The 57671-nt window shown below is 27.1% G+C and carries 44 protein-coding genes, 3 pseudogenes and 3 CRISPR repeat arrays (1 of these 50 running past the window's edge); of the genes and pseudogenes, 6 read left to right on the top strand and 41 right to left on the bottom strand.

What is annotated here, in order from left to right; all coding sequences use genetic code 11:
* Positions 1 to 553: a CRISPR direct-repeat array (repeat unit 30 nt; unit sequence ATTTAAATACATCTCATGTTAATGTTCAAC); it reaches 1048 nt to the left of the window's first position.
* A 266-nt stretch (positions 554 to 819) separates the two neighbouring features.
* The 15 genes from NGI68_RS14965 to NGI68_RS14895 form a co-directional block, all read right to left on the bottom strand.
* Positions 820 to 1509: a Fic family protein gene (locus NGI68_RS14965; RefSeq protein WP_251862246.1), complete on the bottom strand. Its 690-nt coding sequence runs from the start codon at positions 1507 to 1509 to the stop codon at positions 820 to 822.
* Between the two features lie 108 nt (positions 1510 to 1617).
* Positions 1618 to 2439: a CRISPR direct-repeat array (repeat unit 30 nt).
* Positions 2440 to 2632: 193 nt separating this feature from the next.
* Positions 2633 to 2923: a CRISPR-associated endonuclease Cas2 gene (gene cas2, locus NGI68_RS14960; RefSeq protein ID WP_251862245.1), complete on the bottom strand. Its 291-nt coding sequence runs from the start codon at positions 2921 to 2923 to the stop codon at positions 2633 to 2635.
* Positions 2924 to 3922, bottom strand: coding sequence for a type I-B CRISPR-associated endonuclease Cas1b (gene cas1b / locus NGI68_RS14955; RefSeq protein ID WP_251862244.1), 999 nt, complete (start codon positions 3920 to 3922; stop codon positions 2924 to 2926).
* Between the two features lie 9 nt (positions 3923 to 3931).
* Positions 3932 to 4423 carry a CRISPR-associated protein Cas4 gene (gene cas4 / locus NGI68_RS14950; RefSeq protein WP_251862243.1) on the bottom strand — a complete coding sequence of 164 codons (492 nt, stop codon included), beginning with the start codon at positions 4421 to 4423 and terminating at the stop codon, positions 3932 to 3934.
* 9 nt (positions 4424 to 4432) lie between these two features.
* Positions 4433 to 7102, bottom strand: a complete 2670-nt coding sequence (gene cas3 / locus NGI68_RS14945) for a CRISPR-associated helicase Cas3' (RefSeq protein WP_251862242.1) — start codon at positions 7100 to 7102, stop codon at positions 4433 to 4435.
* Between the two features lie 180 nt (positions 7103 to 7282).
* Positions 7283 to 8059, bottom strand: coding sequence for a type I-B CRISPR-associated protein Cas5b (cas5b, locus tag NGI68_RS14940; protein WP_251862241.1), 777 nt, complete (start codon positions 8057 to 8059; stop codon positions 7283 to 7285).
* A 3-nt stretch (positions 8060 to 8062) separates the two neighbouring features.
* A complete protein-coding gene (locus tag NGI68_RS14935) occupies positions 8063 to 9052 on the bottom strand; it encodes a type I CRISPR-associated protein Cas7 (protein ID WP_251862277.1) in 990 nt (329 codons plus the stop codon).
* A complete protein-coding gene (cas8b, locus tag NGI68_RS14930; RefSeq protein ID WP_251862240.1) occupies positions 9045 to 10787 on the bottom strand; it encodes a type I-B CRISPR-associated protein Cas8b/Csh1 in 1743 nt (580 codons plus the stop codon). The genes NGI68_RS14935 and cas8b overlap by 8 nt, the downstream gene beginning before the upstream one ends.
* Positions 10788 to 10799: 12 nt before the next feature.
* On the bottom strand, positions 10800 to 11495 hold the full coding sequence (gene cas6 / locus NGI68_RS14925; RefSeq protein WP_353505410.1) for a CRISPR-associated endoribonuclease Cas6: 696 nt from the start codon (positions 11493 to 11495) through the stop codon (positions 10800 to 10802).
* A 504-nt stretch (positions 11496 to 11999) separates the two neighbouring features.
* Positions 12000 to 13652 carry a P-loop NTPase family protein gene (locus NGI68_RS14920; RefSeq protein WP_251862238.1) on the bottom strand — a complete coding sequence of 551 codons (1653 nt, stop codon included), beginning with the start codon at positions 13650 to 13652 and terminating at the stop codon, positions 12000 to 12002.
* A 218-nt stretch (positions 13653 to 13870) separates the two neighbouring features.
* A complete protein-coding gene (locus NGI68_RS14915; protein WP_251862237.1) occupies positions 13871 to 15241 on the bottom strand; it encodes a GntP family permease in 1371 nt (456 codons plus the stop codon).
* 114 nt (positions 15242 to 15355) lie between these two features.
* Complete coding sequence (gene ilvD / locus NGI68_RS14910) at positions 15356 to 17074, bottom strand: dihydroxy-acid dehydratase (protein ID WP_251862236.1); 1719 nt, start codon at positions 17072 to 17074, stop codon at positions 15356 to 15358.
* Positions 17075 to 17176: 102 nt separating this feature from the next.
* On the bottom strand, positions 17177 to 18199 hold the full coding sequence (locus tag NGI68_RS14905) for a sugar kinase (RefSeq protein WP_251862235.1): 1023 nt from the start codon (positions 18197 to 18199) through the stop codon (positions 17177 to 17179).
* An 11-nt stretch (positions 18200 to 18210) separates the two neighbouring features.
* Positions 18211 to 18864, bottom strand: coding sequence for a bifunctional 2-keto-4-hydroxyglutarate aldolase/2-keto-3-deoxy-6-phosphogluconate aldolase (locus NGI68_RS14900; RefSeq protein ID WP_251862276.1), 654 nt, complete (start codon positions 18862 to 18864; stop codon positions 18211 to 18213).
* A gap of 353 nt (positions 18865 to 19217) precedes the next feature.
* A complete protein-coding gene (locus NGI68_RS14895) occupies positions 19218 to 19979 on the bottom strand; it encodes an IclR family transcriptional regulator (RefSeq protein WP_251862234.1) in 762 nt (253 codons plus the stop codon).
* 184 nt (positions 19980 to 20163) lie between these two features.
* Here NGI68_RS14895 and NGI68_RS14890 point away from each other — a divergent pair, with 184 nt between their 5' ends.
* A complete protein-coding gene (locus NGI68_RS14890) occupies positions 20164 to 20601 on the top strand; it encodes a helix-turn-helix domain-containing protein (RefSeq protein WP_251862233.1) in 438 nt (145 codons plus the stop codon).
* Between the two features lie 271 nt (positions 20602 to 20872).
* Positions 20873 to 21406, top strand: coding sequence for a cysteine hydrolase family protein (locus tag NGI68_RS14885; RefSeq protein ID WP_251862232.1), 534 nt, complete (start codon positions 20873 to 20875; stop codon positions 21404 to 21406).
* A gap of 464 nt (positions 21407 to 21870) precedes the next feature.
* Here the strand turns inward: NGI68_RS14885 and NGI68_RS14880 are convergent, their stop codons facing one another.
* The 3 genes from NGI68_RS14880 to NGI68_RS14870 form a co-directional block, all read right to left on the bottom strand.
* Positions 21871 to 22713, bottom strand: a complete 843-nt coding sequence (locus tag NGI68_RS14880) for a CPBP family intramembrane glutamic endopeptidase (RefSeq protein ID WP_251862231.1) — start codon at positions 22711 to 22713, stop codon at positions 21871 to 21873.
* Between the two features lie 281 nt (positions 22714 to 22994).
* Positions 22995 to 24782, bottom strand: coding sequence for a PH domain-containing protein (locus NGI68_RS14875; RefSeq protein ID WP_251862230.1), 1788 nt, complete (start codon positions 24780 to 24782; stop codon positions 22995 to 22997).
* Positions 24772 to 25266 carry a PH domain-containing protein gene (locus NGI68_RS14870; RefSeq protein WP_251862229.1) on the bottom strand — a complete coding sequence of 165 codons (495 nt, stop codon included), beginning with the start codon at positions 25264 to 25266 and terminating at the stop codon, positions 24772 to 24774. Before NGI68_RS14870 ends, NGI68_RS14875 begins: the two co-directional genes overlap by 11 nt.
* Before the next feature lie 306 nt (positions 25267 to 25572).
* Between NGI68_RS14870 and NGI68_RS14865 the strand changes: the two genes are divergently transcribed.
* Complete coding sequence (locus NGI68_RS14865) at positions 25573 to 26133, top strand: hypothetical protein (RefSeq protein WP_251862228.1); 561 nt, start codon at positions 25573 to 25575, stop codon at positions 26131 to 26133.
* A gap of 765 nt (positions 26134 to 26898) precedes the next feature.
* Here NGI68_RS14865 and NGI68_RS14860 read toward each other — a convergent pair.
* From NGI68_RS14860 to NGI68_RS14850, 3 genes are all read right to left on the bottom strand, one after another.
* Positions 26899 to 28587 carry a sugar phosphorylase gene (locus tag NGI68_RS14860; RefSeq protein WP_251862227.1) on the bottom strand — a complete coding sequence of 563 codons (1689 nt, stop codon included), beginning with the start codon at positions 28585 to 28587 and terminating at the stop codon, positions 26899 to 26901.
* 180 nt (positions 28588 to 28767) lie between these two features.
* Positions 28768 to 31416, bottom strand: a complete 2649-nt coding sequence (locus tag NGI68_RS14855; RefSeq protein ID WP_251862226.1) for a glycoside hydrolase family 38 N-terminal domain-containing protein — start codon at positions 31414 to 31416, stop codon at positions 28768 to 28770.
* A gap of 162 nt (positions 31417 to 31578) precedes the next feature.
* Positions 31579 to 33531 carry a fructose-specific PTS transporter subunit EIIC gene (locus NGI68_RS14850; protein WP_251862225.1) on the bottom strand — a complete coding sequence of 651 codons (1953 nt, stop codon included), beginning with the start codon at positions 33529 to 33531 and terminating at the stop codon, positions 31579 to 31581.
* A gap of 589 nt (positions 33532 to 34120) precedes the next feature.
* Between NGI68_RS14850 and NGI68_RS14845 the strand changes: the two genes are divergently transcribed.
* Positions 34121 to 34870 carry a MurR/RpiR family transcriptional regulator gene (locus tag NGI68_RS14845; RefSeq protein ID WP_251862224.1) on the top strand — a complete coding sequence of 250 codons (750 nt, stop codon included), beginning with the start codon at positions 34121 to 34123 and terminating at the stop codon, positions 34868 to 34870.
* Positions 34871 to 35046: 176 nt separating this feature from the next.
* Here NGI68_RS14845 and NGI68_RS14840 read toward each other — a convergent pair whose 3' ends face one another.
* A complete protein-coding gene (locus tag NGI68_RS14840) occupies positions 35047 to 36480 on the bottom strand; it encodes a glycoside hydrolase family 1 protein (protein WP_251862223.1) in 1434 nt (477 codons plus the stop codon).
* Between the two features lie 260 nt (positions 36481 to 36740).
* Here NGI68_RS14840 and NGI68_RS14835 point away from each other — a divergent pair.
* Positions 36741 to 37193: pseudogene (locus NGI68_RS14835) on the top strand (GNAT family N-acetyltransferase); the annotation flags it as partial.
* 135 nt (positions 37194 to 37328) lie between these two features.
* Here NGI68_RS14835 and NGI68_RS14830 read toward each other — a convergent pair.
* The 7 genes and pseudogenes from NGI68_RS14830 to NGI68_RS14800 all read right to left on the bottom strand — a co-directional run bounded on the left by NGI68_RS14830 (position 37329) and on the right by NGI68_RS14800 (position 44514).
* Positions 37329 to 38117 (bottom strand): LysM peptidoglycan-binding domain-containing protein, encoded by a 789-nt coding sequence (locus NGI68_RS14830; RefSeq protein WP_251862221.1) that lies wholly within the window; start codon positions 38115 to 38117, stop codon positions 37329 to 37331.
* A 119-nt stretch (positions 38118 to 38236) separates the two neighbouring features.
* Positions 38237 to 38797: a class I SAM-dependent methyltransferase gene (locus NGI68_RS14825; RefSeq protein ID WP_251862220.1), complete on the bottom strand. Its 561-nt coding sequence runs from the start codon at positions 38795 to 38797 to the stop codon at positions 38237 to 38239.
* Between the two features lie 247 nt (positions 38798 to 39044).
* Positions 39045 to 39758, bottom strand: a complete 714-nt coding sequence (locus NGI68_RS14820; protein WP_251862219.1) for a Crp/Fnr family transcriptional regulator — start codon at positions 39756 to 39758, stop codon at positions 39045 to 39047.
* Between the two features lie 500 nt (positions 39759 to 40258).
* Positions 40259 to 40681: a flavodoxin gene (locus tag NGI68_RS14815; protein ID WP_251862218.1), complete on the bottom strand. Its 423-nt coding sequence runs from the start codon at positions 40679 to 40681 to the stop codon at positions 40259 to 40261.
* Positions 40682 to 40702: 21 nt separating this feature from the next.
* A pseudogene (locus tag NGI68_RS14810) lies at positions 40703 to 42166 on the bottom strand (NADP-dependent glyceraldehyde-3-phosphate dehydrogenase).
* Between the two features lie 29 nt (positions 42167 to 42195).
* Positions 42196 to 42969, bottom strand: coding sequence for an FAD-binding oxidoreductase (locus NGI68_RS14805; RefSeq protein ID WP_251862217.1), 774 nt, complete (start codon positions 42967 to 42969; stop codon positions 42196 to 42198).
* A 195-nt stretch (positions 42970 to 43164) separates the two neighbouring features.
* Positions 43165 to 44514, bottom strand: coding sequence for an FAD-binding oxidoreductase (locus tag NGI68_RS14800; protein ID WP_251862216.1), 1350 nt, complete (start codon positions 44512 to 44514; stop codon positions 43165 to 43167).
* A 277-nt stretch (positions 44515 to 44791) separates the two neighbouring features.
* On the opposite strand from NGI68_RS14800, the gene NGI68_RS14795 reads away from it, so the two are divergent.
* Positions 44792 to 45139, top strand: a complete 348-nt coding sequence (locus NGI68_RS14795; RefSeq protein WP_251862215.1) for a TIGR04076 family protein — start codon at positions 44792 to 44794, stop codon at positions 45137 to 45139.
* 199 nt (positions 45140 to 45338) lie between these two features.
* Here the strand turns inward: NGI68_RS14795 and NGI68_RS14790 are convergent, their stop codons facing one another.
* From NGI68_RS14790 to NGI68_RS14735, 12 genes and pseudogenes are all read right to left on the bottom strand, one after another.
* On the bottom strand, positions 45339 to 45620 hold the full coding sequence (locus tag NGI68_RS14790) for a toxin-antitoxin system YwqK family antitoxin (RefSeq protein ID WP_251862214.1): 282 nt from the start codon (positions 45618 to 45620) through the stop codon (positions 45339 to 45341).
* A gap of 399 nt (positions 45621 to 46019) precedes the next feature.
* Positions 46020 to 46316 carry a hypothetical protein gene (locus NGI68_RS14785; RefSeq protein WP_251862213.1) on the bottom strand — a complete coding sequence of 99 codons (297 nt, stop codon included), beginning with the start codon at positions 46314 to 46316 and terminating at the stop codon, positions 46020 to 46022.
* Between the two features lie 66 nt (positions 46317 to 46382).
* On the bottom strand, positions 46383 to 46763 hold the full coding sequence (locus tag NGI68_RS14780) for an SdpI family protein (RefSeq protein ID WP_251862212.1): 381 nt from the start codon (positions 46761 to 46763) through the stop codon (positions 46383 to 46385).
* A 317-nt stretch (positions 46764 to 47080) separates the two neighbouring features.
* Positions 47081 to 47407, bottom strand: a complete 327-nt coding sequence (locus tag NGI68_RS14775; protein ID WP_251862211.1) for a hypothetical protein — start codon at positions 47405 to 47407, stop codon at positions 47081 to 47083.
* A gap of 888 nt (positions 47408 to 48295) precedes the next feature.
* The gene (locus tag NGI68_RS14770; RefSeq protein ID WP_251862210.1) at positions 48296 to 49489 is read right to left on the bottom strand and encodes an NRAMP family divalent metal transporter; all 1194 of its coding nucleotides are present in this window, start codon (positions 49487 to 49489) and stop codon (positions 48296 to 48298) included.
* A 14-nt stretch (positions 49490 to 49503) separates the two neighbouring features.
* Entirely contained in the window at positions 49504 to 50253 is a 750-nt protein-coding gene (locus tag NGI68_RS14765; protein WP_251862209.1) for a 5-oxoprolinase subunit PxpA, read from the bottom strand.
* Positions 50254 to 50264: 11 nt separating this feature from the next.
* Positions 50265 to 51269, bottom strand: coding sequence for a 5-oxoprolinase subunit C family protein (locus NGI68_RS14760; RefSeq protein ID WP_251862208.1), 1005 nt, complete (start codon positions 51267 to 51269; stop codon positions 50265 to 50267).
* Between the two features lie 2 nt (positions 51270 to 51271).
* Positions 51272 to 51997, bottom strand: coding sequence for a 5-oxoprolinase subunit PxpB (gene pxpB, locus NGI68_RS14755; RefSeq protein ID WP_251862207.1), 726 nt, complete (start codon positions 51995 to 51997; stop codon positions 51272 to 51274).
* A gap of 741 nt (positions 51998 to 52738) precedes the next feature.
* Positions 52739 to 53101 (bottom strand): TSUP family transporter, encoded by a 363-nt coding sequence (locus NGI68_RS14750; protein WP_251862275.1) that lies wholly within the window; start codon positions 53099 to 53101, stop codon positions 52739 to 52741.
* Positions 53102 to 53478: 377 nt separating this feature from the next.
* Positions 53479 to 53808 (bottom strand): annotated as a pseudogene (locus tag NGI68_RS14745) (radical SAM protein); the annotation flags it as partial.
* Between the two features lie 488 nt (positions 53809 to 54296).
* A complete protein-coding gene (locus NGI68_RS14740; RefSeq protein WP_251862206.1) occupies positions 54297 to 55712 on the bottom strand; it encodes an MFS transporter in 1416 nt (471 codons plus the stop codon).
* Positions 55713 to 56159: a MarR family winged helix-turn-helix transcriptional regulator gene (locus NGI68_RS14735; protein WP_251862205.1), complete on the bottom strand. Its 447-nt coding sequence runs from the start codon at positions 56157 to 56159 to the stop codon at positions 55713 to 55715.
* A gap of 174 nt (positions 56160 to 56333) precedes the next feature.
* Positions 56334 to 57348: a CRISPR direct-repeat array (repeat unit 30 nt; unit sequence ATTTAAATACATCTTATGTTAATGTTCAAC).
* Between the last annotated feature and the right edge of the window lie 323 nt (positions 57349 to 57671).

Below are 57671 nucleotides of genomic sequence, written 5' to 3'. Positions count from 1 at the left end.
TAAATACATCTCATGTTAATGTTCAACATCTTTACTTATATACATATTGGTTTGTAAGACTAATTTAAATACATCTCATGTTAATGTTCAACGTAATAAAACTGTAATACAAAAATAAGGGGGACACAATTTAAATACATCTCATGTTAATGTTCAACTCTTTTTGTTTAAAGCATTCTTCTCTATAAAGAACTATTTAAATACATCTCATGTTAATGTTCAACGACCTAAACCACCAGCTTATAGAATATTTACAAAAGAATTTAAATACATCTCATGTTAATGTTCAACAGAACTATGCAATATGGACGGTTGTACACCTTACATATTTAAATACATCTCATGTTAATGTTCAACTTTTAATGATTGTATGAGTAGAGAAAATAATAATTAATTTAAATACATCTCATGTTAATGTTCAACCAATTTTTTTATTTCTTCATTTGCATCTTTTAGCATTTAAATACATCTCATGTTAATGTTCAACAAAATTATTTCTTAAGGATATAATATAGATAAATCAATTTAAATACATCTCATGTTAATGTTCAACCATAGTAAAATAGCCATTCCTTAAAATAAATAATATCATACAATCATTGATTTTACAAGGTTTGGTAGAAATTTTACCAACCGATTGTGAAATTTTAGAAATTCATTATAAAAACCTACCTTACCCCTTATATTTCAAGGGTTAAGATAGGTTATAGCTTTCAAAACGGTTGGTAAAATATTATGTTAAATATATTAAATTATGTTGTCCTATTGTGCTCCTAATATAATATTTATGTATATCTTACACAATATGATCTAATTTGATTATCGCTCTAAGCATTTATTATATAAAAAGTTACAAATATTATCAGCATCTTTACCATTATAAAATTCAACCATTAAAGTATTAAATTCTAATTTATCTTTTGCTTTTATATTTAAAATTCCTTGGCCATTTGCTAACAGAACACCATTTGCTAATAGTCTCCCTGTTCTTTTGTTTCCATCATAATAAAATTGATTTAAGGCCACAAATAAGAATATCTCAAATGCCAATTCAGTTTTACTATTACACCTATCAATAATTTTAGGCAGCTCATTTGAAAATATATCATCTAGTTCTTCTGCTTTAGGAGGTATATAATCAGTTCCACCTATTCTAACTTCTGAATCTCTAAACTTACCACTAACCAATGCTTCATTTATTGCAACTTTATTATTTATACTATTAAATATTTCTTTATCAAGTTTCAATTCACCTTTATTTATCAATTTAAATAAATATTCCCAACTATTTTTTAGATCATATATTTGTTGCTCATCAGAAACTTTATGACCTCCCACTGTTATTCCGTCCAACAAAGTCTGAACTTCTGGAAACGTGAAAGGATTTCCTTCTAAGCTTCCCATATTAAAAATAAAATCTGGTAATATCTTTTTTGCTATAAACATAAGTTTCTTTATATCTATAGGTGGTACTATATCTGAAAATTCTTTTGTTCTTTTGAATAACATTAATCTTCACTTCCTTTTTCTTTAATTATAACCTTATATTTATTTTAAACAATAAATCTTACTCTCTCTGGGTAAGATATTCACGACAAATTACAAATTTGTGGTTTAATCTTAAATACATATTATGTTAATGGTCAACCTCCAGCACTATCCAAATCTATAAGGCTAGCTAATACATTTAAATACATCCTATGTTAATGTTCAACAGTATAGGTAATAAAATGATTGAGGGGGATAAGTAAATTTAAATACATCCTATGTTAATGTTCAACGTGCATTGCGAAATGGGAAAAAACAAAAACAATTAAATTTAAATACATCCTATGTTAATGTTCAACATATTTATGTGCATTTTATCGGCCTTCTAAAACCAATTTAAATACATCCTATGTTAATGTTCAACCAAAGATGTAAAGCTAATGGAGGCTATCATAAAGCATTTAAATACATCCTATGTTAATGTTCAACACCTGAATTTATTATGTACTAAAAATTGAGGAGGAAATTTAAATACATCCTATGTTAATGTTCAACTTGTAATAAGAAAAAGGAAAACCAATTTCTTTGTTTATTTAAATACATCCTATGTTAATGTTCAACTTTTATTTTTACACCAAAAACACTTTTTCGACATTATTTAAATACATCCTATGTTAATGTTCAACTAGATACAGAAGGAAGAAGAGAAGAATTAGAAAATAATTTAAATACATCCTATGTTAATGTTCAACCAACCGTATGTTGTACCCCGGACAGAACTACCCCAATTTAAATACATCCTATGTTAATGTTCAACGTAAAGAACCCATTAAGAGATGTTTCCACCTTTACTAAATTTAAATACATCCTATGTTAATGTTCAACTCACTTACACCCCTCCTAACCATACATAAGAATCCAATTTAAATACATCCTATGTTAATGTTCAACCATAGTAAAATAGCCATTCCTTAAAATCAATAATACCACATAAGCATTGATTTTACAAGGTTTGGTAGAAATTTTACCAACTGATTGCGAAATTTCAGAAATTCATTATGAAAACCTAGCATAGCCCTTATATTTCAAAGGTTAAGATAGGTTTCCATATCCAAAACGGTTGGGAAAACAAAACTTATTTTCTCTATAATATTAAATCTTCTCCTGTTGTTGTTACTTTATTTCCTAATATTTCTTCTCCATATACACTATTATTCATTAGTTTTATGATACATATAAAATCTTCACATTCATCTATTTCTTTGTTTAGGTCTCTTTTTAATAATATTAAATTGGCCGGAGATATTTCACCTCTAAAAACAGACTTTTGAAAATGTGATAAGTATTTTTTACAAACTTTAAATACTCTATTTACTCTTTTCTCATTAACATCATAAAATACGAAGGCATAATTATAATTAAATTTTTTACCCATCTACATTCTCTCCTTCAAACTAAAAGGTTTAAACTCTTTATTTTCCAATATACATTTAATTAGCTTATAACAATCTAATTTTATAGCATTTGTATACGATACTTTTCTTTTAAGCCTTGTATGTATAAACACACTTTGCAATTTTTCTTCAAAAGCAGTTATAAATATTTTTCTTCCCTCTTCATTTAAAAGACAATAATTTAATTTTTTATCAAAATGCTTAGATACTTGTATTTTTTTATTATTTACTAAATCAAATATTGTTTTAAAAACTATTACTGGCTTAAAAACTTCACTAATATCTAAACTAAGTGAAAATCTTCCTTCTGAAGGTTCATGTAAAAAGCTTATTCTTTGATCTAAATGAGTATTATATATTGCTGTTATTGTTTTTCCATATAAAAGTGTATTACCAAATGAAATAAGAGCATTTATAGGATTATTTGGTGGTCTTTTCACTCTCTTATTCATAATAAAATCTTCTGGTAATATATTTTTAAATTCTCCATAGAATCTATGCCAAACTTCTCCTTCTACTTGCATTATTTGTTTAATATCATTTGCTTCTTCTAAGTTTGTCTCCATATGATTTTTTATCCACTCTAAAGTTGTCTTCACTTCTTTTTTATCATGTTTATAATAATGATACAATACTTCATATATATTTTTTCCAATACCATTTACTATACTTTTAGCAATTATAAGTCTTTTATTATTATAAGCCTCCACTTGTTTAACAAGTAATCTTCCACTGTTATAATTCTTCTTTGGGTAGAAAGTTCCGCTATATCCTTCATAATAATTAAAAAAATGCATTACTATATTGTTTTTAGATAAGAAATCTAGTAATTTGGTATTTATACTTACTTCTGACATACAATAAATTTCTTTAGTATTTTCTACAGGTATATAAACATTCTTATTATTTTTTCTAAAGCATAACGAGTTATCTTTTCTTTTTAATTCTCCCATTGATGTTATATATCTAGTGCTCCCCATAATATCCTCCTATATATAGCAATATTCATAATATGCACATTTTTTGCATTTAGGTTCATTTATAACCTTTGGTAGATATTCTTCTAATAATAAAATTTCAATATCACTTACTATTTTCTTAAGTTCTTTTAGATTTTTTTCATCAAGTTCAATAATGGCTGTTGTCTTTTTTTTATTTTTTTCTATAAATTGAAGTTTACCTTTTCTTTCAATCCCTTTATCTTTCAAAATCTTTAAATATAACAATACTTGCCACTTAGCAGCTTCTACATCTGAATCTGATTTTTTTATCTCTGTTAAATAATCTTTTGTAAGCTTGTCTATTTTTATGTTTTCAATACTTATCTCTGATTGTTTATTCTTCTCACTTTTAACCTCATGAATAGCTTTTCCTATTTTTACATCTTTACTATTATCCTCTAAGTTAATTCTATTTCCATGTAACCAGCATTGCCTTTTACAGTGAAAATAATAATTTATTAATGTGCCGTTAACTTTCATAAGCCCTCCTTATATAATAAGATCTCTTATTCCATCATTAAACTTTTTTCTATCAAATTTCCCATGTTCAAAATATTTTTCTCCCTCTTCTATATAATAAATGTCACCTATTCTATCTTCATATGTAAAATCATCTTTTTTAACCTGATATATAAAATAATTTAATTTAGATGTTACTTCAGATAATTTTACTTTCTTTTCTGCATAGTCTAATTTATTATCTTTTAAAAGGGTTATATATTCATTCCAGACTTTATCTCCATATAAAAATTCACCATCTTCAGTCTGTATTTCTCTGCTTAAAAATACACTATTTTTATAAAGTTCATCTATTAGCTTCATTCTCTCTTCAATTGCTATAAAGTCTAGTTTTTGAACTTTATCAAGTATAAAATTTTCAAAACTTGACTCAGTCTGTTCTTTTGCTTTTTTATTAAGCTCTTTAATTACATAGTCATAAAATGTTTCAAAGTCTTTATTTATAAGTATTTCTCTTGTTTTATGGCAAGTTAAATTTATATTTTTATCTTTTCTAATGTCATTTATATATATTTTTGATGCTGAATCTAAATCAAAAAAATAAACTTTACATCCTGGTTTTTTACAAGAACGATTAATTCTTCCTAAAAACTGTTCTTCTGAATCTAACATAGATATATCCTTATATCCTATATCCATATCTATATCTACTCCTGCTTCTATAACTTGAGTTGCAACTAATATTATATTTTTATTATATTGTTTAGTGTTTATATTTTTTTCATCTTCAAAAGCCTTTATTTTTTTTATTATTTTATTTCTATCTGCTCTGTTATCATCACCAGTCATAAGTTCTAAATCACTATTTAAAGGTTCCTCTAAAAATTCATTATAGTTTTTTAATCTCTTATAAAACTCCGTAGCTGTTTCTTTTTTTATAAATTCAATCAAAATATTTTTATTTGTTTTAGATTTTTCTATAACATGGTTAAATAGGCTATCTTCTGTATCCTCATCACTACTATCTAGTAATGAAAAATCAACCTGTACTCTATTTTTAAATATAGGATTTTCAAAATATTTCTTTCTATTTTTTATTAGTCTTACAGTTTCTATTTCTCCATCTATAAGGTTATCTAAATTTGGAAGTGTAGCTGACATTATTATAATTTTTATATTTAAAAGTTTTGAATACTGCTTTAAAAATGTTATTATCTCTTTCCATATTCTATTTTTATAACTTTGTATTTCATCTAAAACTATTATGCTATTGGCTATTTGACATAGTGGAAATAAATTATCTTTTGAAGTTCCAAACAAATAATTAAATATACTGATATGAGTAGTCAAAACTATAGGATAATGTAAAAATTGCCTATCTAACAAAGCTCTTTCATAATCTTTATTTAAGACATCACTTTCTTCATTTCTATCTATATTTTCTATAATACGTTCTTTTCTAGGTTTAGTTTTTATAGGAACTATAGAGTTAATTACAGAGATATCCTTCATTAAGTCATCTTTTTCAAGAGTTTTTTCTAAAGTTTTTATGTTTTGTTCTACCAAGGTGTTAAAAGGATATACATAAAATATCTTATTAATACTTTTAAATTTTTCTACCATTTTAAAACTTAAATTAAAAGCAACATTACTTTTTCCGCTTCCTGTAGGTGCTTCAAGATAGAAAATACTCTTATCTATATTTTCAACCATAACTTTTTCTGCATCTAAAAATAACTCGTTTCTAAGAATATTAATATCCTTCACATTAGTGAAATTTTCTTTTTTACCATAGGTGTGCTTTTCATATTCTCTTATACCTTTATAAATATATGTATCTTTAAAACTCTTATAAAATTTTTCTATATCTTTTATTTCTCCAAAATCATCTACTTTCTTTCCGCTCATAAATTCTGAAGTAGAATAGTAATCACAAGAAAGTAGCAGTGAACTTATAAATTTTTCGTATACATATAAGTTTATAGCAAAATCTTTTTCTTTATTTATTTTATCTTCTAAAATTTTATTTAGGTTGTTAAATATTAGCTGTATCTTTGTTTTACTAGTTTTGTTTTCTTTATTTATTAGTATTTTTTCTTTATAGGTATTATTAAATAACGATAAGTCACTTGTATATAATCTTTTTCCTTCTTCATCATCTTCTAATAATTTCTTTTTGAATTCATGAAAACTATCTAATCTTCCATGATGTTTTGATATTATATAGCTATTAAGAAGCATAAAAACCATTAATAGCTTTCTATTTTTTGAATCTTTTAGATTGCCTATTTTAATGAAAAAATGATTTATATATATGATTGAAGATAACATAGAATGATTTGAATTATTGGAATTAATACACTTTATTTGTTCTTGATTTTTAAAAAACTGATTTTCCATCTTTTTATATTGGAAATTGCAATTTATCTTTCCTAAATCATGCATATATATTGTATTTAAAATCATTTCTCTATAAAAATTTTTTTCTTCATTATTAAGCTCATTTACCAAACTATTTTCAATATTTAAAAATACATTATCTAAAGATTTATATTCACAAATTTTATATAGATATTCAAATGATAAATCTAAATGCTCTTTTAAAGTTTCTTTTTTATGGTCTTTAATATGAGCATAGATTTTATTGCTATCTTTTATTAATTCTTCTAAATTTAACTTTTCTACATGTTTAAAATACATATTTCCCTCCCAATTTAATATATTAGACATATACATTTGATTATTTGGTTATATTGAAATCTATTATTTTCAAATTCCACTTTCTTATATAAATCTCAAATATTCTTACATTTATCTCAAAACAAATGGAGGGTCTCCCCTCCAAACTGATACACATTGAATTGCTTATTTTCATATGTCTTAAAAGAAAAATATGTTTTTATTATGGCATTTATATATTTTATAATCCTTTAACAAACTCAATTTTGAATTAGTATATAAAAAAGTTTCCAAATTGTATTTATTAGTTTTCTTCTCTAAAGAGATCGGTAGCATTTCTTCATATTTAAATGGAGTTATTTTTTCCTTTAAAACATCTTCATGGTCAAATAAATCATCTTCACAGTCATCATTCTCTTCTTTTACAGCAGAGAATAAATCCTTTATAAATAAACTATGTATTTCATCAATGCTATCTAGCTTTTGTATATCTTCAATAACTTCCACATCATAAATATTTGCCATATGATCATTTTTTCCTAAGTATGGAATATATTTAAATTTTGATTTTATTAATCTTTCTTTTAAATCTTTTGGCACATTTTCATCAATAAGAATATAAATATCCCACTTAGGATTTTCAAGCCACTGTTCTTTTACTATAAGGTTTCCTCCTAGCTCTTTTGATGCATATCCTACAGAGTTATTAAATGTCTGAATTTTTTTAGATATGTATCCTTTATCATTTCTAGGGACTATTCCTATATTAGTATCTTTAAGTTTTTCATAAAACTCAGGATAAACTTGATTTTTATCTAAACTTTGACTATTGTATCCAGCCAACCCACAAATGGCACCTAAAATTCCAAGTAATGCTATTTTGTGAATATTTCCATAGGAAAAATAATAAAATGTATTAACATCGGGCTTTTTAAAAAAGGCTGTTTTTCCGCTTAAAGTGAATTTTAAAGCATCCATTTTCTATACCTCTTTTTTATTATGTTTTTTGCTATCATCCATAACTTCTTTTTTAGTAAAAATATTAAATTTATTAACTTTTCCTATTTCATCCAATTGTATATCGGTAGTATAGGGATTATAGTATATTTCTATATTCTCTATTTCATCTTGAAAACTATTTAAAAGATCCATGCAGTTTAATTTTATTTTATTTTTATCTTCACCTTTTTCAAATTCTACATATTGAGATAAATCTGGAAGATACAAATTAGATTTTGTTTCTACAAATAAGGCAAATTCATTTTCACATCCTATCTTTGAGTTAGTACTAAAAGACGTAGCTGCTACCATAGATGCTTCTTTAAATTTTTTATAGTCTTCTTCTGTATATCCTTCTGTCACTCCTATTTCTTGAAATTGGTCATAAGCTGATGGATTTATTACAAAAGGATAAAAATAATGAGCTTCATCACTTACTATTTTGGTTCCTAAAGTAGATGATTTTGCTTCTTCATCTTTATTATTTTTATCTTTTTGTTTAGGATCTCTAAAAGGTGATAAAATTTGTTGTTCTTCTGCATTAGTATCTTCGTATTTATTAAAGCCTTGTCCTATTTGTACAGCTCCTGTTATTGATATGTTATTTCCTTCTTCTGCAAAAGTTGCTCCAAAGTTTTTAACATCAACTGCTAAAAATAAATTTTTTAATACTTCTTCACTATCTTTATTATCTTTTAAATTTTCTATACCAAAGATATATTCATATCTTTCTTTTAAAGATCTTGGTAAAAGTTCTGTTTCTTTCTTTTTATTTTCTTGAAGCTTTATAGACTTAATGTATAGAACCTTTTCTCCGTTATTTTCCCACATCTTTTTCATTGGATATTTAAAAGCTTTATCACTTCCGAAGACATCACCAGAAGAGGTGGTTTTTGGATACCCTGTAAAATCTGCATTCCAGTTGCTCATTCTTGAAGCTACACCTAAAATACCATATACCCTTTTATTCATCTTCTTCATTTTTATTTTCCTCCTTATCTGATTTTTCGTAAATTAAATTACTATGAAGATATCCTGCTATAATTAAATCTTCATTAACTTTTTCCTGTGGAATATAGGATGAAACCATTGCAAATAAATTTTTAAACCTTTTATTACTTGTCTTTATTGTATAATTATATTTTTTATATAGTTTTCTTAGTTCATCTTTTACTCTTTCATCTTTTTTCCCATTTATAATTGGATTAGCTAAAGAATGAACTTTATTTTTGCCCCTATTTAATGAAATAAAATAACTTGTTAATTGACCTACTGCAAAATAATATTCTCTATCAGATTTTATAATATCTGTATCATCTTTATTTATTTTTTTTCTTAAAGAATTTTTAATTTCTGATAAAATATCTGCCATGTTATCCCCTCCTTCAAAATAATTTTTAAGTGAAGCTCTCAAGTTAAATTCATCGCTAGCCTTCATTAGATATCCATTGTTTATTGATCCTTTTATCAAATCTAAACTACTGGATTTTAAAACTTTCCATACATTATTATTAATACCTTTATAAAACCAAGTAAATAAAGCATTTCTTGAAAGAAGCAAATTTCTCTTTAATGTATTATCATTTATATTTAAATCTTTTGCTTCTGTGAAATAATTACTAGTCAAAAACTTACTAAAAAACACTTCATTTATTAAGATTTTTAAGGTTTTTCTTTTTTTTATTTCACCATAATTTGTTATTTTGCTTTTCTCAAATTCTAATACGTTGTCTAATTTAAAGGGGCTTATATCTGGTCTATAAGAAACTATATTATCAAAATCATGAATTTCAAGCTCTTTACCTTTTTTTATTCTTAAATAATACCCTTCAAAATCCTCCTCTGGCATTTCATCATTACCCATAGTCTGAATTATTTCTTCATTTATATATATATTTGTTTTTCCTTTGGATACTTGGTTCATTAAATAATCGAAAAATTGTTTTTGAATTAAAACTTCTTCTTTAGTTAAAAGATAAGGTAATTTTGATTTTCTACTTTTGTTTTCTAGATAAGGCTTTTTAGAGTTTAATCCCATATTATCATTAGACAATCCATATATTTCACCATCTATGGTTGTGTTATAATCATTGCTATTATAAAGATTTGTAAGTATATATTTTTCACTTTCTTTTTTATATTTATCATCATCATATTTAAAAAATATCTTTAAATATGTTTTTTCCTTATTGTTTTTTTCTACTAAATCATATATATTATTTTTTATCCATAATTTTATTTCATCTATAAGCCTTTCCTCAGATTTACCACACTTTTCTTCTACTTCTTCATAAAGCTTTTTAGCTTTAGGTTTTGTATATTTTATTAAAGGATCTTTTAGTATTTCATAGTATTTATCTATAATTTCATCTTTTAATTTTCCATTATTAATATTTTCCTTTTTAATAAAAAAAGTTAAATAGTTATTACTATGTATAACCTTTTTAGGATCTATAGGCTTATTCATATCTAATAATCTACTCATATAATCTGCTTTTCTTATAAAAGGATAGTATTTATTAGTATCATCTATTTGCTTAGTTTTGTTATCCCTTTTTATATCAACTCTATCTAATATATTAAAACTATTTTCAAAGGTATCAACTATTATACACTCCCCTTCCGCTGGAATATGAGAATGAATTAAATAATTTTCTCCTTTTTGCTCAAGCTGTTTTTTAAAGGTTCTCATAACATCTTTTAACATATACTCACCTCCTTAAAGCCATTTATAATTTACAAATCCATAACCTCTAGCATTCATTTCTCCTATAGATGTTCCTATGGCTAAGTATGCTAATTTTTGAGCACTTTCGTTTTCGTCAATAGCTAATGTCAGTTTATCACCTAAAATACTTATATTTTTATATTTAGAAGCTATAGGCTTTTGATTTTCAATATTCATAAATCTAAATAATGTGAAATTCTCATCTATCTTAGTGTTATAATAATCATTGAATTTCTTTATTAAGTTATCTTTTATACGTTTTTCAAACTGTTCTAAGGATAAGTTATGTTTCCAGTATCCTTTCTCAGTTTTTATAACCACTGGGGTTATAGAATATATTTTTTCTATGTATCTTTTAGGTATAGTGGTACATTCTATAGTTAAAGCTTTTATATAATCTGTATATTCATTTACAAGATTCTTTTTAAAATAATCCGATAAAGCTTCGTTTATTGTACGTATTTTTATAGAATATATTTTTCCTTCTTTATAAATTTTTGATTTTTCTATAGGATATAATGAATTAAATGTGTAAAACTTGTTGCTATTCTTTTCATGAAAGTTTAATAAATCTTTATCCTTTGATAAACTCTTATCTATTAACTTACTTATTTTTTCTAAAGTTTTTTCATAGCTAATGTTTTTCATCAAAAATACTTTTAGTGTTAATTCGTATAATTTCACCATTTCACCTCCTCTTTATAGCTATTATTATATAAATTTTACCATAATAATATATATTTTTCTATTATTATATTGGTCTTAATACAATTAAAAATAAATAAAAAATAGGTAAATTTAAAATTCAATAACGAATTTTAAATTTACCTATTTGACTTATGTCTTATGTTAATGTTAAACAATACTTTGTTAAATGTTCTAAAATTACAAGTTATATTTAAATACATCCTATGTTAATGTTCAACGCATATGCACATTAGAAAAGAATATGCAGAAATAATATTTAAATACATCCTATGTTAATGTTCAACCCATAGTAAAATAGCCATTCCTTAAAATCAATATTACCACATAAGCATTGATTTTACAAGGTTTGGTAGAAATTTTACCAACCGATTGTGAAATTTCAGAAATTCATTATGAAAACCTAGCATAGTCCTTATATTTCAAGGGTTACCCTAGGTTTCAAAATTAAAAACGGTTGGGAAAATATCTTGTTAATTATTCATTTTAACAATAAACTTCTATTATTTTTTTATTGGTCTTTTCTATATTAATTTTCTTTTCTTCTGTCTTACCTACTAGGTTTTTAGCTTTTCTCAAGTCAAATATTAAAAGGTAACCTTCATCTAATGCAAACTGATGTAAATATTCACCTAACTGCATTAGTCCTTTTTTATGATATTCTTCCCCTCTCCATATTTTAAGTTCTAGAATATACATTTTTTTATTATAGGTTATTACTATATCAAATCTTTTTTCTTCTCCGCCTTTTACTTCTTTAAATGCAAATCCATTACCATTTATAATAGGGGCTAAAAATGCTAAGAATACTAATCTTCCATCTTCCTCTAAAAAAGCCTCTCTTTTTTGTGAGTACTCGTGCTTCATAAATTCTTGAAACTTTAATAGTACCTTTTTAATATCCAAATCTCCATTTTCATTTATAAAAATTTCTCTAGAATTATAGTTAGAAAAATTAGTACTTGTCTGAATCTTTGATATTCTATAATTGTATATAAGCTGCTCATATACTCTGTTATTTATTTTTAAATTACCCTTATCATTTTTAAATATTCCATATAAATATCCTAGATTTATCTCTGGATTATGAATATTGAAATTCAATTTTACCCCTTTTATTAAAATATTATCTACTAATCTGCCTAATTCAATGTTATTTTCTATGTTCTTAATTAAACTATCAAAATTAGTATTGCTCTCCTCTAAAAGTTCTTTTACCGCTAACTCTAAATATTCTTTTTCCCATTTTAATTTATTTATGTCCATTATTTTTTCATCTATTATTTTACAAAGCTTACTTACTAGGAAAGGATATCCTGAAGTATAAAAATAAAGCCTTTGTGAGTAGTATTCTTTATCTAAATCCACTGATTTATTTTCCACATAATCATCTAACATAGTTTTTATTTCTTCTACTGAGAAGCTCATGTCTACATCAAAATCTGAAGCTATATTCCATGGACTGTTATACTTATGTTCTTCATTTGATCTTATTTTTAATTTTTTTGTGAGGAAACTCCTGCTCATTTCTTCCCATGAGTAAGCGATCATGTCAAAATCAGAGATTTTGGATGCCTGCTTAATATCATGAACTCCTGCTAAAATTACACTATGAAAAGTATAGTCTTCTCCTTCATTCCTAAGTAAATATTTATTTCTAAGCATACCTAAAAAACTTAAGAACAATTGATTATTGCTGCTTTTATCCACTTCATCTATCATCAAAACTATTTTTTTATTAGCTCTAATAATAAACTTAGTTATAACTCCAGATAAATCAATAAAATTTTCTACACTTTGCTTTTGCTGTTTTAAATATTGAGACAATTCTTCATTATTTATTAAAAGAGCATTAGAAATTATCTGGAGAAATTCCTTTGAAAATATTTTTTCATCTTCAAATATTAAATCTCCAACACCCTCAAAGCTTATTTTTATGGGAAGATATTCACTACTATTTTTTAAATATCTATTTATTAAATATAAGGTGGTTGTCTTCCCGTACTGTCTTGGTCTATTTATAATAAAATATTCTTCATTATTTACTAATTCTAGTATACTATCTATCTTATTAGATATATGTACCATATAGTGTTTTTCTGGTATACAAGTTCCAGTTACATTAAATCTTTTTTTCATATAACTTTCATACTCCTCATACTATTATATTACCATAGAACAAGGCATTTAAACATATAAAGAAAGATATACTAATGAAAATAAAAACTCTATATTTATAATGGTTTTTAAACCTAACTTAATCATATAAAATACTTGATTAAACTAGGTTCAAAACTAATATATAAATATTATTTTTTAATAAACTTAAAGGAAAATTAGATTAAAATTTAACTTATTTACACTAAACCTGGCAATATTCCTTGAAACAAGGATAAAACAAATACTGCTACAAGTATTGCTAAACCTGCTATAAATCCTCCTACTGTCCATGCTCTAATGGTATCACTGACAGAAATTTTGAAAAATCTACTGATTGCCCAAAATCCTGAATCATTTGGAAGTGATAGGCCAATTCCCCCTGCACAAATAGCAATTCCACATAATACTGGTGAAATTTTTGAAGATGCTATGGTTGAACCAAGTATAGATGCTGTAGTTAAAAGAGCAACCGTTGTAGAACCTTGAGCACATCTAATTATTTGGGAAATAATAAAACAAAGTAATAAGATTGGAATTGCAAATCCTGATAAAGTTTTTGCAATATAGTCTGCGATTCCTGTGGATTGAAGTACATTTCCATAGGCACCACCAGCTCCTGTTATTAATAGGATTAGTCCAACCTGATCAGCAGCTTCGGTCATAATATCTGAAACACTACTTTTTATATATGGCATAGAAACAATAGCTGAATAAATAACACCAATAAGCATGGCTACATTTTTATCACCAATAAACTTAAGCAAAGAAGTTACTACACTATCTTTACTAAGAATCATTGAACCAAAGCTTCCTACTAAAATGAGTAGAATAGGTACAAGAAGCATGGATAACGATTTCATAAAACTTGGTTTTTCCTCATCCTCCTCTTTTGTTGATGCTAGTTTTTCTAATGTGGCATCTTCGCAACAATATGCATGATTATTTTTATGATCAACTTTATTAACATATTTTGCATATATAATTCCACCAGCAATAGTACCTACAAAAGCACAAATTAAAGCATATATAAAAAATATACCTACATCTATTTTTAACACTTCTGCCACTGCAAGTGGTGCTGGGGTTGGAATAACTAAGGCATATGTACATGTGGTTGCAACAGAAAGAGCACCAGCATATGCTACCATAGAAACTCCTGTCTTTTTTGAAAGAACTCTCAGCATTGGAGCAAACATAATATAAACTACATCACCAAATACAGGAATGCCTGTAAGAAAACCAGATAAAGCAATGGCTTCAGGTGTATTATTCTTTCCAAACTTTTTAAGAATAGTATTAGCCATTACTTCTATACCACCGGACTTAAACATAAAAGTACCAAGCATAACACCAAGACCTGTTACAATTCCTATCCCTGCCAAAGTATTTCCGAACCCTTTGGAAACGTTGTCACCAATATCCTGAACAGGCATTTTTACTAATACTGCTGTAATTATAGAAGTAAGTAATAATGATACAAATGCATTTAATTTAAATTTTATAATAGTTACCAATAAAACCACTACTGAAAGCAAAAATACTCCAATTAATAACGGTCCTGTTAACATAAAAATCCCTCCCATAAAGTTAATATAAAATTACGTTTAATGAATTTAATATGCCTTAAAAATTAAAAGTGAATTTGTTATGATGTTCAGTAGTTTAGAGGGATATATGGAGTATTATTCCATATATCCACCTTTCATTGGTGATACTGCAAGTTTTGTGTAAACTCCTAAAGCACCCTTAGTGTATTTTGGTGCTGGTTTTACCCATTTTGACTTTCTTTCTTTTAATATTTCTTCTATTTCCTTTTCTGTTTTTTCTTTTCCATTGACTCCCACTATTTGGAGTAATCTTTCTGGTATATTTATTTTTATAAGATCTCCATCTTCAACTAATGCTATAGGTCCTCCCTCACTAGCTTCTGGAGATACATGCCCTATTGCTGGTCCTCTTGTAGCTCCTGAATATCTTCCATCTGTTATAAGTGCTATAGATTCAACTAATTCTGGATCTGAAGCTATTGCTTCTGTAGTATAGAACATTTCTGGCATACCAGATCCCTTTGGTCCTTCATATCTTATAAATACTGCATCTTTTGGCTTAACTTTTTTTGTAAGAACATCCCTTAATGCATCTTCTTCACAATTATAAGTTTTAGCTTTTAATACAACATTCATTAATTTTTTAGATACGGCTGAATGTTTCACTACTGCCCCTTCTGGAGCCAAATTTCCTTTTAATATAGCAATTGCACCTTGGACTTGAATTGGGTTGTCCTTAGATCTTACTATATCTTCTTTTTTCACTTCTAAAGCTTTAAGATATTTATTACAAGTTTCATAATATCCAGTTCTCTTTAAGTCTTCTAAGTTTTCTTTTAAAGTTTTTCCTGTAATAGTTATAACATCTAAATGTAAAAATTCTTTGATTTCCTCCATTATAGCTGGTACCCCACCTGCATACCAAAAATAAGCTCCTGGATAAAATCCACTTGGTCTAATATTTAATATATAAGGAATCTTCCTATGTATTTCATCAAACAAATCTGGTTCTATTTCTATTCCAAGTTCATGTGCAATTGCTGGTATATGAAGTAAACTATTACTTGATCCAGCTATAGCAGCATGTACCATTATTGCATTTTCAAAAGCTTTTTTCGTCATAATATCTGAAGGTTTTATTGCCATTTCCACTAACTTAACAGCATGCTCTCCTGCTTTTTTAGCTGCTATTTTAATATTTTCTGATGTAGCAGGCATAAGGGCTGTTCCTGGAAGTGCAACTCCTAAAGCTTCTGCCATAACTTGCATTGTAGATGCTGTTCCCATAAAAGAACATGCTCCACAACTTGGGCAAGCATTATGTTTTAATGTGGTAAACTCTTTTTCTGATATTTCTCCTCTTTCATACTGTGCGCTATATGCTCCTATTTGTTCTAAAGTTAGCATATTAGGTCCTGCATTCATTATTCCTCCTGGTACTACTACAGCTGGCATGTTGAGTCTAGCTAAAGCCATAAGATGTGCTGGCATTGACTTATCACAGCTTGTTATAAATACCCCTGCATCATATGGGCTTGCCTCTACATGTGTTTCTATCATATTAGCCATAAATTCTCTTGAAGCTAAAGAATAGTTCATTCCATCGTGTCCTTGTGCTTGCCCATCACAAATATCAGTTACGAAAAATTTAGCTGGTTTACCTCCCTTATTATTTATACCAATACAAGCTTCTTCAACTAATATATCTAAATGAGCACTTCCTGGATGGCTGTGTCCAAAACTACTTTCTACTATTATTTGTGGTTTTGAAAGGTCTTCTACTTTCCAACCTGAACCTATCCTTAAAGAATCCATTTCTGGTGCTTTTAATCTTATTTCTTGACTTTTTAGCATTTTAACTCATCCTCTCTAAATACTTGTATGATGTATATTTATTACATTGTTTCATAAACTTAATATTTAATTCCCCTACAGCTATAAAGTTTATGATGTTTTTTATCTTTCAACACTTCCTGATATGTTTCCGTTTACAATAGCCCTAACCTCGTCCACTGTTACTAAATTAGTATCTCCTAAAATAGTATGTTTTAATGCAGAAGAAGCTACTCCAAATTCAAGAGCATCTCTATAGTCTTTTCCCGTAACTAGTCCATATATTAATCCTGCTGCAAAGGCATCTCCTGCCCCTACTCTATCTTCTATATTAAAATCATATCTTTTAGATTGATATATTTCTTTTCCATTATAAATGATGGCAGATAAAGCATTGTGAGAAGCTGAAAAATTTTCTCTCATAGTAGTTACTACATACTTTATATTAAATTTTTCTATCATCTTACCAAAAACTTCTTCTAATCTTTTAATATTAATTCCTTCTTTTGCAAAATCGGCTACGTGATATTCATTATTATTTGATTCTAAACTACTAAGCCATCCAAAACATACATCTACATCCTGTAACAACCCTGACATGACCCTTTCGAATTCTTCTATTCCCCAAAGTTGTTTTCTATAGTTTAGATCCAAACTTATTTTAACGCCATTTTGTTTTGCAACTTCTACAGCTTTCTTTGCAATTTTTATTCCTTTTTCTCCTATGGCAGGGGTTATTCCTGAAAAATGAAACCAATCTGCTCCTTTAAATATTGTATCAAAATCAAAATCATCTAAATCTGCTGTGCACATTGAAGAATTCGCTCTGTCATATACAACTTTAGATGGTCTTATAGACATTCCTTTTTCAACAAAATATATACCTAATCGTTCTCCACCTCTAGCTATATAGTCAGTTTTAACTCCAAATTTTCTTAAATTATTTAATGCGCTTTCACCTATTGGATTATAAGGAATCTTGCTCACAAAATATGGGTCCAATCCAAAATTGGCTAAAGATATAGCTACATTAGCTTCTGCTCCTCCATAAACTGCATCCAAAGATTGGGCTTGAATAAATCTTTTATTACTTGGTGTTGATAATCTAAGTAATACTTCTCCCATGGTTACAACTTTCTTACTCATATTATTTCCTCCTAAGCTAAGCTTTCTCTTGCCATTTTAACTTTATTCACAAACTCTCTTGATAAACGAGTAACCTCTTTATAGTTCCCTTTTTTAGCTTGTTCCATTAGTTTCCCACCAACACCTACAGCAACACATCCATTTTTAATCCATTGGTCTACATTATTTATATCAATTCCACCTGTAGGCATTATATTCGCTTGTGGAAGTGGTACTTTTATTGCTTTAACTATACTTGGACCATATGCACTGCCTGGAAATAATTTTATTACATCTGTTCCAGCTTCTAGGGCTTTTATTATCTCAGTTATGGTCATACAACCTGCCATATAAGGGATCTGATATCTGTTACAAAGTTTTGCAGTTTCTAAATCAAAGCCTGGACTAACTATATATTGTGCTCCAGCAAGTATAGCTATCCTAGCTGTTTCACTATCTAATACTGTTCCTGCTCCCACTATAAGTTCTTCTTTTTTAAACTTTTCTTTTAAAGATGTGATTACCTTATCTGCATTAGGAACTGTAAAAGTTATCTCTATAGAAGGTATTCCTCCTTCTATACATGCTTTTGATATTTCTTGTGCCATATCAGCATTATCTGCTCTAACAACTGCAACTACGCCTACATTTATAATTCTTTTTAAAGTATTTAATTTTTCTATCACCATCATTCCTCCTCCTATATATCCTACGGTTTATTCCATTATACAAAATTTAGTTTCACGTATCAAAACATATATTTTTTATATTTTAGGATTATTAACTTTTAGCCTTAGATATATTTGATATTCTTTAAAATTCTTATTATTGCATATTTTTCCAAAATAAAAGAAACTAAGCTACATTATCCTCTATAGCCAAGTTCCTTAAATTTATTTATTATTTTTTAAAATTCTTATTATTATATTTTCTCAAAATAAAAAGAAACAAGGCTACATTATCCTCTATAGCCAAGTTCCTTAGATTTTTTTATTCTTGTTATTAAATATTTTTCAAAACAAAAAGAAACAAAGGTACATTATCCTCTGTAGCCAAGTTCCTTAGATATTTTATGTGTATATTCAATTATAAGTTTTGAAAAGTCTTCTAATTTTTCTTCAGTAAAAGTAATTATAGACCCTGAAATACTTATAGCTCCACATACTTCACCTTTATAATTAAAAATTGAAGCCCCTACACATCTCACTCCAACTTCGTTTTCTTGTTCATCCACTGCATATCCATTTTTTCGTACTTTATTTAAATATTTTTTAAATTCATTAAAATCCGTTATAGTATATTCCGTAAGCTTTTGCACATTACTTTTATTCCATATTTCCTCTATTTTATCATCTTCCATATAAGATAAAATAGATTTACCTACAGCAGTACAATAAAGAGGTCTTCTATCCCCTATTGTAGAATGTGTTCTTATTGTATTTTGTGATTCTTCTTTTTCAACATAAATAATTTCCGTATCTTCCGTTACAACTAAATGTGCCACTTCATTAGTTTTTTCTACTAATTCCTTTAAATATGGTCTTGCTACTGTGACTAAATCCATTTTTTGTATTTTTTTATTTCCAAGTTGAAACAACTTTAAGGTAAGTTTATACTTATTTGCTTTATATTCTTGCTTAACATATCCCTTATATATCAATGTGGCCAATAATCTATGTACAGTGCTTTTATGTAAATTTACCTTTTCACTTATTTCAGTAATGCCAAGTCCATCTTCATAGTCAGATAACACTTCCAATATAGAAAGGGATCTATCTACGGATTGTACTACTTCCTGCATTGCTTTTCCTCCTCTATATTTTGTATTTCAATTAATTATATCATAATTTTTTATACTTGATTTAGCAAATTACATATTTACTATTGAAATGCAACTGTAGGTTGCTTTTAGAAACAGTGAGTTGGTTTGGATTTTTATTTTCAAATGGTACAATTAAAACATAAAGCCGAAGGGAGAGAAATAAATGAAAACTGGTAAAAAAATAGCTAAGGCTAGAAAAGATATAAATATGACACAGGATCAATTAGCTGAATTATTACAGGTTACAAGACAGACTATTTCTAAGTGGGAGTCTGATTTAGCTTTTCCAGAGACTTCAAAAATACCAAAATTATCTGATGCTTTAAAAGTTAGTTGTGATTATTTATTGAAAGATAATGAAATTGTAACTGCTGAAGTATCCTTGCAGGGTTCTAATAAATATACTATTGATTGGACTAAGCTTTATCCTGTCCTTGGAGAATATCAAAACACAGTAGATTGCAAAGAATATAGTAAAGTATTTGTTAACCTTATAGAAGATATGATGAAAAAATATAATTATTCTTTGGAAAATTCTATGTTAGTTCTTAAAGATCTATTTTACAAAACATATCTTCAGATGAATAATAAACAAAAATAAATTTACACAGGGTATCAATGAATAATAAAATTACAAAGTAAATTAGTGCTAGCCCAAAGGGTTGGCACTATATTTATTTATAAAATCATATTATTAACTATCAGATACTATTAATTATAATTGGATAAAAAAATTATTTAAAAGTTATATGAAGATAATATAAAGTATGCTATAATTTTTATACAAATTATCCAATAATTATACTATATAGCAATTAAAACATTTTTCATGTTTTTTATAAAATAATAAATTTACAAAGGGGAATTACACAATGAAAACTACGGCACTTCTAATTATAGATATTCAAAATTCATTAATGTGGGCCGCGCCTTTTGGTGCTGATGAATTTATAAATAATATAAAAAGATTAATTGAATCATGTAGAGAAAATAATGTACCAGTAATTTATATTCAACATAATGGTGAAATTGGTGGTGGACTTGATCCAAATTCAAAGGGCTGGAGGATTTTTAAAGATATAGCTCCTACTCCTAAAGACATTGTAATAACCAAAGATTACAATTCTGCCTTCAAAGAAACTAATCTAAAGAAATGTTTAAATGATAAGGGCATAAATGAATTAATAATTACAGGAATGCAAACAGAATATTGTATAGATACTAACTGCAAAGTGGCCTTTGAATATGGTTTTAAAGTTATTATTCCAGAGAAAACAAACACAACATTTAATGATGAAAGTATGCTAGCAGAAGATATATATAATTTCTATAACTTTAATATATTCAATAATAGATTTGCCACAGTGGAAAGTGTTGAAGATACAATAAAGAGAATAGAATCTTAAATCTTAATAAAATTTTTCTTTACTTAATAATATAATATAAAAGTAACACTATTATAATGTTACAATTGCTTTAAAAAACACAAAGCATTAAATTAAACAAAAAATAAAAAATCTACAACATAAAAAAGTCCCTTAAACTTGAATTGTAAGGGGCTTTTTATTAATATTTGAATATAAAATATTTATACACTTAATATTACTTTACAGACTTAATCCTTGAATATAAACCATTTATATACTTCCCCTTTTTAATAACAGATTTTTTAATCTGTCTACTTTAAAAGAAGAATATTGAAATTAATTTTAAGGTGCTTTTCTTAATATTTGAATATGAAATATTTAGATACTTACTATACTTATATGTTCTAATAGTTAAAGTAACTCTAAAAAATCATATTTGGGTAAATTTAACTTTAGTCCAATATTACTGACAATTATATTTATATTGTAAAATCCTCATAAATTTAAAAGTCTAATTTAATATTAGATTCTTTTGAGTATGATTTTGATTTAGAAAAATATCTGCAAATCATAAAAAGTACAACTGCACCAACTATTGCCCCCACAAATCCAGCTTTAGTTTCAAAATTCTCTAAATAAGGTACATAGTCTGCTATTAAGCAATATAAATTATTTGCAAAATGCATAGCTATTGTAAGTATTAATGAGTCTGTTTTAACATAAACATATCCCATAAGTAATCCTGCGAAAAATGCATCTACACCTTGATGTATATTCCAATGCATTATTCCAAAAAATAATGAAGAAATTAAAATAGCTTTTATAGCACCACATCTTTTGTTTAATCTCTCTAGTATTATGCCTCTAATAATCATTTCTTCAAAAATTGGAGCAGTTACACACATAGCAATAAGTTGTATTAAAAAAGGTTGTTGTCCTAATTCCTTAAATGCTTGCTTAAACCATTCATTTTCTGGTATAAGATTTATTAAAAGTCCTATGCTATTGTCATATGCAAAAATGTATGCTATTACAGCTATCATTACAAAAATCCATTCTTTTGCACTAGGTTTATATTTAACCTTAAACTGAAATTCTTCTACTTTTCTAAATCTTTTTGTCATCTTTTTTATAACAAAAATATATGATAGTATCTTTCCTAACTCTTCAGTAGGAATACACATCCATTCTAGCCCTTTTAGCTTTAAAACTTCTGATAATACTAGCCAAGGCAGCATATATATTTCTTGATAAATCCATATTTTTATCATTAATATTATACTTTCTTTTATAGATATTCCACTTTTTGGTATGGAGTTTTGTACTGAATTTTCTATAATGTGCACCTTCTTATTCTTTAATTTTATGTGGCTGTGGCATTAAAGAATTTAATCACAATATATTGTTTTATAGTTTAAAGTTAACACAATATATTGTAGTATTTATTCTTAGTGCCACAGATCCATCCACCTGTGTCCTATTTGTTGCTAAATTTCATATATGATATGTACTAAATTTTAAGCTTTCCATTTTCCATATCATCTACCCTAAACTAAAAATTTTATATTTTTTATACTATCCACACTAAACTAAGGACTTTATATTTTACATACCATATACACTGAAATTAAAACTTTATATTTTCTTGTATCTTATTATAAAGTGAATTGTCCATGTATTTTACCTTAATGGAATCTCCTAATTCATTGGTATATAAGCTTATTATGTAGGTAGAAATTCCTGCTTTCTTTTGGAATGGACTTTGCTTTTTAGTTATAGATTGCATATTGGATTCCCTTATTGTTGTTGTAACTTTTGTAAAACCTCCACGGCTCACTATTAATACATCTTTACTAGTGCCTAAGGATGTGTTTTTATAATCAAGTAAACTATAAATCAATACAAGTACTGAAGTAAATATAACTATAGTTAATTTTATATTAATAGGTACAATCTTTAATAATATATATATAGGTAGAATAATCACAGTCCAAATTATGAAATTTCTTATAATAAATCTTATTTTACTTTTCTTAGGTGGTACTTTTCTATCACCTTCAAATATCATATCTGGCAATACATTTCTTATAAATTCATCTTTAGACTTTTTATCTACTATAGGATACAAAATCGCCTTTTCATCTTTCTCATCACCATAACCTATAGTTATAAGTTCTATTGTTCCTATTTTCATAAGCTGCTGAAGTATTGATTGCTTATACTTTATTCCATATATTTTATTAAGTTTAAAAGAATACTTTTTCTTATCAAGTGCACCATAGGATATACTAATTTTATCCCTATAAGTTTCTACTGTAAAATTATTGAGTCTTATCATTTCAAAAATAACGGAACCTATAACCATAACCATATATATAAATGCCATAAAAACTATTAATCCTAAGATTAAAATAAAAACTGACTTGGTTTGTATTGAATTTAAATTTATATACTTATATATATAAGGAATTTTCATATCAAAATGTCTAACTATATCATCTAAAGAATTATACATTGCAAAGAATCCACCTATTGACCATAGAATTTTACTTTTAGTTGTAGCATATTTAAATATTTCTTTTCCTGTTATAACTTTTTTATTTATTGGTTCTTCCTTCTTATTAAATTTAGAATTTCTAGTAAATTTATCATTCCCATTGTAATATTTAGAATTGTCATTGTTCCTTGAAGATGTTTGTGTTACTAATTCTCTCTTTAAATCTAAGCTAGAATCATCACAAGATGCTTGTCCTTGTAGTTTTCCCTTGGAATCTAAATCTAATTTGTTATGGAGACCTTGTGTTTTTGTACCTATCTTCATATCTAAATCTGAATTATCATGTGTATCTGGTGCTTGGACGTTTCCATATAAATTATAATTATCTAAACTATCTTTTTCTTCTAATCCCTCATTTTCCTCTAAGTTTGAATGCTGAAAGTTCCCTTTTATATGTTCACCACTATGTTGATGTGTAAATTCTTCTTCAGTTGAACCTAATATTGTATTTCTAAGCTGTTCTAAAATTTCATATTTTACAATTACTTTAAATTCTGTTTTTTCAAGACCAACACTTCCTGTATCTATCTTTAATGTATAAACCTTAAATATTCTATCTAAAACACTTTGAGTAGAATCTATGGTATTTATTTTGTCAAAGGGTATTTCTTGTTTAGATTTTGAAATGATCCCTTTTTCTGAAACTAACATACCATCTTTTATGTAGAATATGATTTTTCTCCAACTCAGTACTATATAAATAATTGTTATAGATACAACTGCCAGAACCCCTAATAATACTCTTATATCTGACATTTTTACTAAAAGTAATACTATTAAAAACAATGAACTCTTAATAAAATTAATTATGTTCTTTATAATATATAAAAAGTGATTTCTCATTGGTTTACTTATCATTTTTATCAACCTTTTCCTTGATTTTTTCTTTTAAATATTTACCAATTTCATTTGCTTTTTCTATATTTAGATTAGGTATTGTATGACTCCCTCCTGCAGTAAATATATCCACATTGGCTAAATTTAACATTCTATTTACAGGACCTTGATTTATCCTTATGTGCTGAACTCTAATTATAGGAATTATAGTTGTTTTTATATAGTATATACCTTCTGAAAACTCTATCTTATCCTTTGTAATAACATATCTCCATTGTTTATATTCTATAAATGGATATAAAATAAAATTTAATAATAAAATCAAACCTATTATTCCAATGAATATTTTAATACCAAAACTATGGTTTATAAAAAAATTCACAGGAATTTTTTTTGTGAAAAACCATTGAATAATAAAAAGTACTGCTGTCACTATTATTGTAGCTATTCCCCTTGATATAAACCATGATTTCATGGCATTTGTATCTAACTTACTATATTCCATTTCTGCCTCCTTAACTGTTTGTTAATATAGTTTTATTTTTTATAATTAATTAATATAATCTAGTTTCCAATATGCTTCAGTTGTATTTTGAAATCTATAATTAAGTTTAATATTGTCTTTATATTAACAATCCATATATCGTTGAAATACAAAACATACTTTACTAAAATTTCACAACAAATTTTAGACTTTAAATGACATTAATCCTACATATGTTACAAAAGTACTATTTATTCTAATTAGAACATGATATAATTATTTGTGTCTGAAGGAAAATAGAGAATATTATGAATTTAAGGTGATTTTATGAAAAGATTTTTGTATACTTTATTGATTATATGTTTTTGCACAGCCTTGATTTTATATTTTAAAACTTATGCTATTACAAATAACAAAGAACAATTAGAAAGTAATATAAAACATTTTATTAACAACAATGAGCCTATAGTAAAAGTTAATAATATTACTATAAGAAAACAGATAGATATTGATAATAAAAAATTAGTTTTATATGGTATTAACAATAAATCCTTAGGTATTGCAGAATTATCTAGAGGAGTTAACTGCAGATATAGGGTTCATAAAACTCATAAGTGTACTGGCTGTATTGAATATGAAAATTGTAAAACTAATAAAGGTAAATATCTAGTGATAAGCGGTAAAAATTGTGATAATAATATTGCATACATAAAAGTTTCCTTAGGCAGAAAAAAACATAAGCTTAATATACCTAGAGGGAGATACTTTTTAGTTAAATGTAAACTATCATCTAAGCATTCAGATGAAATTGTTAACAATGATATTGTTGTATATAACAAAAATAATATTAATATTACAAATAAAATTTTCGATATATCTTTTCAATAATTTTACTTCTATGTAAGTATGCTTCCAATTCCAAGGATTTTAAACATAGACTCATATTGCTTTATATAATAAGATTTGAAATACAGACTCATATCATTTTTTATATAATAAGATTTTAAATAGAGACTCATATTACTTTTTATGTAATAAGATTTTTAAATAGCATGATTCATAGAAACCTTCATATCAATTCTTTTCAAATATACATATAGTGATAGTTCCATAATTCTCTACCATTTATGTATACATCTATTCTTTACTAAAGTTATAGTTCCAAATAAATTCTAATAATTAAAATCTAAGTATCATATCTTTAATAAAACTTCTTTTATTGTTTAATTTCACCAGTAAACAGAAAAATCACGGATATGCAAATAATTAAGACAACAAGAGAGGTACAAAACTTAGTAAAGAACAAAAGACCATTTTATAATTTAACTTATACAACCTCTCTTGTTACAAATAGTATAAATAGAACAAGCAAAAATTATACTATAGAATATATATCCAATTTATATTTAAATAACTTTTGTAAAACTAATCCTTATTACAAATAATATAAAATTATTAAGAATCATATAAGAAAAAATTTACTCTTTTAGATGTTATTGCATGTTATAATTATTTTACAATTATATACTAAATAAAGGAGCAGATTAAAAATAAAAAATTTATGGTAACAGATTTCATATTTTTTAATCTGTCTACTTTAAATGAAGCATATCATTAATTGAATTTTACGGCGTTTTCTATTTAAAAATAAATCTATTTAATCCATACAAATTGATATGATTTTAGTTTAACTATGCCATTGATTTTTTCTCTAGTTACAATATTTTCTCCTTTAATGTCATAATTAAATTCTACATCTTCACAAGATACATTAACTATAAAAGTTATTTTTTCTTTTGTATCTTCATTTATTCTTTCAAGTGCAAAGACATTCTTATTTAAATCTAAGACCTGTTGACTAGCATAAGGTGAAAAAGCTGATTCTTTCTTTCTTAAGTTTATTATATATTTAAGTCCATTAAATATCCTATTTCTTCTGGAATTTGTTTTTAGCTCCTTCGTAATAGCGTCATAACAAAGTTTCTCTCTATTTATCCTTCTATTAATGCCAGACATTTGCATGCCCTTTTCATCATTTCTTGATCCTAATAATGAATGATAATAAATAGCTGGAACTCCAATACAGGAAAGAAGTATAGAATTTGCTGCTAATATTTTTTTCACTTCTAAATCTTCACTTGTATCCTCATTTTTATTAATTAATGCATCATGATAATTTATGTTTAATTCATACACAGATTTAGTATTATCCTTATTTGTTTTATATGATACTCTTCCTCCATTTTCTAAGGTTTTATCCACTAATATTTGTTTTTCATCTTCTGTTAAAATACCTTCTGTAGGCCTCATTCCAACGCCATCATGACTAGATAAAAAGTTAAAATAAGTGGCTTTATTTGACACCACATCTATAGTTTTTGCCCATTTAGTTAATTTAGATGAATCATGAGTTGTGAAAGTATACAATACTAGTGGTGGCAATGAAAATTGATATACCATATTTGCTTCATCTTTTGTATTTCCAAAATAACTTATATTTTCTTTATGAGGCACATTAGTTTCTGTGATTATTTGGGTATTGGGCTTAAAATAATCTAATATACATCTCCAAAGTTTTATTATTTCATGGGTTCTTTTTAGATGCATACAGCTAGTACCTGATTCTTTCCACAAAAATCCTATAGCATCTAATCTTATACTTGTAGCACCTCTATTTGCATACATAAGTATTATATTTGTCATCTCAACTAGTACAGGGAAATGACTTATATTTATGTCCACTTGATCTTGGCTAAATGTTGTCCATGCTGTTTTTTCTCCATTTTTACCTTTATATTTATGGAACAAAGGGGAAGTTCTTGGACGTACAACCTTTGAAGTATCAAAATTTTCATCATAAGGTATAAAAAAATTTTTATATTTCTGTTCATCATTTATATATCCTTTAAACCATTCACTGCTTTTAGAAATGTGATTTGCTACAAAATCAAACATTAATCTATAATTTTTAGAAAGATCATCAATATCCTGCCAATGACCTAATTTTTCATCAATCTTCTTATAATCTACAACAGAAAATCCATCATCTGATGTGTATTCAAACATAGGCAATAAATGTACATCTGTTATAGAATCTTCCACTTGTTCTTTTAAGAACTTATTTAGAGCTCTTAAAGTATTTTTATGTTTTTCATATATACTATCTCCATAAGTTATAAGATAAATATTTTTTTCTGTTATTTTATCTGCTTTTTCCCACTGTTTATTTTCCCATTGTGTTATAAGTTGCTCCATTTTTAAAATGAATTCTTCATTATATTTATCTTCATATATATATTTTAGTTTATCTTTTAAACTTTGAAGTAATTGATTCTTATTCATATTTTCTACCACCTAATTATTTTAAATTTCTTATTATTTAAGCTTTCCTATTATTTAAAAGTTCCGTAAGTTGAATAGGATGTTCAGCTCTTTCCTACTAACAGGAAAGAAAATAACTGACCAAAGATTACTCATATAAACCACTCACATTAGTCAGTTATTTTTTTAAATTAATGCTATCTATGATTTTAGTTTTAAGGTTACATACCCTTTAGGCCGTACTTTTATTTTTTCTTCTAATACTTTTTCTTCATCTTCATGCAAATTACACAAAATTACTTTTTTAAATTTCTCTGATATAATAGAAAAACTTTGCACTTCATCATCTGGATTAAATACTCTAACTATGATTCCGTCTTTTTCGCAGCTGTCTTTTATGGCACTTACAAAAACATTATTGTTATCTATGGAAAACATAGAATAACTTTCACCTCCATTTATACAATCTAAAGGTATTTCAAATCTTTCTAACCTTTCTTCAAAGGTATTAAGTTTTTGTCTTTGGTAGCTTTCAAAATGCTCTATAAAATTGTCTGCTATTCTAAATAGATTTATAGGACATATTTTTTCTTCTTTGAAATATATAGCATATTCAAAAGTTAAATCTTTAAGCATTTCAGCATCAGGAGTGTGTACTACTTTATTGTTTATTCCTGAAGCTCTCCCCGGTCTCCACTGTAAATTATCTTTTCCCAAAACACCAACAGCTCTAAATAAAGTTAAAGCTAATATTTTTCCATCTAAAACTTCGTACTCTTTTATGCCTTTAGTTATAGCTGAAAATGTAGTATTTCCATCACATAATGCTGCAAAATTTTCAAGAACATATATAGACACTGGAGCTTCCTTAAAATCTTTTTCTCTCCAATTTTTCATGTATCTATTTTTATTATCCCTTTTTATAATTGAAAAACCCTCATCTGCATAGGAATGAGTTAAATTCTCCATAGAAGTATTGAATAAAACTCTAACTCTATGATCTTTAACATTATTTTTTATATGATGCTTAACTCGTACAAAATCCTCTTTTTCTATTAGTTTTATATAGGTTAATATTTCAAAAGTATCTTTTATCTCCTTAAGTTGTCTAGAATTTAAGTTTCTAGGCAATTTAAATTCATTTTTTATAACCATCTTTTGAACTTTTTCACCCTTTTTTATGGATATAATTGAAGAAGTTTTAGATAAAATAGGAGTATCACCTTTAAGTGGAGAAAAATCATAAGAATCTCCTGCATCTCCCAAGTCTTCAAAGCATATTAAGTTATGAATTATTTTGTTATTCTCTTTATTTTCGAGCTTTAATTCTCCATCTTCAAAAGTAATTTTATATTTGTTGTTTTCTATAAATTTTTCTTTAGAAACTTCTAATATATCCATTTTTGTTTCTTTTTCTTTAATTTCTAAAGTAGTATAACCTAAGGATGGAACTTTATCTAAAAAGAAATTAATCTTAGTTTTATAATATCCTTCAAGCTCCACTTCTTTTTCTCCTTCTGCTGTTACAACTACCTTTTTACCACCGCTCAAATACTCTTGCTCCACCACATCAAATTGAACTTTGTCATGATTTAATGTAGTTATTTCAAATTTATTTTTACGAGTAAATATTACACTTTCAATGTTTTGACATTTATTATTGGCTTTTAAATTAAATACTACAAGTATATTTTCTTTTCCTATTTTATGTTCAATAGAATAAGTTATTTTCTTTTTAATTAAATTTATAAGATTATCTGCAATTCTTTCTACCTTAATTAATCTATTTATTATATCTCTATTTGTATCGTCCGAATTGCAACCTCCAATACTGTCATGAGCATGAACATCAAACATAAGCTTCCACATTATATCAATCCATTTTTGTGGATATTTTAATCCATGATCTTTTCCTATAACAGCCAAAGGTTCTAACACATATAGAATTTTATTTTCAACTAAAGTGTTTAATCTCTTTATATCATATCTTTGAGAGCCAATAGTATTATGTATTCTAGATTTTTCACAAGCTATAAGCTCTCCAGAAATTTCATTTTCAAATTTATTATTTTTCCAAGTTTCTTCCATAAAACTTTCATAATCAGAAAGTATAAATTCATAATGATGTATTTTTTCATTTAATTCTTTAATTATTTTAGGTAATTTTTTATTTACAAGAACTTGATCTCCTCCACTTGGGAGTAAAATATTATCTGTGGATTTATTTAATGAAGATAATTTTTCTAACATAGGCATTAGCTTATCTTTAATATATTCATCATCAGATGAAATAAATTTTCCTGGTCCATATCCTAAAAATATATTATTAGCCTTAGTTTCTATACCATCTGGAGATTGCCATATAAAATTTAAATTTTCATTTAAAGAATCTGTATAAACTCCCCTTTGAAATACAGTGTAGTCTATTTTAAAGCCCTTAAATATAGATGGAAGATACATATTTTCACCAAATATATCTGGAAGATATCCAACCTTCATGGTATTTCCCATTTCTTCCCCTATTCTAGTTCCATATAAAAGATTCCTTATTATAGATTCCTTATTTACAAGAAGAGAATCTGTTTGGGTATACCAAGGACCAACTAATATTCTTCCTTGTGATATATGGTTTTTTAATCTTTCTCTTTCTTCTGGGCATACTTTTAAAAATTCTTCTACTACTGATAATTGACCATCAAAAACATAACTTTTAAAATCATTGTCCCGTTCTAAAACATCCATCAAATAAGGAATATTTTCAGATAATAGAACATTAGAATCTTCTATTGTAAAGTACCATTCTCTATCCCAATGAGAATGAGGAACTACATAAACTTTCTTTTTACTCATTTTTGACCTCCATTAAACTAAGCAAAATTAAAATTTTACCTTATTTTAAATATAAAATAAGGTAAGTTAGAAAATAATAATTTTTATTTATTTAAAGCAAATTTTTATTAAATAATATAAAAGAAAATAAGTAACTAAGAATGGTTCTATATTTTATAAAATTTAGCTTTCTTTCTTTTTAAGTATTGATGCTCTAACAAATATATTTGTAAGGGCTATAAATAAAACACCTGATAAAAGTCCCACTAGATAAGCCCATAAATTTTCCACAAGTGGCCATCCCCATATAGCAGGTAATGGATTCCATTGAACTGCTCCCAATGCTACTGCTACAACAGATCCAATCATTGCTCCAATTATATTTATTGGAATTGTTATTAATGGATTTTTAAGCATGAACGGTATTGCACCTTCACTTATAGCTAAAAATCCTAATAATAATGAAGTTCTACCTGTAAATCTTAAATTTTCATCAAATACACGTCTTTTAACAATATATTTATCAAGAATAGTTGCAAGTCCAAGTCCCATAGGAGGAATTACTATTGATAACACCCTAGCTGTTAATGGGAATATATGGTCAGCTGCAAGTCCTATTGCTATAGCTCCTGCTGCTTTATTTATAGGTCCACCTAAATCAAAGGCTGTTGCTGCTGCGATTATCATGCATAAAGAATAAGTTCCAGCTCCTGATGCTGATTGAATTGTATTTTTCAACCATAGATTTAATGATCCAAACACTGGGTCAACTATATAGAAATTTATAAAGAATACTGCTAATACACTTATTGCTGGAATGAAAAACATAGGTTTCATTGCTGCAAAGTTTTTTGAAAGCTTTATCTTCTCGTTAACTAATTTTGAAACATACCCTGCTACTAAACCTAAAACTAATGCTCCTAAGAATCCTGAAGGAATTCCTCCTTTTACTTCCCAGAAAGTATAGTGAAGTCCAGTGGCAAAAGCACCACCTATAAATCCTGATAACAATCCGCCTCTATCTGCAATTGAGTATGCAACATAAGCAGAGAAAATAGGATACATGAATTTAAATATCATTGATCCATAGGCATCTAAATAGTGAAGTATTTTTATAATCTGATTTGGAGATACAGCATATTTTGCATTACCAATTTCATTTACTATTCCAAAACCCATTGCTCCAAGTTTAGCAATACCCATCATAAGTCCTGCTGCAACAATTATAGGAATCATGTATGAAATACCTGTCATTATAGACTGAGTCATTTCAGATAAAATACTTTGTTTCCCCTTTGAATTATCACTAGATGTTACTCCATTTTCTTCATTTATTGTTCCATCTGGATTGTTTAATACTCTTTCGATTAACCCTTTAGCATTTTTTAAAGGTTCTGCAACTTTTGTTTTAATATATGGTTTTCCGTTAAATCTTCCTACATCCTTTGCTGCAATATCTGTAGCTAATATAATTCCATCTGCTTTTTCAATTAATTCTTTTGTGTGCCTATCTTCTATACCGTTTGCTCCTTGCTTCTCTACAATAACCCTTATGCCCATTTCTTTTCCTGCTTTTTCAAGAGCTTCAGCTGACATATAGGTATGAGCAATACCAGTTGGACAAGCTGTTACAGCTAATACTGTCTTATCATAATCCTTATTAACTTTTTCTGCTTTTTCTTTATGGCCTAGAGCATTAATAAATTCTTTTGATGTTTTAGAAGTCCTAATATTTCTTATAAAGTTATCATTCATTAATGCTGTAGAAAGTTCAGCTAAAAGTTTTAAATGAGTTGATCCTGCTTCTTCTTCTGGAATTGCAAGCAAAAATACTAAATCAACTTCATTAGTTTCATCTATACTTTCCCAATCCTTTAGTTTGTTGTTTAATCTAGCCACTGCAAAAACTGCCTTTTTTACTGATTTAGATTTTCCATGAGGTATTGCTAACCCCTTTTCCAAACCGGTTTCAGAAAGTTCCTCTCTTTTCATGACAGCTTTTACAAAATCTTCTTTTGACTCTAAATAACCCTGTTCATATAGCTTATTTACTAAAGTGTCTATGACATCTTTTTTGGATTCACCATGAAAATCTAATAAGATTAATTTTTCATTTGTCATTTGTTTTAAATCCATGAAACTCATCTCCTTTTTTTAAATTTATTTTAATGCTTAAAATTTATCCTTAGATATATCTTAAATGATAAAATTTAATATTAAATTTTAAAGTTTAAACTTAAAAATAAATTTTCAATTTGAAATAATTGATTTTTATTTTAAAATAAACTTTAAGTTTTATTTATTTAGGCAATTTAATATCTATATTCTATTGATAACATATATTTAAATGTTTTCATTATACAAAACATGTACATTTGTACTTAATATATACATTTAATTTTCACCTAAAATATATACTTATTGCAATGTTTTTACATAAACCAATCTCTTTTGCCATTTAATCTTTTGTATTAGAATCTCTTGATTTAACATCATAAAATGTTTAATTACAAATATTAATGTTTTATTTCAAATATTATCCTACAACCCCACTTTAACTAGCACAACAAATTAAATTAACATATAAATGAAACTATATTTAACCTATAAAAAAGTGTAGTAACATAAAATAAATCTTGATTAAAATCATTAATATATTTAGAATAATATTATATATTTTGACCTAACCTAATACTATAATTCAGTATTATAAGGAGATTTATTCATGGGTAAATTATTAACTAAATTTCAAAATAAACTTCCTTCTCTTAGTTATTCTGAAAAACATGTTTTTTATTATATAGATAATAACTTAAATCTTGCAAAAACTCAGAGCTTAACCAAAATGGCAGAAGTGAATAGTGTAAGTACCACAACTATTATTAGAATGTGTCATAAACTTGATCTTTTAGGGTTTTCTGAACTAAAATACATCATAAAAAGTATAAATCAGGACAACTTATCCAAAAACGAAAACATAATTAAATCTATAGTTACAGACATTAATTCAACGGCTGAAAATATTAATCATGATGATTTAAATGAGCTAATCAAAATGATAGATAGATCTGAAAAAATAATAATAGTAGCAGTGGGACTTACTAAAACTATAGGAGAGTATTTTTCAAAACTTTTGATGCAGTTTAACAAAAATTCTATATACATATATGAATCACACATAATAGATTTATTGCCAAATACACTTCATTATAAAGATTTAGTTATATTTATTTCAAACAGTGGTAAAACCCAAACTTTAATTTCAATAGCAGAAAAGCTTTCCTTTGGAAATTTCAAAACAGCTTGCATAGTGAATTCACCTAATTCACCTTTAGCAAACCTTTCAAGATTGTCCATCAGCGGGGAAGTTGAAAAGAATGAATTTAAAGGATATGACATCACCCCTAGAAGTTCTTTAGTGTTTTTAATAGATATAATATATAACTCCTATATACTCTTTAAAAATAAAAAATAATTTTTGTAGGATATTTATTTAGATTTATAAAATATCCTACAAAAATTATATATTGAATTTAAATCATTATTCACTATGGTTTATTATAAAATTTTTATCTACTAAGTTTATATAAAGCCACATGAATATTTATCTCTTATATGAAATTTCTAATGTTTAAATTCTATAATTTCACACTACAAAGTTTCTCCATTAGTTTCTATAACTTTTTTATACCAATAGAAACTTTTCTTTTTGATTCTTCTTAGGTCCTTTTCGTCATTTTCTTCACGATTTACATATACAAAACCATATCTTTTTTGATATCCATTAAGCCAGCTCAATAAATCTGTATAAGACCAAGTACAATATCCAATAAGCTCTACTCCATCTGTTATGGCCTGTCTGCATGCTTCTATATGATGCTTTAAATATTCTATTCTATAATCATCATTTACTATGTCCCCTTCTTCAAGTTTATCAAAGGCACCTAGCCCATTTTCAGTAATTAAGGTTGGTAGATTATACCTACTTGTTATTCTTCTTAGTCCTATTTTTAAGCCCTCTGGATCTATTGTCCAATCCCAATCTGTAGTTTTAAGATTTAAATTAGTTGTAGTTATGTAAATTCCAGGTTCTCCAAAGGCTTTGCTTGTTTCTTTTTTACCAGTTGTATTCATCTGAAAAACTATTTCTTCCTCTGAATGATTTCTCTTTACAGTAGTGGTCTGATAATAATTAACACCCATAAAATCTGGTGTTCCTGCTTTTAATAAATCAAAATCTTCTTTTTCAACAGTTGGTGCCATTCCTTTTTTACTTAAATATGTCCATGCCCATTTAGGATATTCTCCTTTAGCATATACATCCATCCACCAATAATTAATTAGTTCTTCTGCATTTTCAAAAGCTGTAACATCTTCTGGATTTGAAGTGGCAGGATAATTTGGACTATAAGCAAAACTAGGCCCTATTTTTCCATTTGGTATTATCTTTCTAAATGATGCAATGGCCTTTGCATTGGCTAAACTTGCAATATGATTAGCTTCATACATTCTCTTTTCATTTGTAACTTTAGGTGGATGTATTGCTTGTAAATATCCTAATTTAATAAATATATTTTGCTCATTTAAAGTTACCCAATACTTAACTTTATCTTTGAAACGTTTGAACATTTCTACACAGTAATTATTAAAATCATCAATTATTTCTCTTGATTCCCATCCACCATATAAATCTTGCAATGCTTTTGGTAGATCCCAATGATATAAAGTAATTACTGGCTCAATATTATTTTTAATTAATTCATCTACTAAATCTTCATAAAACTTTATGCCTTTTTCATTTATTTTTCCTCTTCCTTCTGGAAATACACGAGGCCAAGATATGGAAAATCTATATGCTTTTAAGCCCATTTCTTTCATAAGTCTAACATCTTCTTTATATCTATGATAGTGATCAACAGCCACATTCCCATCTGTATTTTTATAAGTTGTGCCTGGAATTCTTACATACTCATCCCATATAGACATTCCTTTTCCATCTTCATTCCAAGCTCCTTCTACTTGGTAAGCAGCTGATGCTGACCCCCACAAAAAATCCTTTGGGAACTTACTTAATGTTAATTTCATTTTTATTTCCTCCTATCTCAACAAGCTTTTTAATTATTATACTACTTTTATAGTAACTTTAATAATACTTATATTCTCAATTATACCTATGCATAAAAGAATTGTTTTTCTAAAAAAGAAAAAAGTATTAGAGAGTAATTTAATCATATGCATAATCTTATGTATTGCAGTATTTACACCTATATAATATAATAATCTCATTTATATTATGAATAAAGGTAGTGATTATATTGAATAAAAAAAAGAAAAATAATGGTCCTGGAATAATAATAGAAAAACTATCTCCTAACCACATGGAGGATGCAATTAAATTAGCCACAGAAATATTTACTTACGAACAAAATATTCCTGAAGAATTGATACCTATAAATAAAGATTTTCAGCAAATTTGGTGCTGTGCAAGAGTAGAGAAAGACATTGTTGGAATTGTGGCTGCTTGGTGTGAAAATGATAAATGGCATTGGGGAAGATTTGCAGTAGATAACGGACTACGTGGTTTAGGCATTGGTACGGATATGGCCATATTCTCCCTAAAACAGATTTTCAAACTTGGTATGGAAGAAATTTTTATAGATGCAAGAGATACCACAGTACTAATATTGAAAAAACTTGGTTGTGAAGTATTAGGAGAAGCAATAAATTTTTACGGTGAACCAGTTACCCCTATTAGAATAAAAAAAGCTGACTTTCTAACCAGCATAAAATCTAAATAATATTTATTCTGATGTTATGTAAATTTAACTATAATTAGAACAGCCAACCTAATTATTTAATAAAATAAAAACCTATCTTAACTCTTCACAATTTAATAGTTTTAAGATAGGTTTTAATAACATATTTTTAAAAAATTATTCTGTAAATCTTTCTGGAAACTGTTTTATAATTCCTTCTGACATCATATCTGCCATTTCTAAGGCTTGAGCTTCCATTTCATCATATATTGAAATACTGTTTTCATAATCTGATGTAAGTATAGCCACGGCCTGAGCTTTAACAAGTTCTAAATGTTCATGTAGCATTGTCTTCCAATCGTTCTCATTCCAGTTAGGATTAATTCTAGCAAGTAATTCTGCTATTTCATCTGCATTTTGGTACCATCTTCTTTCAGCTTCTTCTGCTGCATTATTATTTCCTGCCTTTGATGCTCTAACAATTTCTGCTGCTATAGTAAGATGTTCTGTAAGCAATCTGCTAAATTCAGCAGCTATGTCATCACCATAAAAAGGTCTTAAAGCTTCCTCAAAATCTTTAGGATTTCTAAGTAGTCTAGCTACAACTAACTCTTCAGCTGGTGAACCTTGTGCTATAGCCATTGTAGCCAATTTTGTCCAAACTGAATGTTGTTCCCAAAGCATACGAAACATCTCTCTTAGAGCCATTTCTGATTGAGTAATTCTAAACATACCATCCTCATGCTCATTATCTACATATCTGTATTCAGCATACCTAGAATCTGCATCTACTCCTGTATCTGCTTCTGTATCTTGACTTTCTTCATTCATTTCTCTGTATTCAGTATATATAGAATCTGGGTCTATGCCTAAAGCTTCTGAAGGAACTTCATAAATGTTAGGCGCATTTATTTCCTGTATAGATTTATTCATGTTATAAAAGTTATCATTATAAAAATCTGTCATTGGGTATAAATACATCCTTTTCACCACTTTAATAATCTTTACATTTTATAATATGGCTATAGATGTGAGAAAGTTACATTAGGTTTGTGATTTTATTTACCATAAGTATGACTTTACTATCAACAAACTTTACATTTTAAAACATAGGCTGGTGGTACATTTAGTAAAACTCTTTTCCATTCTATTTTTTTGAAATAATCTGAAATAAATTTTTTCTTAATAAGAGTGTATTGAAACGTAATAAATAATCCATCTTGTTTTAACATATGTTTTGTTTTGTCCAATATTTTATTTGAAACATTTTTAGGTAAACTAGCAAAAGGTAATCCAGAAACCACATAATCTACCTTTATAATATTGTATTTTTTTAAATATACATCTATATTTTCAGCAGAATCCTTTATTATTATGACATTATGATTACTATTATATTTCTTTTCTAGTTCCTTACAAAACTTTTCATTATATTCTACTAATATTAATAATGTATCATCCCTTTTTCTTTCTACAATCTTATCAGTAAATACCCCTGTACCAGGACCATATTCAACTATACAATTTGCATTATTAAAATCTATATCTATCACCATTTTTTCTGCAAGTTTCTCAGAACTTGGTGCTATAGCCCCTACGGTTCTTGGTGATCTAAAATATTCCACTAAGAATTTTATCCCCTTCATAATAACCAATCTCCTTTTTAATTAGAAATATTTAATACTACTGCTTCTTATTACTTTCTAAGTTTATTATAAATTCTAAATATTAAGATTTCCCTTATAAAAATCTAAAGAATTTATAAGTTTTTTAATTTTATATAAAAACACACCTTCACTGCTAGTAAACAACTAACAAGTTAAGGTGTGTTTATATATAGTAACTCCAAATTTTCTTAAAAAAATATTAAAAATCTTTACATTTAAATTTGTTTTAAATATAATCTTTTAAACCTTCTTCATCTAAAATTATAATTTTTTTTGATCCTACTATTTTTATTAACTTTTCATCCTCAAATTTTTTTAATTTTCTGCTTATAGTTTCTCTTGTTACACCTATATAATTGGCCATATCTTCTCTTGATAGTGGTAATTTTATAGATATACAGTTTTCTGCTACTTCTCCATATTTTTCCATTAAATCTGTTAATAAATAAGCTAGTCTTGAATCAACGTCATTAGTTGCAAGATTCTGCACAAGATTTTCTACTTCTGCCACTCTAGCCCCTACAGTTTCTAATACCTTTATTCCAATCTCTGGCTTTCTCATAATTATATCTTTCATTTCATCTTTAGTAAGAGTACACATTTTAGAATTTACTATGGCTTTTGCATTAAATCCGTATTTAGAAGGCTTTATTAAATCTAACTCTCCAAAAAACTCTCCCTCTGAAAGAATATGTAATATTTGTTCCTTCCCATCTTTAGTATATTTATATAATTTTATATTTCCTTCATTTATAAAATAAAGTGTATTTGCTACATTTCCTTCTGTAAAAATAGTGTCACCTTTAGCATACTCCTTATGATTAATGGTTTTTACAATCTCTAGTAATTCCTCATTATTAAGATTTTCAAATATTGAAACCTTACTTGCACAAAGCTGCCCTCTACAGCTATTACAGCAATTACCACAATTATTATTCATAACATCCACCCTCTCCTTTATTTATATATTTTTATCATATTAATAATTTAAAGTTTAATATATTATTTTCATCATATCTGTAACATATGTTAATAATTAAACTTAAATATTTTATCATAATAGTTTTAATGGATTGTTAGAATTATATTTATTATACTTTATTTATGAGTAATAGAGGTATAGCTAAAATTACTTTAACAGATTATTAAATTTAATTGTAATTAAAATTTTTACATACTATATTTATTAAATCATATTAGATTATAGTTTTAATATTAAACAAATACACACTTTTTATTATAATCTTAAAAAATAATACAATTTCTATTATAATTTTAAGAGATAATACAAAGTGGAACTGCGGCATTGAAGAATTCAACCATAATATATTGTTTTACAAGTTTAAAGTTAACACAATATATTGGAGGATTTATTCTTAGTGCCACAGCCCCACTATAATATATACAATATTAAAGGAGAATTTATATAATTTTAGATGTTTATTTTGATTTTGCTATTAATTTTCCAAAACTTACGCATTTATCTTCCCCTTCACCTTCTGGGGATTCTTGTACTATTAAACCTTCACTTATCAATACAGCTCCATATGATTCCATTCTCTTTTCCCATTCTGTCATCCATTCACCATTGTCCCATCCCCATGAACCTAATAGTGCAACTTTTTTTCTTTTTATATTTCCTTCTAATGATTGAACCAAAGGTTCCATTTCATTTTCTTCTAATTGTTCAGCTCCATAAGCTGAGCATCCTAAAATAAGTACTTCCTCATTTTTTGCATCATCAAGTGATATTGATGACACTTCTACTAATTCAGCTTTTTTCCCTGCTGATTCTATTCCTTTTAGTATTAAATTTGCCATTTTTTCTGTATTTCCTGTTTGACTTACATAAATAATTTTCATATTAACCCCTCCAACAATTTCTTATTTATTCTTAAAATTTACTACAATTGCCTTAGGTCTAGACATAGATTCAATTGAATATCTTATTCCTTGAGTTCCCATACCAGAAGATTTTACACCAAGGAAAGGAAAATGATCTGGCCCTCTTTCTGTTTTATTATTTACTTGAATTGTTCCTACTTATAACTTATCAGATACATAAAAGGCATCATTGATATTTTCTGTAAATACAGCACTTTGAAGTCCATATTCTGATTTATTAGCTATTTCTATAGCTTCATCTTTATTTTTTACTCTTATAACTGGAATTACTGGACCAAATGGTTCTTCCCATGCAAGTCTCATGTCTGTTGTAACATTATCAAAAAGTGTTGGATAAATTAAATTACTTTGTCTTTTTCCTCCTACAACTAAATCTGCACCTTTTTCTTTTGCTTCTTTTATTAATTCATAAACAAAGTCTGCTTCTTTAGAATTAATAAGTGGTACAATATCTGCATCTTTTTCTAAAGGATTTCCTACAGTAAGCTTTTTTATCTTTTCTTTGATTTTTTCCACCAGTTTATCTGCTATTTTATCTACTACTAGAACTCTCTTCACTGCTGTACATCTTTGACCTGAATATGAATATCCACCTGCAACAATATTACTTGCTGCTAATTCTAAATCAGCATCTTCTAAAACTATAGCTGCATCCTTACCTCCTAACTCCATTAAAAGAGGTACTCCACTAGTAATTTTTGAAATTCTAGCTCCTATTTCTGTACTACCTGTGAAATTTATAAAATCTATTCCTTTATGACCAGTAAGATAGTCTCCTATTTCACTGCCTCTACCTGTAACTGTGTTTAACACTCCAGCAGGAACTCCTGCTTCTTCAAATATTCTTGCTAAATATAATCCACATAAACTTCCTTGAGTAGCAGGTTTTAATATAACTGAATTTCCTGCCATTAATGCTGGTGCTATTTTAGAAGCTGATAAATTTACAGGATAATTAAATGGAGATATGGCAAGTACAACACCCAATGGTTCTCTTTTTACAATTGCTACTTTATTATTTTTAAAGCCTGGGAAACTGTCTCCAGGAATACTTTTACCTGATAAATTTTTAGCTGTATCTGCTGTAAACTTTATAAAATCTGCTGTTCTAGAAACTTCTGATCTGCAACTTTTTCTATCTTTAGCAATTTCCATCATCATAATTTCTGATAGCTCTTCTATATTGTTTAGTAAAATCTCTGCTGCTTTGTATAATATTTCTGCTTTCTCATTTACCGTTACATTTTTCCACCTATTTTGAGCCTGTTTAGCAGTGTGTACTGCATTGTCTACCTCTTCTTTTGTCATAGCTGGTACTCTACCTAATAATGAATTATCAATAGGTGATTTTACATCTATAAAATTTCCACTTATACTGCTAACCCATTGTCCATTTATTAAATTTTTAAAAGTCTTGTTTTCACCTTTTATATAATCAAACATAATATATTGCCTCCTAATTTTTTAATGATTTATTTTTTTGTTATATCTTCTCCTGCTTCAAACATTTCAAAGTTTATATACTGTTTTTCTGTACCCATTGATATTAAATTATGGTAGATATCCTTCATGAATGGTGTTGGTCCACAAAAATAAAATTCTCCATCCTTTGATAAGTTATCTATCATCCATTTTTTTGTCATTCTATCCTCTATATAAAAATTTTCTTTTAATTCATCATTTTCACAAGGACGTGTATAGAATGTATTACTTTTAAAATTATCATTTTCACATAATTTTTCTATTTCTTCTTTAAAACTATGATTTTTCGAATTAGGTACACTATAAATAAAATGTATTTTCCTACCTGTATTTATGGCTTCATTAGCCATTGTAAGCATTGGTGTTATACCAATTCCTCCTCCTATTAAAACCAATGGTTTTTTGCCATGTTTTAATATGAACTTTCCAATTGGTGCCGTAATCTGAATGGTGCCTCCTACCTTCACATCATTGCATAACCTTTCACTTAAAGAACCCTTTCCTTGTTTCTTTACACTTATTCTGTAAAATTCTCCATTGGACTTCATAGATAATGTATATTGTCTAGGCTTAGTGAAAGTGTTATCTTTATTTTTAATCCTAATAGCTATAAATTGTCCTGCTATAAACTCAGGAAGTTTGCTTCCATCCAATGATCTTAAATATAAGGATATAACTGCCTCATCTTCTTTAATTTTATTAAATACTATGCAATCTTTAAATCCTGTCCATGTATTATGTAACTTAGCCTTATTATTTGTCATTGAAATTCTCCTTTGTCTTTAGAATTTTATTTTCAAGTTTGTTTTTCTTCAAGTTGCTTGATTTAATTTATGAACTTATTATATATTCATAAAGATAAATAAAATATGATTCAAATCAAATTTTCAATCATATTTAATATTTTTAATTTTTATATAAATAAAAGACTCACAGGCCGAGGCCTGTGAGCGGTAAAATTATTCTTTTATAGATTGAGGATAATTAAAGATGTTACATGGATCATATTTAGCCTTTACACATCTTAATCCCCATACATTTCCACCATAATATTCTTCTTCATAATTTTTTAACGAGCTATATGGGAAATTAACAAATAAACCTTTTGTTATAGTTTTTATATAATCTAATCTGCTATTTACCCATTGTTTATTTTCTTTAGCATAGATAGAATCTTCCCATACTGATTGTATTCCTATAATATAATTAGAATCTCTATAATAAAATGCTGTTTCATGCTTTCCTTTATCCTTCACTGCTCCACCTAATCCATAAAAAGTCACTGCAGCATATACTGAACCTATGGGTTTTTGTTGAATAGAAGATGCTAATTTTAACAGCTCACATTTTGAATATATTGTATCTTGAAATGTGCCTGTAGATTTAAATTTTTCACTATCTGGATATATGCTCTCAATTTCTCTTATAGCATTTAAAAAAGTTGTATATTGAAAATCAGCTTCAGCTTTTGGTAATACTAATAAAGGTTTTAATATTTTCTTTAACTCTTCTACATCTCCATAAAATAATCCTATAATAAATGCTGCTACACGCTCAGCTTTAGAATTGTAAAAACTTGCTCTCATATTTACTCTTCTATCTAATGTTTTATATAAATTTTGAAATACATCCATAATATTTGCTTGTTCTAAAGCAGTAGTATTAGGATAATATATTGTAAATACAGTTACCTTATTAAATTTTGGTGGTAATCTAAATGTTAATGAAGTAACTATTCCAAAGTTTCCTCCTCCAGATCCTCTTAACGCCCAAAATAGATCACTATTACAATCTCTATTTGCAATAATTATTTTCCCCCTGTAATCTACAAGTTCAAATTCCATTACATTATCTAAGCCTAAACCAAATAGTCTACAAGACAAACCCCATCCCCCACCTAAAGTGTATGCTGCTACTCCAACAGTTGGACAGGTTCCACCAGGGAAAGGATATCCTCTTGAACCTAGATATTCATAAATATCTGTATTTTGTACTCCTGATTGTATTTTTACTGTATTGTTTGATTCATTTATAGTTATTTTCTTCATTCTACTTACATCTATTACTATAATATTATTTCCAATTGAGTATCCCTCATAGTTGTGTCCACCAGATCTTATTCTAAAATCAATATTTTTCATAATACAAAATCTTAATGCACTTACAACATCTTCTCTGCTAGTACAGTATAATATGGCTATTGGATATTTTTGTATTGCCCTATTCCATACTTGTCTACCTTCTTCATATCCCATGTCATCAGGCGTTACAATTTCACCACGAAACCATAACTCATTAGTTAATTTCATAATTATCATCCTTTGTAGTAGAATATTGTGATTTATAAAAAATCTATCTACTACTATTAATATATGATAAATGTAACAGCTAATTTCACATATTATATTAAGATTACTTACTTTTCTTTATGCACAGGCAGGATGACTTCTATTTTATTTACATAATTACTAGAATTATAATCCATGAATTATGTATAATGAGAATATAAAATATTGAACAATAGTATTATTATGCCAGTGAGCTGTTTATTAAACTGCTGGATAAATTAGAATTTGGAGGTTAGTCATGAAAAAATGGTATGATGAGGAGTACAAATTTGAAATTGAGGTAACTGGGTTTCTTCACAGTGACCATACAGAACGGTACTGCCGAAACGGCGAGGAAGTGGGGGATAAGTATACATGCACCTATGGCTGTCCCATAAATTCTGATGGACAGGGTATCTGTTCCAAGGTTATGATGATTATGTTCCCAATCATGGAGGCGGTCAGAAGTGGCGGAGATTTAGAGAACATTGGTGGCAATAGTAAATATAGTAAAGACATTGTATGCCCAGATGGCTGCGTCATGTTCAGGCTGACAGCAAAGAAACTTGACAATGAGAATTTTTATAAGGGGAAGTTTTTTGATTAGTTTTGATTTTTATTGTGCTCAGTTTAAAGATAACCGAAATATATAAATTCCACTTTACTTCTTAATCCTAATAGTTTATGAACAATCTTAAATTATTAGGATTAAGGAGTAAAGTGGACAAATTAATTTATCCACTTTTATACGTTCTATTATAAACACTGGTTTAAAACAGAACGATTTTTTAAATTAATAAATTTTACTATTTTGATTTAACTAATTTTCCATCATTAAATTCCTCATTGTATTCCTCTTTATGATTTTTATCAAATCTTATCCACTTGCCATGCTTCTCATTATTCTTAAAATTACCTATTTGAGATAACTGTCCAGATTCTCTGTAGAACTTCCATTCACCTTGCATTTCATCATTTTGAAAAATACCTTCTGCTTTTATTTTCCCACTTTTATAATAATAGGTAAGTTTATTTTTATCATATGTATAAACCTTTTGGCCATTTGCGTAATTCTTTTTTTCTAACATATTCTCCTCCTTATATACCTTTTAAATATTTAAAATTATTTTATAGTTATATTATTTTTAATTTTATAATATTTTGATACATAATAAAATACATTCTCAGCATTAGCTACAAATTTACATTAGGATTTAAATATTGTTCTCTTTTTTCTGTATTTCTCACTACAGTGTAATTATATCCCATAATGGTCACCAACTTAAAACCACCCTGATTATTTAACTTTTAATAATCAGGGTGATTCAAAGTTTTTATTATTTTCTATAAATACTATGACATAAAATACTATGATTTAGTAACAAATAAGCTTTTTATATAACTAAACATTTGACTTAATGGATTATTGTCAACTGACAGTAATATTAGTTTATTTACCACACTTTTAAATTTATGTTCTTACTATATTAAAATATTGTAGATACAATTGTCAGTAAGCCACATACTATCAATAGACCTATAGCTATTTTTGCTCCAATTTTAGCATAACGATAGCTTTTATGTTTATATCCAATAAATACCGCCAAAATAAATAAAGCTATAGAAATTATCATAAATGGAAACCTTATTCCCAATGCCCCTAAGATATATTGTCCCACACTCTTACTTTTTATAATAGTAAATGAAAATATTATTGCAAATAAAGCAATTGGCAGAGCTAAACTTCCCATTCCTAATTTCTTAATATTAGCATTTTCTATCATAATACACTCTCCCTTTTTCATTATATATAATGAATACTATATTAATATTTCCGTCCTAGAATAATACTATTTTTTTCTATTACCATGTATATCAAAAGTCCTCTTTAATGCTTTCTCTGTAGGAATAATAGAACCAATTAACACAATGGTTTGTATTGCAGAAACTATTCCACCAAAAACTAATATAAAATTTTTGTCTTTTCTAATTACAGATAACATAGCTAATATAGAAACACCAAGCATAACCTTTCCTATGATCACCCACAACTTTCCACAATACTTATGTGCAAACTCCCAAGTGTCTTTGTTTCTCATAGACATATAAGTTCGATATCCAAATAGATCATTAATTTTTCCTGGTGGATTTTTAACAAAGTATTTACCAAATCCAAGCATTATAACTGGAATTAACAAACACATAATTATCATAGCAATCCAAATTTCCACTTCTGTATCACCTCTGTAAGCATAAATGTATTAATATAACTTTTTATCAATTATATAATATATTTCAAATATATTCCTGAAACTATTTGAAATATATTATTCCCTTGAAGAGATTTATATACTACCATAAAAAATACCGCAAAATTCAATTAGAATAATGCGGCATAAAATTAACTTGCGCTTTTTTAATTTTAATGTTATTTTAAATTGTATTTTTCTCTAATAACATTTTCTATCTTAAAAGCTAAATCATAATTATCTTTTAAGAATATTTTGCCATACTTTAATTACTAAATAAAAAATAACTATAGTTAATTTTAAGATTTCTTTTTCTTTGATCCTGTTTCTGATTTCTTTTTGCCAACTGATATTTTTTCTATTTTCTCTTCTAATTCAGCAGCTTCACGTTCTTTTTCTTCACGTTCTAATCGTATCTTTTCTTGTTTTATACTTAATTCCTCCTGCAAATAATTTTCTACTGTTTCATTTACGGCCATTAAATATTTTGGAAATGCTTCAGGATATAAGAAAATTTTTGTTCCTATGTTCTCTTTAAACTTCACACTTATTCTATGGTCTTTTACTCCTGTAATAACTCCTACCCCAAAAATACTATGTTTAACATTCTGATTTAATATAACCATTTTATATGCCTCCTAAATTAATTTAGATTTTATGAAAATGTTCATGGTTCTAACTATGTGGACTTTATCTTCAGAAAATAGCCTTTTAAAATAACGTTTACATGCCATTATTCATATAATTCACATAGAACATTTCATAAATAATTTTAGTTCTATATTTTATTTTTTCATTTCTAAAGTGTCTGTATCCTATAATAGTTAAACGAAACATTTGTCATTTCAAGGCATACAACCATAATAATACTTTTTAGCAATATGACTTTGTATTGATTGATTAAGACTGACTAAACGCTGATATGCACACTGAATTGAGTTAAATTCTTCTTTCTGTGTTTGTTTAAAGGTGCACTTTTCTCCATGCCAATTATGAACAGTTAGCCTATTGCGCTTTCCACTTTCAGATAGTGCAATATAATCAGGAAGTTTACTAAAATCCAGTAATTTATATATGGACATAATTCCCTCCCCCCTTTCTAGTACGCCTAAAGTAAGGGTACATCTATTATTTTATCACATAAAAACAAATGAATGTAAGTAAAACCTTTATTAAATAGAATAATTTTCTTTATATAGCAGTGCTATAACCATGATTCATTGAGTAAATATATACTATATTTTTATAATACAAGTGTAGTTAAGGTTAATAGTAGTAAAATAAAAATAGTCAGCCTCCTTATAATTATATCTCCCTTTACTAACAAATTTTTATTTCTTAATCTGTTTACAGTTAGGATAATATATTATAGAAGTTACTGACTATTTAAATCTTTATATTATTATTTATATCTTCTTATAAACTAAATTTTACATTATTATCTATATCTTCTTATAAACTAAATTTTACATTATTATCTATATCTTCTTATGAACTAAACTTTATTTTAAAATTTAAAAGAGTTTTGGTATTTCAGTAAATAATGTATTTATTCCTAAGTATGACATTATTACTACTACAATGACTCCAAACACTGTAAGCCACATAGGATGTTTGTAGTCTCCTGCTATACCTTTTTTATTAACTGCTATTAACATTGTTCCAAGTGTAATTGGAAGAATTAGTCCATTTAAAGCTCCTACTAATATTAGTACTTTAACAGGCTTACCTAAAAATAACAATACTATTGTTGATAATACTATGAAAAGTATTATAATATGTTTTTCATTTTTATTTATAGACTTACTAAAAGTTTTTATAAATGATACAGAAGTATATGCAGCACCTATAACTGATGTTACAGAAGCAGACCACATAACTATTCCAAATATTTTATATCCTAAAGTTCCTGCTGCTAATTTAAATACAGATGCTGGTGGATTTGCAGGATCTAGTTTTAGCCCTTGGTAAACTATGCCAAGCGTTGCCAAAAATAAGAAAATTCTCATAATGGAGGCAATACCTATTCCATAAAAACAGCTTGTATTTACTTTATGTAAATCTTTTTTACCACCTAAACCTGAATCTAAAAGTCTATGCCCTCCAGCAAAAGTTATATATCCTCCTACACTTCCACCTACCAAAGTTACTAACGCCATAATATCTACATGTTCGGGCATAAATGTTTTTGCAGTAGCCTGTGCTATTGGTGGATGAGCTGTAAAAACTATATATACTGTAACAATTATCATTATAAATCCCATAGTTTGTGCAAAACGATCCATAGCTTTTCCTGCTTCTTTTATCAAAAATATACCTATAGCTATAACTGCACTTATCAAAGCTCCTATTTTAGGATCTATATTAAGCATAACATTTAGTCCAAGGCCAGCACCAGCAACGTTACCTATATTAAAAGCCAGTCCCCCTAAAACAACCAATGCTGCTATAAAATATCCTAGGCCAGGAAGTAGTTCATTAGCTATATCTTGTCCTCTTTTTTTAGTAGCTACTATTATTTTCCATATATTTAATTGTGCCCCTATATCAAATATTATAGAAACTAAAATTATAAATCCAAAACTAGGACCTAATTTTTCAGTAAAAACTGTACTTTGAGTTAAAAATCCTGGTCCTATGGCAGAAGTGGCCATTAAAAAAGCCGCGCCTAAAATTGTACTCCAGGTTTTTCTATCTATCTTTCCCATTTGCTTCAACCTCTCTATTTTAAAATTATTCCTTCTTTTTCTAAAGCATTTTTTATTTTTTTAGCAAAATTTAATGATTTTTCTCCATCCCCATGAATACATACGGTATCTGCTCTAATAGCCACATCTTTTCCTATAGTAGAAGTAACTTTGCCCTCTTTTATCATTCTGATTACTCTTTTTATAGCTTCAGATTCATTTGTTATGAGAGCATTTTCTTCTTTTCTAGGTGTTAAAGTACCTTCTTTGGTATAAGTTCTATCTAAAAAAACTTCGTTTGCTGTTTTTAATCCTATTTTTTCTCCTGCGGTTATTAGTTCACTTCCGCTTAATCCAAAAATAGTCAAATTTTCGTCTGTTTTATATATAGCTTTTGCAATAGCTTCAGCTAATTTTTTATCTTTAGCAGCCATATTATATAAAGCTCCATGAGGTTTTACATGATTTATAGTTCCACCTTCAGCTTTTACAAATCCATATAAAGCACCTATTTGATAAAGAACTATTTCATACACCTCCCTAGGAGACATGTCCATGTTTCTTCTACCAAATCCTATTAAATCCATAAATCCAACATGTGCCCCTATAGAAACATTCTTTTCTAATGCCATCTTTACCGTTTTATTCATTACAGAAGGATCTCCTGCGTGAAATCCACAAGCTATATTAGCAGAAGTTATATAATCTAATATTTCTTCATCATATCCTAACTTATAGATTCCAAAACTTTCTCCCATATCGCAATTTAAATCTACCTTATACACAAAAGTTCCTCCTAATCAAATTTGAAGTTTATTAAATTTTTTAGATATTTTAATTTCTTTTCTCTTAATATATAGAGTCTTTGTGCTTCTTCCAAAGAAATTTCTCTAAAGGTAATTTTATCTCCTGGTTTTAATTGAGCTGCAATAGGTATGTCTATAGAAGCTATATCTGCTATTTTAGGATACCCGCCAGTTGTCTGACCGTCTGCTAAAAGAATAATAGGATTCCCATCTTTAGGCACTTGCACTGTTCCTAAAGTTACAGCTTCAGATATTAATTCTAAAGGTTCTTTTAAATATAATTGAGGGCCATTTAATCTATAGCCCATTCTATCTGACTGAAGAGTTATTTTAAATTTATTATTACAAAAGTCTTTTATACTCTTATCTGTAAAACAATGAAATTGAACTCCTTTTGTGAATCTTAATATAGGAGCACTACTATAGTTACATATAAAGTTTTTACCAATAAACCATGATGTAGAAGAAAACCCTTTCTCATCAATATTTTTTTTAAGCTTATTTATAATTTTCACACCTATAGTGGTAGGTGTATTTAAATTTATTACATCTCCATTTTTTAGAGCTCTTCCTTCAATTCCACCTATTGATGCTCGAATATAGGTACTGTTGCTTCCTAAAGTTTTATCTAAATTGAAAGATCCAGAAAAAGATATATAAGCTCTAGCTCCTAATTTACATCCTGTAAAACTTAAAACACTTCCACTTTTAATATATATAGGTCTCCACATTGGAGCATTAATACCATTTATTTTAGGGCTTAAATCTCCACCACAAATTGATATTAAACAATCTTCATTTATTTTAATATTAGGGCCTATAAGTGTGGATTCTAATACTGATGAATCTTCTTCATTTCCAACTAAAATATTGGATATTCTCATAGCTATAGGATCCATTGCTCCACTTACTATTACTCCGTATTTTCTAAATCCATATCTTCCATTATCTTGAATTGTAGTAAGAAGCCCACTCTTTTCAATTTCTATAGTCATAATTACATTGATTCCTCCAAAGCTTCTATCTCATAATATTCTTTTTTAGATATGGATTTAAATCTTATTATATCTCCTGAGGAAAGAAGACTTGGATTTTCATTTTTAGTATTAAAAAGTTTTAAAGGAGTTTTCCCTATAAGCTGCCATCCACCAGGAGTAGATATAGAATATACCCCTGTTTGATTTCCCGCAATTCCAACAGAACCCTCTGGAATTGATAATCTTGGAGTTTTTCTTCTTGGTGTAGCTATTTTTTCTGACATACCAGCAAGATATGGGAATCCCGGTGCAAAACCTATCATATACACTCTATTTTCAAATTTACAATGTATATCTATAACTTTCTCTGGTGATAAATTGTTGTGCTTTGCTACAAAATCCAAATCTGGTCCAAATTCTTTATCATAGCAAACAGGAATTTCTACAGTACGAGGTCTGTCCTCTATTTGTAAGTCTATTTTATTTAATATGTTTTGTAGTTTTTCCTTTAATAAAGTAAAGGGTGATTTTAAGGCTTTCTCCGAGGATGCTTCAATTACTCTAAAGGGATCGTAGAATATAGTTAATGTTGTAAAAGCCGGCACATATTCTATCATTCCCTCAAAAGGATGCTGATCTAAATATCTGCATAGTCCTTTTATTTTTAAATGTATATCTAAATTTATTTTGCTACTTAGATTTATTATTATGGATGAATCCCCCATAGCATTTATTTTAAAATTCATAATTAACGCATCCCCCTAAAATTTTGCAAGTATAAAATTCTCTTTTGCATTTTTAACAGTCAAATCAAAAAAAATATATATATTATATATATATATTAAACAGAATATAGGATAAATTGCAAGTATTTTTTTTAAAAATTCATTTTTATTTTTTAATCCACAAAAAAATTAAGCAAAAAATAAGAAAAACAAGCATGGGTAAATGGTTTCATTCAAGATTAAAACTATACTGGTAACTATTGAATAAAATAATCAAATTTACTATTTATTCTTATGAAATATTTTTAAAATTGAATTTAAAATTTCACAAATTTCATAGGCCTTTTTAAAGGAAAATATATTTATTTTATAAATGCAGTATTCCATGGGCATTCTTGCTTTTTTACATAAAATAAATTTGACACATTTGTTTCATAAAAATGTGATCTTAAATGAATAGTAAAATGCACCCTATAGTTAAACTTTTTTGTTGTTTATTCTATGGGGTGCATTTTATATTTGACTAATTGCATATATAGATCTTTATTTATAATAACATCTTACTATCTTCATTTTGTAATATATTTATTCTCTTGTATACAAATTTCATATTTTAAATTTTACAGTATTATCCTTTTACATAATAAATTGATATTATAAATTAAAGATATATGAGTATTAAATTTTAACTGATAAATAGAAGTAATAAGTCTATGTAAAAACACCTCACAATTCCTACTTGAATAATAAGGTGCCCAAGAATCATTTTCCTATGAAAATTTTTATACCAATTAAAATAACAAATATTCCAAAAGCTTTTTTCATCACACTTACTGGAAGTACATTAGCTAACTGCCCTCCAAATTTTGCACTAATAAGCATAGCTATACATATAATTACCCCAGCAAGTATATTAGTATTTCCTTTTTTGTAATATTGCATAAATGCAAGTATACCAACGGGTGGAAGCATTGCAATAAGAGAAGTCCCTTGAGCTTTTAGTTGAGAAAATCCTTTTAAAAACATTAAACCAGGAATTATAATTATTCCTCCACCAATACCAAATAATCCGCTTAAAAGCCCTGCTGCAGTACCAATTATTACATAAATTATTATATCCATTATAAATCTCCTCCTTAGATTATTATTTCAAATAAAGCATGAAGTAATTCTTTAATTTTTATTGTAATTATAGCATATTTGTCTGTGTTCATATATTTATATTTTTCAATAAATATCCCATTATAAATTAAAGCATTATAAAGGGACTATCCATTAAAGAATTTAAGCACAATATATTGTTTTACAAATTTAAAGTTAACACAATATATTGTAGAATTTGCTCTTAGTGGGACAGCCCATTTATAAACAATCATCTGAAGCATGGCTAATTAAGCTATGCTTTATTTAACTTAATTTCATATTGGATTACATATGTGGTCTCTATGTTTTACTAAACATAACTTTTCAGTGTTCAACTTAGCTTTTGAATAACATATTATCTAAACAAGTTTTTCTGAAATTTCCTTTAACTTTTCATCTGTAACAGCAAGTTTTTTCTTAAATCTTTCATCACTTATTGTTTGAACAGTTACTTTATCTGGAGATATTTTGTCAATGGCATTTTTTATTTTATTAATAGATTCATCATCGTCATTACATCCCTTTATAATTGTTACACTTAAAATAAATTTTCCTTTATATTGCTTATTAAAAAGAATCATATTTGAAATATATTCTTGTAGTGTGTACCCATGAATTGGTCTTCGATTTTTTTGAAACTCTTCTTCTGATATTGATTTTATTTCCCCAATTACTTCATCAAACATATTAACTTTAAATTATTTTTAAACTATATGCTCCTCCCTTTCTTCATTAAAACAATTCCTAAAATTTACATTAGCTCAAAATAAAAGAGCCCTTAGAAACACCTTTGCAATATTTCCCAAGCTTTTATTTTTTTTCAGTATGCAACTGGAACTGTGGGCTTTCTCTCTAACCTTATAATTATAAATTGGGAAACAGTAGAAAATTAAATTATAAAATTCTTTTAATTTATTAAAGGATTATATCATGATAAAATATTTAAATCAATTTAATATCTTCTTAATAATAAAAATTTAAGAAGATTATATAATCGTTGATTTCACATGAATCTTACCAAATATTTATGCATTTTAAGCTAAGTTAAAAATACCTATATAAGGCATTGTACTCTAATGCTTTATATAGGCTATTAATCTTAAATACACTGAAAAAAATATTAATCTTTATTGGTATTTAATGATTCTATTTCAGATATATTTTACTTATACTAAGCTTAATTCTTCTTATTTTTTGTTATTAATCTTAAGAATGTTAATATAGCCCCCACAAGACAGATTATTGCTGAAGTTATATATACAGTTTTCATTCCATATATAAAAACATCAGGTCTTCCTGCCACATAATCTGTAACTTTATGTCCTATTTTAGAACTCATTTTAGTATACAAAAGTGTTGTGGCTAACGCTATTCCACATACCATACCTAAGTTTCTTATAAGTGCATTTATACTTCCTGCAATGCCAAGTTTATCTCTAGATACTGTGGACATTATTAAAGAGTTATTTGGAGATTGAAATAATCCCATACCAATAGACATAGCAGAAATGAACATAACCATGCTTATCACATTTGAATTTTCATTTAAAGTACCCATTAATAATAATCCTACTGTTATGAGAATTAATCCTATAAAAGTTAATATCTCTGAACCAATTTTATCTGATAAATGTCCACTAACAGGAGCTACTACAGTTAATATCAAAGGGTAAATCATGAGTATTAAACCAGTATACTGTGGTGTATATTTCATTACATCTTGAAGATAAAAAGGTTGAATAATATTATTGCAAAATATTACCACAAAAGATATGAATCCACAAAAAATACTTAATGAAAATAATTTATTTTCAAATATTTGTAGCTGCATTAAAGGATTTTCTCGTTTCTTTTCCACAAAAATAAATGCTATAAAAGAAATAATCGCTATTATAAACCCTAATAAAATTATAGGATTAGTAAACCCAAGATTTTGTCCTTGAATCAAAGCAACAAACAACGGAACTATACTAAACATAAATAGTATAGAACCTACCCCATCTATTTTTTCCTTTGATTTTTTATTGCTCTTAGGTAATAGTTTAAAGGCACAAAGCAGAGCTATTAATCCAATAGGAATATTTATTAAAAATATAAATTCCCATTTATATGCACCGACTATAAACCCTCCTAGTCCAGGTCCTACTAAAGATCCTAATGCTACAGCAGTTCCTGAAAGTCCAAGGGCCTTACCTCTTTCATTTGAAGGAAACACTTCTGTAATAATTCCTTGGCTATTAGCCATAGTTCCAGCTGCACCAGTGGCTTGTATTAATCTTGCTATAATTAACATTGGAAAAGAACTTGTTATTCCACATAGTAAAGATCCAAATGTAAATAAACCCACTCCAAACTTAAATATTTTAGTTTTTCCAAGCATATCTCCTAATCTACCGAAGATTAATATTGTTGCAGATATAGCTATTAAATAACTTGTTGCTACCAATTGAATGCTAGATGATGGTACATTTAATTCTTTAGCCATGTTAGGTAGTGCTACATTTACAATACTGCTATCTAAAGTAGCCATAAATATTGCCATTACAACTATAATTAATATGGACCATCTACTTTTATCCTTTGTTTCTATCATTTATATTCCTCCTCGTCCTGTTAATTTTTCAGCATTGCTAAGGATCTTTCCTAAAGACTCCATAGTAACTCTTTTCTCTTCTTTAGATAAATTTTCTGTTATTAGGTTAGCCATAATTTGAGTTTCTTCTCTAATTTTAGGTATAATATTCCTAGCTTTTTCTGTTAAATATAACTTATAAGCTCTAGAATCTTTTTCATTTTCTTTCTTATGTACATATCCTAGTTTTACAAGTTTTGTAATAGTTCTTGCTGACATGGCCTTATCATTACCTATTTCTTTGCTTATTTTATTTTGACTAATACCTTCATTTCGCTCTAAGATAAATAGATATGGGCAAGAGCCACTAGTCAATTCATATTTTTTTAAAACCTTATCCAAATATATCTGTGTGTTTCTAAAAATCTTACTATTCAGCTTTAAAAAATGCATGATATCTTTTTCCATAATTATTACCACCTACTATATTTATTAACCAATAAATATTATTTTACTTATTTAAGGTTGATTAGTCAACTTTTTATTTAGAAAAATAAAAGATGAATTTCATCAACTCATCTTTTATTGGTTTTTATCCTTTATGATTAAACAAAAATTAAAAGTGTACATAAACCCCAATGACTTTATTTTGGTCTTATGTTAATGTTCAACGGGATTATATACATTAATTCAATCTTACATAACCATATTTAAATACATCTTATGTTAATGTTCAACCTGCACCTGATTTTCTATACTTTCACCTTTACCAGATTTAAATACATCTTATGTTAATGTTCAACAATTAGTTACATAGCTTTTATAAGAGGGAAATAAAATTTAAATACATCTTATGTTAATGTTCAACTAAAATTTATTGAATTATTTATAATTAAATCCTAAGATTTAAATACATCTTATGTTAATGTTGAACTCCTAAAGTACCATCCATTTGTCCAGCTTTAGCAGCATTTAAATACATCTTATGTTAATGTTCAACAAGACCATTCTATTACTAAAGACCAAGCTAATAAAAATTTAAATACATCTTATGTTAATGTTCAACGGCAAAAGAAAATATTTAAATATATAGTACAAGAATATTTAAATACATCTTATGTTAATGTTCAACCAACAACTCCTTTTTAAATATTTATGGAATACTGCTATTTAAATACATCTTATGTTAATGTTCAACGTGGATATAAAGATTGGAAGGTCGAAAATGGTTTATATTTAAATACATCTTATGTTAATGTTCAACTTCAGGATTAGATTTAAAATGTAATGCCCTTGAATCATTTAAATACATCTTATGTTAATGTTCAACTCATACTCAAAATAATAAGTATAATGAATTAGTAATATTTAAATACATCTTATGTTAATGTTCAACATGTTAGATAATCTGATATACAACTTGTTAAATCTATTTAAATACATCTTATGTTAATGTTCAACAGGGATATTGAAGGTTGGAAAATCAATGGATAAATATTTAAATACATCTTATGTTAATGTTCAACCTTTGAGGGGTGAAGTGGAACCGAGAACCGAGGAAATTTAAATACATCTTATGTTAATGTTCAACTTTTGGTTTTGCTAGTAAATATGCTAGCAAAACTTCATTTAAATACATCTTATGTTAATGTTCAACCATAGTGAAATAGCCATTCCTTAAAATCAATAATACCATACAAGCATTGATTTTACAAGGTTTGGTAGAAATTTTACCAACCGATTATGAAATTTTAGAAATGCAGTGTAAAAACCTAGCTTAACCTTTATATTTCAATGGCTAAGCTAGGCTTCAAAATTAAAAACGGTTGGGAAAATATCTTGTTAATTATTTGTTTTAACAATAAACTTCTATTATTTTTTTATTGGTCTTTTCTATATTAATTTTCTTTTCTTCTGTCTTACCTACTAGGTTTTTAGCTTTTCTCAAGTCAAATATTAAAAGGTAACCTTCATCTAATG

Source organism: Clostridium sp. Marseille-Q2269 (genome assembly GCF_943736985.1).
Taxonomy (GTDB): domain Bacteria; phylum Bacillota; class Clostridia; order Clostridiales; family Clostridiaceae; genus Clostridium_F.
The sequence above is the reverse complement of the archived record's forward strand: the minus strand, read 5'-3'. Positions and strand labels throughout refer to the sequence as shown.

Coding starts and splice junctions, on each gene's coding strand:
- NGI68_RS14815 (WP_251862218.1), bottom strand. CDS start 40,681: ATGAAAATTATTTATGTAAGTCAAACAGGAAATACAGAAAAAATGGCA.
- NGI68_RS14915 (WP_251862237.1), bottom strand. CDS start 15,241: ATGTTAACAGGACCGTTATTAATTGGAGTATTTTTGCTTTCAGTAGTG.
- NGI68_RS14870 (WP_251862229.1), bottom strand. CDS start 25,266: ATGGAATATAGTAAGTTAGATACAAATGCCATGAAATCATGGTTTATA.
- NGI68_RS14805 (WP_251862217.1), bottom strand. CDS start 42,969: ATGACAAATAATAAGGCTAAGTTACATAATACATGGACAGGATTTAAA.
- NGI68_RS14885 (WP_251862232.1), top strand. CDS start 20,873: ATGAAAACTACGGCACTTCTAATTATAGATATTCAAAATTCATTAATG.
- cas3 (WP_251862242.1), bottom strand. CDS start 7,102: ATGTATTTTAAACATGTAGAAAAGTTAAATTTAGAAGAATTAATAAAA.
- NGI68_RS14905 (WP_251862235.1), bottom strand. CDS start 18,199: ATGAGTAAGAAAGTTGTAACCATGGGAGAAGTATTACTTAGATTATCA.
- NGI68_RS14800 (WP_251862216.1), bottom strand. CDS start 44,514: ATGAAATTAACTAATGAGTTATGGTTTCGTGGTGAAATTGTAACGCCT.
- NGI68_RS14890 (WP_251862233.1), top strand. CDS start 20,164: ATGAAAACTGGTAAAAAAATAGCTAAGGCTAGAAAAGATATAAATATG.
- cas5b (WP_251862241.1), bottom strand. CDS start 8,059: ATGGATGCTTTAAAATTCACTTTAAGCGGAAAAACAGCCTTTTTTAAA.
- NGI68_RS14860 (WP_251862227.1), bottom strand. CDS start 28,587: ATGAATAAGAATCAATTACTTCAAAGTTTAAAAGATAAACTAAAATAT.
- pxpB (WP_251862207.1), bottom strand. CDS start 51,997: ATGAATTTTAAAATAAATGCTATGGGGGATTCATCCATAATAATAAAT.
- cas1b (WP_251862244.1), bottom strand. CDS start 3,922: ATGGGGAGCACTAGATATATAACATCAATGGGAGAATTAAAAAGAAAA.
- NGI68_RS14935 (WP_251862277.1), bottom strand. CDS start 9,052: ATGAATAAAAGGGTATATGGTATTTTAGGTGTAGCTTCAAGAATGAGC.
- NGI68_RS14820 (WP_251862219.1), bottom strand. CDS start 39,758: ATGAATAATAATTGTGGTAATTGCTGTAATAGCTGTAGAGGGCAGCTT.
- NGI68_RS14735 (WP_251862205.1), bottom strand. CDS start 56,159: ATGGAAAAAGATATCATGCATTTTTTAAAGCTGAATAGTAAGATTTTT.
- NGI68_RS14790 (WP_251862214.1), bottom strand. CDS start 45,620: ATGTTAGAAAAAAAGAATTACGCAAATGGCCAAAAGGTTTATACATAT.
- cas6 (WP_353505410.1), bottom strand. CDS start 11,495: ATGGTGAAATTATACGAATTAACACTAAAAGTATTTTTGATGAAAAAC.
- NGI68_RS14845 (WP_251862224.1), top strand. CDS start 34,121: ATGGGTAAATTATTAACTAAATTTCAAAATAAACTTCCTTCTCTTAGT.
- NGI68_RS14760 (WP_251862208.1), bottom strand. CDS start 51,269: ATGACTATAGAAATTGAAAAGAGTGGGCTTCTTACTACAATTCAAGAT.
- NGI68_RS14920 (WP_251862238.1), bottom strand. CDS start 13,652: ATGAAAAAAAGATTTAATGTAACTGGAACTTGTATACCAGAAAAACAC.
- NGI68_RS14830 (WP_251862221.1), bottom strand. CDS start 38,117: ATGACAGATTTTTATAATGATAACTTTTATAACATGAATAAATCTATA.
- cas8b (WP_251862240.1), bottom strand. CDS start 10,787: ATGTTAAAAGATGTTATGAGAACCTTTAAAAAACAGCTTGAGCAAAAA.
- NGI68_RS14875 (WP_251862230.1), bottom strand. CDS start 24,782: ATGATAAGTAAACCAATGAGAAATCACTTTTTATATATTATAAAGAAC.
- NGI68_RS14825 (WP_251862220.1), bottom strand. CDS start 38,797: ATGAAGGGGATAAAATTCTTAGTGGAATATTTTAGATCACCAAGAACC.
- NGI68_RS14795 (WP_251862215.1), top strand. CDS start 44,792: ATGAAAAAATGGTATGATGAGGAGTACAAATTTGAAATTGAGGTAACT.
- NGI68_RS14850 (WP_251862225.1), bottom strand. CDS start 33,531: ATGGATTTAAAACAAATGACAAATGAAAAATTAATCTTATTAGATTTT.
- NGI68_RS14965 (WP_251862246.1), bottom strand. CDS start 1,509: ATGTTATTCAAAAGAACAAAAGAATTTTCAGATATAGTACCACCTATA.
- NGI68_RS14740 (WP_251862206.1), bottom strand. CDS start 55,712: ATGATAGAAACAAAGGATAAAAGTAGATGGTCCATATTAATTATAGTT.
- NGI68_RS14770 (WP_251862210.1), bottom strand. CDS start 49,489: ATGGGAAAGATAGATAGAAAAACCTGGAGTACAATTTTAGGCGCGGCT.
- cas4 (WP_251862243.1), bottom strand. CDS start 4,423: ATGAAAGTTAACGGCACATTAATAAATTATTATTTTCACTGTAAAAGG.
- NGI68_RS14785 (WP_251862213.1), bottom strand. CDS start 46,316: ATGATAGAAAATGCTAATATTAAGAAATTAGGAATGGGAAGTTTAGCT.
- NGI68_RS14775 (WP_251862211.1), bottom strand. CDS start 47,407: ATGGTTATATTAAATCAGAATGTTAAACATAGTATTTTTGGGGTAGGA.
- NGI68_RS14855 (WP_251862226.1), bottom strand. CDS start 31,416: ATGAGTAAAAAGAAAGTTTATGTAGTTCCTCATTCTCATTGGGATAGA.
- cas2 (WP_251862245.1), bottom strand. CDS start 2,923: ATGGGTAAAAAATTTAATTATAATTATGCCTTCGTATTTTATGATGTT.
- NGI68_RS14840 (WP_251862223.1), bottom strand. CDS start 36,480: ATGAAATTAACATTAAGTAAGTTCCCAAAGGATTTTTTGTGGGGGTCA.
- NGI68_RS14865 (WP_251862228.1), top strand. CDS start 25,573: ATGAAAAGATTTTTGTATACTTTATTGATTATATGTTTTTGCACAGCC.
- ilvD (WP_251862236.1), bottom strand. CDS start 17,074: ATGCTAAAAAGTCAAGAAATAAGATTAAAAGCACCAGAAATGGATTCT.
- NGI68_RS14895 (WP_251862234.1), bottom strand. CDS start 19,979: ATGCAGGAAGTAGTACAATCCGTAGATAGATCCCTTTCTATATTGGAA.